Below are 57,671 nucleotides of genomic sequence, written 5' to 3'. Positions count from 1 at the left end.
CGTAGGGCATCATAAATGCCGCCAACACTGCACCTATTAATGTAACCACAGCGATCGCTGCCAAGGTATCGGCATGCGCCAAAATCTGAGATTGAAGCCGCACATTACTAGCTAGTAGATGCAATGCCTGTTCCGTCGCCTGATCACTGCCGCTGGACCGCATACTGACTGCCGAGATAAGGGCATCCAGCCTCGCTGAAACAGCGGCCGAGGATGTGCTCACATGATCCATAAGTACATTAGATCGGGTTTGCTCACGTACTCGATCCAAAGTGCTAACCCAAGCCAAACCCGCCGTACCGCAGATACTGCGCATAACATTGAATGCCATAGCAGCATGCAATCCCTCGCGCGGCAAAAGATCACCAACATACAAATACAGTAGTGGCAACAAGATCAGGGGCAGCCCTAAGCCCTGCAATATCTGCCCAATGCGCAACTCATCGCCCTCCCATGAGCCGTCGATGTTCAAGCTGTCATGCAGAGCACCCGTGGCGACCAATACGCCCCCCAATACAAGTAAACGACGGGGACCTCCCAACCATTTCCTATCCAAGCACACTACCGCGCCCGCAAAACTAATCAATTGCGGCCAGCCTGCATCCCACAGCACCGCTCCCAATTCGCGCGGATGATAGCTGTGTATCTGTATAAGGAATTGGGGAATCACATAGCTGCAACCTGTCACAGCGACACTGAAAGGCAAAATTCCCAAAATGCCCAGTACTATATTGCGTCTCGACAGCAGTTCTACATTAAGCAGGCGATCATGCCTCACTCTGACCACGTGATATATAAATCCGCATATGGCAACCGTACCGGCGAATAGCAACACTCTAATTGGGGTTGCCTGTAACCAATCAAGCCGATTACCCTGATCGAAAGCACAGGCGAGCATGCCAAGCCCGCCAACGAACAGGAGCATTCCAAACCGATCCATATGAAGCAAAGGCCGCAAACGCAGTCTTTCGCGCGGCAGACCATAGAAACCCGCGATCAATGCGAATATGCCAGGCAGAAGGTTTGCGAGAAACAGTGCGCGCCATCCCCAGTGGTCGAGCAGCCAGCCTGTGATTGCAGCGGCCAACTGCGGGGCCAGAGTCGAGGCGGAGATATACAGTGCCAAAGCAAGAGCACGATGCCTAGCCGGTAGAGTTCGCAATAGCGCAACTATCGCCATCGGTAATAGGACCCCGCCGGCCATACCCTGTGCAAAGCGAACGATGATCTGAGCAGCATAAGGAGGGCTGAACGCCATTAATACCGAGGTAGCCATAAAGAGCAACGTTGCCCCTAACAACACCCGTCGAAGTGATAACGCAGTTGCCAACCAGCAGCCAATCACCACGCCGACTACATCTCCAGCGGCATAAGCTGAAGAAAGCAAAGTACCTTCGTCAACCCCCAGGCCTAAACCACCCCGTACATCGGCAAATCCCAGCACAACGTATCGGGCACCGAGCACGGTCATCCAGGCTGCAGCAATAGCGGCCACGCAGGCCGAAAAACGCCGACGATCCCATCGAATCAAAGATCCGGGAAAAAGTCGCGACTTCAGCCGACTATTCACTTCTGATACGGCAAGGCCTAAAGAGTCACTCACACCCGCCCTCGCAGCCAGCCGGTTAACCAATCAATAAAATTTCCTGAACTCAGTCCGGTTGATGTGTGAATGGTCGTAGTAACGGACATACCCGGGAGCAGAGAGGACTGCGAATCCTGACTCGGGTCAAGTGTGATCTTCACCGGAAAACGCTGAACTACCTTAGTGAAATTACCTGTCGCATTGTCGGCTGGAAGCAAAGCAAACTGCGCCCCGCTGGCAGGCTGAAGACTGTCAACCTTACCTTCGAATGCTTGGCCAGGCAGACTGTCAACCAAAATAGTAACGCGCTGTCCTGGGCGTATATGCGTTATCTCGCTTTCCCTAAAATTTGCGACCACCCAAACATGTGGCAGCGGAACTACATCGGCGATCAGCGTTCCGGTGCGCACATACATACCAGGACGCACATGACGCTCGCCAATGACGCCATCAACCGGAGACGTGATACGTGTCCAGCCAAGATCTATATTGCGCAGATTCAGACTCGACTGTGCAGCCTGAAGATTGGCTCTCGCCTTGTTTATACTCGCATTGCTCATTTTCTCCCGCTGTTGCGCCGCCATCCACTCGGCGCGCCTCTGGGCAAGATTAGCGCTCAAACGCTTAACGTCTGCATCAATACCATCAACCTGCTGGCGAGACACCGATCCACTTGGCAGTAAAGCATGATAGCGACTGTGATCAGCAACTGCGCGATCCAACTCAGCTTGTAAAGCCCGTAAGGATGCCGCAGCCGCTTCTACTTGAATCTGTTGATATTGCTTTTGGCTGAGAGATTCGACCAGCGCGGCAGCGGCTAAATCAGACTTAGCCTGAGCTTCGGCGACCTTTTCTCGATAATCAGCATCCTGCACTAATGCCAACAAATCGCCAGAACGCACTCTCTGATTGTCGCGGATCGGCACATCCACGAGATATCCTTCAACGTGTGATACTAGCGGGGTCAGATCGGCCCGGACGTAGGCATCATCAGTAGTCACACTATCCCTGTACGGAATCGGGTACCAGACTGCCACCGCAGAAGCGAACAGCACGGACGATGCCATAGCGAAGCGCCTTGACATTCGCACTCTGGTTGTAACAAGCGGCCAACCCACTATTAACGCCCATCTACTTTTTATTCTGCGACGAGATCTGCACGTCGCATCCCCACTTTTTGCCGCAGATTGTCGGAGCATCTACAACCACCATTAATTACCATTTGGTAATTATAGGTCTTGAGATCGGCAAGTCAACCCGAGTTCAGTTACCGCAAGCACCAGCTGTTACCGATCGAAATCACATCCGAAAATATTTCAGATCTATATCACCTACGTGAACGCCCCACGGTATCGACTGCTGTCGGGGATTTGGCGTGCTCACTTTTGGCTCAGCACGCTCATCACTGGAGAGGATCTGCGTATGTATAACCCGTGCCCAAGCTGTAACTCTGGACGCGTCGTCACGAAAAATATCGGTAAACAAACGGGTGGATTAATTGGTGCGGCAGGCGGTGTGGCCAGCGGTGCCGCCGGCGCCCTTTCAGGCGCAGAAGCCGGCGCGGTGCTGGGAGTAGTCGGCGGGCCGGTGGGAATCGCTATCGGCAGCATCGCCGGGGCGATTTTGGGTGGTCTGTTCGGTGGGGTCGCAGGTGGCATTGCCGGGGCCACGCTGGGCGAGCAGATCGATGAAAAAATCCTTCACAACTATCAGTGCCTGGCGTGCGGTTACAGCTTCAGCGTCAACCGTTAAGTCGTTGTGAACAGGCGTCGTTGGTTAATGAAACGACGCGCTTTTCCCTTCATTCGCAAGGAATCATTTCCATGGCTCATCTCGTTGAACAAATGGCTTACGTTGGTGCCACGCCCTGGCATGGTCTGGGCAGTCGCCTCTCCCCCAAACAACCGCTCGAAGTCTGGCAGCGTGAAGCGGGTATGGACTGGCAGATTCAGGAAAGCCCGGTCCATTTTAAGTCTGACGCCATCGGGCACCTGGGCTCAATTCATACCTTCCCTGAGCAGAAGGTGCTGTATCGCTCCGACACCAAGGCCCCTCTGTCGGTGGTTTCTCAGCGCTACCAGGTGGTGCAGCCACGTGAAGTGCTGGAGTTCTACCGGGATCTGACTGAAGTCTCGGGCTACGAACTGGAAACCGCTGGAGTGCTCAAAGGCGGTCGCAAGTTCTGGGCGCTGGCCCGTACTGGGCAAGGCACGACGCTCCGTGGTAACGACCAGGTGAATGGCTACCTACTGCTGGCCACCTCCTGTGATGGCACTCTGGCCACCACAGCGACCCCGACCACCGTGCGCGTGGTCTGCAACAACACCCTGACCATCGCTCTGGATGGCACCACCCGCGCGATCAAGGTACCGCACAACACCCGCTTCGATCCGCAGGCGGTGAAAAAGCAGTTAGGCATCGCCGTTTCACAGTGGGACACCTTCATGCATCGAATGCGCACTCTGTCTGAACGCAAGGTGCAGTGGCATGAAGCGATGGGCTTTTTCATGAGCGTTGTGTGTGACGTCCCCCCCAATAGCAAACTGCCCGAAGTCCTGCCGAACGAGCGCGCATTGCGCAAGGTTCAAAGCCTATACGAAGGCGGAGGTCGCGGCGCCACGCTGGAATCGGCCCAAGGAACTGCGTGGGGCTTGCTCAATGCGGTGACCGAGTACGTTGATCACGAGCGACGTGCCCGAAGTACTGAATACCGCATGGACTCGGCTTGGTTTGGCCAAGGGGCTCTCATCAAACAACGCGCCCTGCAAGCCGCATTGCAACTCGCCGCCTAGCTCCACTCACTTAATCAACTATTAAAACGCCTGGTCAGCTTCTGCTGGCTGGGCGTTTTTTATGCCGCACAGGAAAACATCATGCACACACAAACTCTGCAACACCCCAGTAACAAACCCCGTCCCGCCTTACGCCTGGTGGGGACCAAACAACTGCCGCGTGAGGACTGGTTGGCAGTTCGCAAACAAGGTATCGGCAGTTCGGATGCCGCAGCAGCCGTCGGACTTAACCCGTATAAATCCCAGTTGGAGCTGTGGCTGGAGAAAACTGGGCGTGACACCTCACTGCCCAAACTCGATCCACAGGATGAAGACAGCCCAGCTTACTGGGGCAACATTTTGGAGCCTATCGTGGCGACGCATTACAGCCGGCGCAGCGGTCATCGGGTCCGCCGCATCAATGCGGTGCTGCAGCATCCTGATCCAAAACTGGCCTGGATGCTGGCCAACATCGACCGAGAGGTGATCGGCGCGCCAGAGGTGCAGATCCTCGAATGTAAAACGGCCGGTATCAACGGGGCTCGCCTCTGGAAAGAAGGTGTACCGGAGTATGTGCAGTTGCAGGTCATGCATCAGCTCGCCGTCACCGGCAAGCAGGCGGCGGATGTGGCGGTACTGCTCGGTGGCCAGCACCTGGAGGTCCATCGCATCGAACGGGACGAATCGATGATTGCTCGGCTGATCGACCTGGAGCGGTTGTTCTGGGATTACGTGGTCAGTGACACCCCACCACAGGCCGATGGCACGGCCTCAGCAGACGCGGCATTGCGCTGCCTCTACCCCGAGGATAACGGGCAGACCCTGGACTTCAGCCAACAAACGGAGTTGGCCAGCACCTACCTAGAGCTCAAGGCTGTTCGCCAGCGCATTGCTCAGCAAGAGACGCGTGAGGCGCAGCTCAAGCAGGTCCTGCAGCAGGCCATGGGTGAAGCCACCCGTGCAGAGTTTGCGGAAGGCTACATCAGCTGGAAGAAGTCCAAAGACAGCCTTGGTCTGGATGTCGAACAGATGCTCAAGGACAAACCCTACCTGCAGGCCCGCTACCCCAAGATCAAAACAGGCAGTCGCCGCTTCCTGATCGGCTGAATCATCCCACTCACCCACGCCACCCGGACCGTTTAGGTCCCGGTGGCTTTTTTATTTCCGGATTAAGGAGAACCGCCATGCTCAAAGGTTTAGCCATTACCCCTCCGGTACTCGGGCGCATTTCCATCGGCAAGGTCGTCGAGAAAAACGGCAAGCGTCTACCGGAAAAGGACGATCAATTCACCCTTACCTCCCAAGTACAGAGCCGCGACGGCTGGCTGCTGCATCCACTCAATGAGGAGCTGCGCAATGGCCAGGACGGCAAGCTACGCAGTATTCCGATCCGGCTGCTGTTCAACGAGCCTGACCTGAACTTTCGGGCGGACTACAGCCTATTTGACCGTAACAGCGGCCGGCCGCTGTGTGTAGGCAACGGCGAGACTTGCAAGCGTTTGACCAAGGACGGCATCCAGTCGTTGCCCTGTCCTTCACCGGATGGCTGTTCACTGGCTCAAGGCAATGCCTGCAAGCCTTACGGCCGGCTGAACGTGGTAATTGGCGATGACGATCCGCTGGGCAGTTTCGTCTTCCGTACCACTGGGTTCAACAGCATACGTACCCTGGCGGCACGCCTGCAGTACTTCAGCGCAATCTCCGGCAATCGCCTGGCCTGTCTGCCGCTGGAGCTGCGTCTGCGGGGTAAGTCCACTCGGCAGAGCCACGGCACACCGATCTTCTACGTCGATATCACGGTGCGCAGCGGCCTGAGCTTAGAAGACGCCTTACTGGAAGCCCAGCAGCTGGAGGAAACCCGACAAGCCGCGGGTTTTGACCAGAGCGCCTTGGATCACGCGGCCCGGCAGGGCTTTAACAATGGGGCCTTTGAAGACAGTGAGGAGGACACCGGGGCCATCGTCGAGGAGTTCTTCCCCAGCATTGAAGATCAGCCCAGCCCTTTAGAGCCAAAAGCCCAACCGGCAGCGCCTGCCAAACCCTCACTCGCCCAAAAATTGGAGTCGCAAGCCACGCGACACAACGGCAAGCCCACCGTCCAGTAACAGGGTTTCTCAGAACCCTTCGTTCTCACGCACTCGTATAGGAAGACCCAAATGAAATATCACAAACTCCAAGCCGGTGAAACGACCGGCACCTATGTCATGGACTCCCCTGTCACCGAAGCTGACATCCTACGTATGGCGCAACAACTGGCAATGAGTCGCCTGTCTAAAGGCCGGGCACTGACAGAGCCGAAGCAGGTCTTCAGCCACCTGCAAACACTGCTGCAGTACCATGAGCACGAAGTCTTTGCTCTTCTGCTGCTCGACACCAAGCACCGGATTATCGGATTTCAGGAGCTGTTTCGCGGCACGCTGGACGGGGCCAGCGTTTACCCAAGGGAAGTGGTCAAGATCGCCCTAGAGCACAACGCAGCAGCCGTGGTACTGGTGCATAACCATCCTTCTGGAGATCCCGAACCCAGCCAGGCCGATCGCACGCTGACCACCACCCTCAAGAACGCCCTCAACATGATTGGCACAAAGACGCTGGATCATATCGTTGTAGGCCACGAAGGCTGCGTATCGTTGGCTGAACGAGGTTACCTATAACGCCTAGGCTCACACTGCCCGATAGACTGCCCTTGGCTGATGCTAGGGCAGTCATCGGCAGGGAAACTCCCCTCACTTATTTTTTGTCGTAATCCAGCGGTTGTACTCAGCTCCTGCTGCAGCCGACACTATGACTTCCCCACGCCTAAGGGCGTCCACAGTTGACCTAACTTTTTTCTTTATTCGTACCGCGAACACCAATCAGAGTGCCTCTGCCTAATCGCCGTAAACCTACGAGCAAGCTGCCGGGTCAACCCGCACAAAGGTCACACTGAATTCTTTGCACTGCCGATGCTGCTGGAGCCGATTCGCAAAGCTGAAGGCATCATTCAGCTCAAAGCGTTGAAAAACATCCAAGCCACGTCCAAGCACTATCTTCCAACCCGTGTCGGTTGTGATATCTCGATCATGCTTGGTGCCGCTGGTGTCGTAGGCCCAACTGAACTGGATGCCAACACCGGTACAAGCATCAGAGATCTTCTGCAGGCTTTCGGTCTGGCGATCACCATTTGTATCATCTTCAACGGTCACCACATGAACAACCACCTCATCTTCCGGACCTTGCAGCTTGCTAATGGTCTCCATCAGTTCCATCAAATTGCGCAACTGATGGAACATACGAAGATAGGGGTCTGTGATGATGATGCGCTTGGCACCTACCAGATAGGGACTGAACAACTTGTCAAAACTCAGGCCTCGCTGATTTTCGTGGAAGACCAAATGCTGCTCTTTCAGCACAGGCTCCACAGACACTGGATTGATAGGGCGTGAAATTGGCCTTTGCTTGGCTGGCGCTGCCTCGATAAGCGCCAAATGGTCAGTGCCGACGTGGGGTAAATCGATAGCAGAAACTTCAGTCGCTCCCCGACGATGGTACTGGTTAGGGTACTCATCCTCTTCCAGTGTGCGCACCAATCGCTCCTGAGCATCAGCACCCTGGTAGGCAAAGCGAACTGCTGGATAGGTCGCGTCAATGCGTAGCAACTGATCCTTCACCCGCTTGCGCCCTTCAATTGCTGTGCGCAATACGTCTTCCACTTCGGCGTCTGTCGCCTCGTCATGCGGGTACAGGATCTTCATCAAACCAGAAAAAGTTTTGTTGATGCCATCGCGGTCGCGCGTCGAAATATCGTCGGATAGCGTGAACTGTCCCTTGTAGCGATCTGAGTAGTCATGACTACGAAGCGAGCGCAGGATCTCGGCCAGGTAGTCCACCACGAAGCCATAACCACTGGAGAACATCTCGCCACGGATGACATCCACTTCCCATCCGGGGATGTAGCTGTGAATGCGGTCGAGAAAGGCTGAATCGTGGAACTTTTCCGGCAGCGGGTCGAACAGGTCCGTGTGCTTAAGCATGTACGGCACGGTGTGATCGGTATTACCCACAAACACCATGCTGGCCTCTGCTCCCAAGGTTTCCACTCCCCGTGAGAACGACTTGTTGGCCATATAGTTCTTCATGATGTCCACCAGAGCCTTGTCCACTCGCTTTTGCTTGCCGGCGAATTCATCGAAAGCCACTACATCCCAGTAACCCACCAGGCCGAGCTTACCTGTGCCGTTATGGACGAACAGCTTGGGAACCGTAACTTCGCCACCGGAGATAAGAATGCCGTGGGGCGAGAACTCGGAATAAACGTGCGACTTGCCAGTGCCCTTCGGCCCCAGCTCTATCAGGTTGTAATTGCGCTCGCAGAACGGGATAAGGCGGATAAGCTGGGCGAGCTTATTGCGCTTGCCGAACATCTGCGGATTGAAGCCTACACTCTGTATCAGCAGGTCAATCCACTCATCAGTGGTGAACTGCTTACGCGCCTCCAGATAGCCGTCGAAATCAAAGCGGGAAATCTGAATTGGCTTTAGCGAGGCCAGAATCCAAGGTGAGGCAGACTTATCCTCGGTGTATTCATACTCCACATCCGCAATGCACCAAACACCACCTACCAGCAGCTTCTGGTGGGCCTTGACGGTGTTGGAGTCGATCAGCACCTTCTTGATGCCCAGGTTGGCGAACTCAGCCTCGTACACGTCATCCTTGTCGTTTAATGAGACGCTAATACGGTCAATAACCTTGTGCCGCCCCTTCTCCTTGATGGTCGAGCGTACCAGCCCTGCTTCGTTTCGGTGGACATAGTGCTTGCGCAGAATCTCCTTGACCGTCTCGATACCGGTCTGGATCGTCGCCTCGTCATTGGTCGCGCAGTATTGGCCCAGCAAGTACTCCAGCACATACGACGGCACAATGGCGTTGCCCTTCACCGCTTTGACCAGGTCTTTGCGCACCACCAGGCCGGCAAAGTACTGGTTGATCTTGTCGTCGAGCTGACTCATTGGAGCTCCTGCTTAAAAATCGAATTCGCTGCTGAACGAGCGGCGAATGGAGTAACGCGCGGCTTTGTACCGTGTGAAGTGTGAAGTGCCTTCCACGGTCTCTTCAAGGAGCAGCTCCACCTGCTGATTGTTCGCCTCATCGGCCTTGCGGCTGAGAATGAAGCGTACCGGCAACTCCCGCTCACGCGGGTTAGCAGAGCTGAAGTCGAACAACAGCTCATGCTGATCGGATACCAGCTCACCGTCCAGCGTGAACAAACCTGCACGCAACCGGCGCGACTGCAGTTTCTCGGTCACTGCCTCGGTTTGATAGAGCACCACCGCCAACTGCCCGGTGGTGATGGTCTTACCACCGACACCGATGAACTCCACACCCACCCGACCCACATCGCTCTGGCGCTTCTTGTTAATACGGATGACCGGGATCACCACCTCTTGCAGGGTGGCACCACCGTGCACAAAGCGACTACCAGAGCCTTTCAGCCGCAGACGGTTGATGGATTTGGGAATCTGCACCATAAGCGTCCCCGTCAGGCCTAGCTGCACCGGGTTGAAGGTTTTAAAACTGGCTCCTTCGCGCAAGCTACGACCCAGTACAAAACGCCGGTCGCGGTAGAGGACCTCATCGCCCTCTGGCTCACCGCTGAGGAAATCGCTCTCCTGCAGCGGATGATTCTGATAGATGAAGCCATGATCGGCAGTGATCAGCAGGTTACTGGCATTGGCGTTGGTCAGCTTCTTCACCAGACGGATTAGCTCACTGAGCGTTTCCTCGGCCGCCGCAAACACTCGTTCTTCGGTATCACGGGTGTCGCCGGTCTTGTCGATCAGGTTGTGATAAACGTAAACCACCTCATTGTCGCGCAGCAAGGCACGAGAGTCGGCCTGGTTCATCGCCAGTAGATCCTTGGCTCGTACCACCTGAGATGCTGGCACCCTGGTCGCCAGAATCTTGCCCCGGTTGACCGAGCCTTGAGCGCTCTGACCATCCACTATGGCATCGCCACTGTCGTTGTCGGCCAGTTGCAGGCTGCTGTTGGGTAGCAGTGCCGCCATGCCCAGCTGGGTATAACTCGGCAGCATCGACAGCATCGGTTCCAGATCAGCCTCGAAGCGATCTTCCTGACGAATCAGGCTTTGCAGCTCCTCGCCTACCTCATAGCGGAACGCATCGGAAATCAGCACACACACCTTAGTTCTGCGCTCCACAAAGGGCTGCACATAGCGGCTGAAGAAATTGCGCTGCAGCACTACGGGCGCGGCCTCCCACTGCTGCGCCGCATCCACGTGCTGCTGCCAGCGGTCGTTAAGACGGCTCAGGTAGTTGTTGCCGTACAGATTCTCGACCTGCATAGCCAACTCACCCAGCAGCGAAGCCTGACCGGATTCACGCAGGTGATAGACGAACTTGCGGTAACGCTGATCCAGCCTGAACCACTGGCTGGCGTACTTTTTCACGCCATCAGTCAGCGATTCCATTTGCAGCTGCGTTATGTCCAGCACCTGGATGAACTGCGCCGCATGCTCCAGCGCCAGGTACACATCCTTGAAGCGCTCAAACCAGTGGCTCTGGCGGCGCTGGCGTACCCACTGCTCAACCTCCACAGCGGTGACTGTACTGGCCACCACGGCACGTACCAGCTCACTGAGGATCTTGCGGTCGATCAGCTCGAAATAATCCAGCTCCAGCAGGCTGCGCCAGTCCAGAGTTTGCAGCTTGTCGTCAATCTGCAGCACCGCCGCGCACTGCTCAGACAGTGTCTCGAAACTCTGCTCATGCGAACGACTGTCCTTCCAGCGTTTGAGGAACACCAGCGCCTCAGCGGACAGTCGCGCCTTGTAAGCCGGGTCGATCCCAAGCATGAAACAAGCCTTAAACAGCTCGATAACGAAATCGTGCAACCCTGGTTGCTCGGAGCTATAGCCATAGGCGCGCTTCACCTGCTCCCACAGATAGGTATTCAAGCCGCTGCTTTCGATTAACTTGATCCGCACATCTTTGCCAGCGGCCAGATCACCCAGCAGGCTTTCCAGAATCACATCCAAGCGCGGCTCGTTGCCGGCACACACGGCGAGCATCTTGCGTTGCAGCAGGTTCTGCGAATCACCCGGCTCAAGTAACTTGCTAAGGGCCTCACGGCGCTTGGCGGATTCGAAAAACGCCACATGGGCTTCCAAAAGTGGGTAGCAGTCCGGTCCCAACTCCAGCTCAGCCAGCCACAAGGCAACCTGATCGGTACGGAAGCAATTGCCACTGGCAAGCTGCACATCCAACAGCCAATTGTGCAAATGCGAAGGCTCAGTACCTTCACGGTAGATCAGAAACTTCTGTTCCGGTTGCTCTCGCAGGAGGCGGTATTTCACGCCAAACTCATTGTTAGCCAGCTCGACTTTCTCGACATCCGGCAACTCCAGCGTCTCGAAATCAGCGCGAAACTCCAGGCGCGTGTCATACCAGAACACTATGCGCTGCTTGTCGAACAGGTTACTCAGGGCCTGGGTGATTTTGGGGTTACTCATGTTTATGCATTCCCAATCCGAGCCTGCAGCGTTTCGACAATTCGATTGACTCGAGCTGGTTGGACTTACCCGAACCATTAGGCCCAATGATGACATTCAACGGCCCCAGCGGGATGACGGTAGAGAACGCGCCGAAGCTCAAAAAATTGTTCAGTTGGATGGACTGAATCAGCATTGTATCTGCTCCTTGTTATGCTTCATTCATCCCCCTTGGCATCTAGCCCGACGATCTTTTTCAGCGCCGAGCCGAGCTTGAGGTAGTTTACTTTGACGCCGTCATCCAGATTCAGCGGCACTTGTTTAGTAGCCAGCGGGTAGAGGGTGTCACGCTCGTAGTCGTCCAGCTCCAGTAGTTGCTTTTTGAGCGGTTCAATTTCCTTGAGGGCGCGGGTCTTTTCACCTTGGCTGGCGCTGGTGCTGATGCCGATTTGTTGGAGGTGGTCCAGCCGTGCAGCCAGTTTTTTGCGGAAGTCGCGCAGGTATTGCAGCACCACACTCGCTGTGTCGGTGCGGTAGCGATGCAGGTAGATCAGCGCACTGAAGGTGCCTTTAGGGCTGGCGAACAACCAGTAGATCGGGCGCTTCTTGTAGCGTTTCACATGGTCGGCGTAGAAGTCCTTGATAAAGTACTTGCGCACGTCCTTGCCCAGCGATGCCTCAATAAAGGCTAGGTTGTCCTCGTAGTGCTCCACGCCGAAGGTAACGCGTAAAAAGGTGCGGAAACGCTCGGTCACATCGTCAGCAAACCACTCGCCATCCAGCAGCGGGATCACGTTGTCTTCGTCCGGCATAAAACTCGGCTCGGGGATCTGGCGCAAATACTCAGCCAGTGTGTCGCCCTGGTTGGCCAGCACCAGCCCTGGATTGTCCAGGCTGTAGCGGCCAAACATACAGCCCACGGCGTAGGACAAAAACTCGCGCATCGTATCGGCCAACAGCTGCGCACCCAGCTCCTCCCCTGACTTGTCACCACCGTAGCGGTAGTGTGGGTTGCATGTGAGGGTGACTTCCTTGAGCGACACCTCGGGTGTCAGTTCATCCTGCAGACTATAAGCCTCGATAAAGATACGGTTGTTTTCTTCTTCGAGGCGCTGCATTTCTAGCATCATCTCGCGCCAGTGAGAGTGGAGTTGTTGATAAGCGGCTTGTAGGGTGGACTGCCGGTGGCCGGGGTGTAGCAATGGCAGAACTGTGAAGTCCCAGGAGGTTTCGTAGGAGTCCCAGTCGGACTTTGCGGCTAGCACACTGCGCCGAACCCGATCATTCAACTGCTCATCGTCTGGCTTTTTGAACGGTAAACTAAGCACGTGGGTGAGTTTAAAATCAAGCGTAGGAGCAAGCATTCTTAGTAGGAAGCTGCATACACGACTATTCAGAAATGCCTCTACGGCCTCCGTTTTACTTGACTGACTGACGAAACCCATTGGCCCTTTGGCATCAAACATAAAACCACACGGAACCACACGAACAGCAAAGTCGCTGCTCGAAATGCCAGACCAAGTGAACCCCTCACGAAAGCCATACTCACCGTTGTAGTTATGAGAGCGGATACGCCCTGTCTTTTCATCCTTGAAATTTTTAAGCTCACGGCCATCATCAAACCAATTTACAAAATGCTCTGAATTACCATACCAACGCCTAGAGCCACCACCCTTCACATAAGGAAACCATCTTTTTTCAGATGTTTTAGCCTCGGCGTCACTTTTAATGTTAAAACCGACATTCATCACGCTCGCCTCATGCCACTCCCGTAAGAACGTGGCATTACTACCAGTCGCGAGCCCTTCCCTCGTGATGATCTCCTTGGAAATCGAAGGATAGCTTGTGAATAAATTCCTCATCCTTTCAGATGCCCAAAAAACTATCGGACATCCTGGGATTTTTTCAAATTGCTCCGACGAAACCCGATAGCGTATTTTGCTTTGAGGGACTTGAATCGCCTTCAAAAGATCAGCATCCTTTTCGGCCTCAGACTGGCCTTCAGTCAGCTTTATAAACTCTCCTTTGAAGTCTTCATTGGCCGCGCTACTCAAGACGAATGCAGTAGTCGAAACGACCTCCCCACCAATAGAGTCAAATGCGCGCTCTCCAAGCTGGGCCATCGTGCAGATTGTTGACCTAGATAAAATCACAGATCTAACCGCCTCATATCTAGGCGCGAACATCCAACCCTGCATCGTGATCATGCCAACATATGACTTTGCTAAAACCAGCTTCAGACTTCTTAGGATAAACGCCTGATAAAGGTCGTATTTACCCTCGACGTATTCAACATCGAGCCAGCTTTGCAATGACTCATTTAGATCTGCCTTTTTCTTGTACGGAGGGTTGGCAACTACCACCGCATAACGCGGGCTCAGGTAGTCGGTCATTCGTAGCACCTGCAGCACTTTAGCGTGGGTGCCAGCAAGGAACAGACTGCCTGCCATGTCCTTGGCCTCCAGCACGGGCAACACGTTTTGCACGCTGCTGAGTTTGGGACGGATCAGCGAGCCAAAGTTATCGGCCTCCTCAAACTGCTTGAGGGTTTCACGCAGGTCAAGAGTGAACAGGTCACGCCCTACGGCCGTGATGTATTCATCCAGCTCGTCATGGCTGAACACCACTTTTTCCATCACGCAGATATTTGGCTCGATGGCCTTGTTGAAAAAGCGGCGCTGCTTGGCGCGGGCTTTCATGGTCAGTGCAAAAGCGGCTAGCTCCCCTGCGCGCTCATCCAACTCGATGCCGTAGAGGTTGTGGGTAAGAATTTTTTCCGGGATTTCGCTAGGGTCAGTGCCCATCTCTTCGTAAATGGCATAGAGCAGATCGAAGGCATAGGTGAGCATGTGACCGGAGCCGCAGGCCGGATCGCAGACCTTGATGTCTTCGGGGCAATCGATCTTGAGGAAGTCAGTTTCTGCAGCCTCGGGCTTGATGTAGTAATCCATCTGCCTGGCAAGTGCCGAGTTAGGATGGTTGAGCATCCACAGACGGCCGAGAGAGTTTTCCACCAGGTAGCGCACGATCCAGTGCGGGGTGAACAGCTGGGTAGCTGCGGGAATATCTTCTGCCGTGATCTTCTGATTTTTCTTCAGACCCTCAAAAACCGAGTCCTTTTTCTCGGAGATGTAGAATTGGTACAGCCAGCCGATGACTTCCACGTCCTGGCAGGTATCAGGGGTCATGGCTTCGCGGGTGTAGGCCAGGATGGAGTTGCCCGAGAGCAGGTCATCCGGCATCAGCAATTCGGTGTAGTCGGCAATGCGCTCGAACAGGTAAGGCATGGCGCTGTGGAAGGCGTTGCACTCGGCCACTACCAGCAGACGATAGGCTTCCTGCTGCGGATCGTGGCTAGGGGCGTTACCGCTAAGCAGAGCCTGGATCTGCTGGCGGACTTTCTCGGGCACGCGCTCATCGTCGATATGTCCCGCTTTGGCTTCAGCCAGTATTTCAGGCTGGAACTGGCCTTCATCAGCGGGCGATACCACGCGGATACGGGTGTAACCGTTTACATCCATAAAGCGAAGGGCGCAGAAGCGGTTGAACCAGGTGTAGGCGACCTTGTCGATGAGCTGCTCACGGCCGTTCGCGGCGATTTGTTTTTCCAGCTGGGCAACGGCTTGCGGACTCTCACGGCGGGCAGCACTGCTTGCATATAGCACTAGGGAGAGCTTGGCGCCCACTTGCTCCAAGAGCAGGCGACGTGTGTGCTGGGCGAACTTCTTGAGTTTGGTGGTTTCCATCATTCTTCTCTTTATGGGCCTGCTCGATCATTTGTGTGGTTTCACGAAAATGATCGGGGCACTTGTCCGTTTCAAATCTGTACGCGGTTGCCTGCTTGGATTTCCTTCAGCCAAGCTTCGCGCAGCTGTCGTAAGTAATCATCCAACTCGGATTCACTGGCCAGCCAAGGCTTGCTGTAACCCACCGTAATAGATCGTGCGGGCACCAAGCGCGGTTCGGCCACTTTGGGTGGTTCTGTGCTTGGTGGCGGCGGATAATCGATGTCCTGATTTCCCGCTGGTGGCGGAGAAAAGGGTGGGATTGGATCTGGTACCGGTTGCGGACGAGCCAGTCGCTCTAATTTGAGCAGTAACTGTGCGTATTGGTTGTCCTCGAAGGCACGCAACTGATCGCGGATCATGGCGATACGCTTCTGCCCTTGCATTGACTGCTGAGCTTCAACAAACGGCACAGCGAGCTGAGCCTGCTGCTCAGGCTTAAGACTGCCGTACTCGTTGCTCCCCTGCAGACGCTGCTCCAACTCGGCAAGCCGGCTGACTGCGGTAGCCTTCTCGCTGGTTAGCTGGTTAGCAATGGCTTGTTGCAGGGCCTCCAGTTGCGGTTTGGCCTGCTGCAGGCGGTTGCCTTGCCAAGGTTTATTCTCGGTGAGTAATGCCTTGATGGCTTCAACCTCCCCCGTGGCAACATAGGCGAAATTGTCTTCCTGCTCCTGCACCAGTTGGCGAGCCTGATCGTAAATAGCTTTTTGCGGACTACCCATGAAGCGACGTAGCGGCTCAATGATCTGCTCTTTGGTGTCGAGCATGGCATCGGAGGCGCGGGACAGTTCGGTAAGGAACCAGCTGGCGTTTTTGCCGGCGATTTCCTTGAGAGTAGCCATCACGCCATCCAGCACGCTGAGGAAGCCATACAAGGCTTTTTGCCCATGCAGGTCGGCTAAATCAATCTCCAGTTCTTTGATGGCGTCGATGGTTTCACGTGCCAGAGCGCGGGCTTCGTTGCAGCTGGCGGGACGGTCGAAAAAGTCGGCAAAGAACTCTTTGAGATGGCGAACCTGGGAGGCGCTGAACTCGATTTGCGGCTCCAGCACCAAGGTGGTGTGAGCGTTGGTGTTGCGCAAGCTGCGCTCTAGGTTGTCGCCTTCCAGCAGGTTGCTGTCTTGCCGCACCTCCGCTTTGCCGCGTGCGCAAAGCAGCGCGAGGTTGCAGAGGATGGCCGCGTAGTACCAACCGTAGTTCTTGCGCTCGAAGCGCTCCAATAGGGTTTTGACCGTGGTGCGCACACCGCTGCGAGCATTGCTCTGGATATAGGCCAGTAGTTCCTGCTCGGGCTCGGTCAGGCTAGTAGCGTCGTTGCCGAGTAGACCGTCCTGGGCCTGGCGCAAGTATTTGCCGATGTCATTCTCGTTGAACGGCACATCGCGCAGCATGCGCAGGTTCGGATAAGTAGTTTCAATCAGCTGGTAGAAGCCTTTGAGAATACGGGCCTGACCGTCGCTGCTGGTGGCCTCCACGTCGGCGGCGTTAATTATCAAGTGCGCTTTGCCGAGCAGCTCCTTGGCACGATCCTGCAGCTCGGCCAGACGTTCGTTGTTCTGGAAACCCTTGGCGTCGATGATGCGTTTGACCGCTTCCTGCTGGGTGCTGCTGTTCTGTCGGATGTATTTCTCAGTGCGCTTGTGCAGGGTGAGATCCTGCATGAACCGGGCATCAGCCGGCAGCACCACGCGCAGCTCATCACGTCCCATACTCTGCATACGCTGCACCGTGAGGTTATCGAAGTTGTCACTAAGCGGAGTGACAATGTGGATGGCCAACTCAAACTCACGACTGAGCGAACGGTCGTCCATTTTGCGCGTATAGGCGTAGTCCTGGCCGTTTTCATAGCGGACCTTGCGCTGCTTGACCACACCATCAAACAGCAGGGTTTCCAGCTCCTTGATGACATCGGCAGTTTCGATCTCTGTGTTTTTGATCTCTTCTTCGATGTCCTTCTCTTCGTCGGTCAGGTACTCGTAGAGCTCGCCATTGCGTTGGATGTAGGTTTGCTGCTCCAGCAAGTTGAGTGCCGCTTCCAGCTTCTTGCGTTGGGCTGGAATGTCTTCGCCAAAACGCTCTAGCATCAGTACATTGAGATTGCGCAGAGTGGCCTTGAACTCCTTGACGTACTTGACCAAGAACAATGCTTTGAGCACGCGCACCGCGTATGGGTCGCCAAGGTGCCGCTCGGCATTGTTGATAGCGCTTTGAATAGCGCTTTTCAGCGCGCCGCGAATGCCTTCGAACATCCGATCGAAGGTGGCCAGCTGGCCCACTGGCTCGCTGTCGATAGCCATGGCCACTTCGCGGAATACACCGAGCATGGAGCGTTCGCCCACCGAGTTGGCCTTGCCCTCAAAGCCGTTGTGCATGGATATGCCACGAATGGCCGACTGGAAAAGCGGGAACTGGTAGGGCACGAAGGGGTAGCAGTAGGTGAAGTGCTCCAGATCGCGGAAGTTCTGGTAGTGCTGTCCACCGTCGGCAAAGTCGAACAGAGTTTTGAAGTTGTTGAGCTGCTGGTTGTAGACGGTTTTCAGCAGCTCGGCACCGGAATCGTTCTTGGTCAGCAAGCGTTTCTGGATCACCTCGGCCACGTCGGCGCTGGTGAGCTTGAGACGGTTGGCAAAGCGCGCCTGGATCTTGGTGAAGTCGTTGCTTTGTTGCTTGCTCATGTCGCCCATCACAGAGTCCATATCCTCCTGTGCGGTGACAAATACCCATGCCCGGCCCTGGCACTTGGTGGCCAAACTTTCAGCCACGGTTTGCAGGTTGGTCATGAGCTTGGTGTTGTCGGCAATGTACTGACCGACCTCATCGACAAAGAAATTCAGGCGGAAGTTGGGCGGCTGTTTGTCCAGCCACTCCTTGACCTGATTGCCGAAGTCTTCAATGGAAACGCTGTGTTGAGCGCGGTATTTATCGAGGATGCCCTTGGCCAGCGCCAGGTCTTCGTCGGTGATCTGGGCGTAGGCCTTGGCGATGTTGCCTGTCTCCAGCAGCGCCTGCTCGCGACCACGCTCCCAGGGCTTATTGGCGATGCTCTGGTAGGCTTCCTTGAACGGTTGGAACAGTTCGCGACTGTCCAGGTCGCGTTCAAACTGGGCAATGTAGCCCTGCTTGCCGTAATAACCACACATCTCGTTGAAGACTTTGACGAACACAGAAAGCAAGGCGTCGACCTGGGTCTTGCTGATGATGTCGGCCTTCTGGTCGATGTTGAACAGGATGCTTTTCGAGGGGATGGCGACAGCTTTCTTGAGCTGGGCGCGCAACAGCTCGTCGTCATCCTTGATCTTGGGTAGGAAGATGTCCAATGCAGTACTGCCGTCGACCTGGCGATTTTCCAGCAGCAGGGCGAGCATTTTCAGCAGGTGCGACTTACCCGAGCCGAAGAAGCCGGAGACCCAGACGCCATTGGCATGGTGGTAGTCGGTATAGGCATCGAGGAAGTGCTCCAGACGCTTGGCGACTTCGTCAGTCAGGACGTATTCACTGAGCTCGTTGAACAAGCTAGCTTCGTCGTCGGCCTTGATGACGCCCTCAATCGGGCGACTGACTGGGCTCTTGAAAATTCCGTTGAGTTTCATCGACTGCTTCCTTACACCTGAGACTCGAAAATATTGAATGCACGGTAGTACTTGTCATCGTGCAGCAGACCGAACAGCTCCAGTGACGCGCCTTGTTCCAGCGAATGCCGATACTCACCGGGGAAGAACATCACCGTGGGTTTGTCCTTGGCCGTGCTTTGCAGATTGTTGAGTACGTTGTGCGAGCGAATATAGGGGAACACTTCACCGATGCCGGAGAGGAAAAGCACGTCGTAATCCGCCTGAGCAATACGTTCGCCAATAGCCGGGACCAGGTGTTCCTTGATATCCAATACACCCTGCAAAAGTTCCAGCAGACCTTCTTTTTCCACATCGGGCTCAACCGCCCGGATCTGTTCCCACAAGCTGACACCTTCGTCACTGCCCTCACGAGCCTTTAGCAAGTCGATGGTCAGGTCGTACAGGCTGACTTCCAATACCTTTACACCACGCCCCTGCAAACAATCGATACGCAGACCGGCCAACGTGTTGACCAGTTGCCGCTGCATGCGTTGTATCTCAAAGGCTTCAGCCGCCTTGAATTCGCAGATGTAGAACGGCAGATCATTATTCAGCCCTTTCATTTCCAGAAAGCGTTGACCGCTCATGACGTTCAATAGGTGTTCAAAGCGGGCTGCCAGCGGCTGCTGACTGATTTTTTGGCTCATTGCAGCCACCTTTTAAGTTCATGGTCAGTTGCCGGGAATATCAGCAATTGCTCGTTATCGTGGCGAACCAGTAAATGGGCCAGCGCTGGAGTTATCAACACAGGCTGAATCTGGTGCTGTGCGCTGATCAAGTCGGCATCCCGCAACATGCGGAACAGGTTTTGTCGCAATTTGCTATGCGTGGACGCAGCCAGTTCATCCAGCTCGGCATGCCACAAAGCTTTGGCATTGCAGAAGGCATCGTAATCGCTTGTCGTGAGTTGGCGGCGCATAAGCAGGTAATGCTCGCGCAGAACTTCGCGAGCGAAGTCGCGGATGAACGCATAGCGCCGGCAAGTTGCAGCCCACAGAAGGTAGCCTTGCTCCCGCAGGCTGCCATCCACCAAAAACTCCAGCTCCTCTGGATCCAAAAGCTCCAGACGCGCGATCAACTCCTTACTGATACGTGTCGCAGCAGCCGCTGTACGAACTTGCAACAGGTTCTCACCACGCACCTGCTCCCGTGTTTGCTTCCAATCACGCAGCGTTAGATAGCGCTCCACAACCAGCGGTGCTTCCTGCAAAAACAGGCCACCCGTGGTGAAAGAAAGACGATAACGCTCAGCCATCACTTCGCGCCTGCTGCGATTCGTCACTGGCTCCGCCAGCTTTGACCCAGGTATCCACCTCAACCTTCTGGAACTTCCACAACCGACCGACCTTGTGGGCTGGCATGCTGCGTTTGGCAATCCATGCATAAACGGTGTCCTTGCTGACGCCGAGGTGTTCGGCAATTTCATCAACACTGTGCCAACGATCAGTCATAGCTAAATCTGCCGATAAAAAAACGTGCTGATATTAGCCGTTTTTGTCGGTTTTAATAAGGTTAAAGCTGTTTCTCAGGATTAATGCCTGACAAATGCCTGCGCCACTTCAAAATGGCTTCAAAGGGCAGCCTAGCGAGTTTGCTTTGGTAAGCCTACGCTGCGAATAGCTCAGTGGCGAAATGAAAATGCGTCGCCATCAGTTCCCTCACCCGCCGGGATACATCTGCTCGATCAGCTGATCGAACTCTCCGCCATACCCACAGTAATCACGCGGAACGCGCTCAATATCCTCGGCAATCTGCGCAATCACTTCGCGCAGTTCCAATTGTCCATACCACCGAGCAGGAATCGCCGCAGCGCCATACTGAACACCAAGTATGTGTCCAGTGATCAGTCCGGAACCGTCGCTGTTGCCACCGTGATTCACCGCTGTTATGACGCCATCCTCGAACGAGCTCGCCGTCAGGGCACACCAGAGGCCAATTGCCAGCGCTTCTTCAGCGACCCAACCGCCACCGAGTTCGCCGATGCGTTGCGGGGTGGGCTTGTAGCCTTCATAGAAGAAAAACAGCACACGCTCGATAAGGCTGCGAGCTTCTTCCATGCCGGGCTTTTGCCCATATTTGGCCAGGCTTTCGCTAACTGCATGTTCGAGACTGTCCTCCCTGACCATCCGCTGGAGGATGTCAGCGAACAGCCCTGCCGTCAGGTAGCCTGTAGGGTGCCCGTGAGTAAGGCGCCCTGACTGGGCAGCGTAGTCAAAGGCGTTAGCAAAGAATGCACAGGGAGCAACGCGCATCAAGGCGCCGCAGCCCTTGCTGTTGTTCTCGGCGACAGCACCAAGCCGCTGGGTGGCCTTGAGGGCCGTGAGACATGTGGTGCCAGGGGCGCGACAAGACCAGAGTTCTCGCTGTTCGATCAACCACCCGTCCCTGCTGACTAGTATCGCAGGAGGGTAATTCTGGGTCATCAGCCAGCGCAGCAACGCATGGTGGATAATGCTGGGAACATGGCAAATCCCTCGTGAACTACTTCTCACATAAGCCCGCAGCAAGCCTTCGGCCGTGAATAGCATCATCTGCGTGTTGTCGGTGATGACACCGGAGATACCGAAAGTAGGGGCAAAATCAACGATACCCTGCGAACCGAATTTAGCTTCGATTGCAGGCCATTCGAGGAACTCCACCGTGGCGCCCAACGCATCGCCGACTGCACCGCCCAGTAGGCAACCTTTGATCCGTTCAAGTCTGTTCATATCCTTCGCCCTTATCCCTCTGCTGGGATCAATTCCTGCAAAATCACCAGCTTTCTTTGCAGCTGCTCGATGTGCGCTTTCTCAGCGCGCAGCGCCGAGCGCAGCTCCCAGTTTTCCATATCCAAAATCCGTGCCCAGCGCGTGCCCTTTTGACAGCCAAGAGCCATTTTCCAGAGCTCCCGCAACCTCAGGCACTGCAGCACAAGCGTCAGCAGGATTGCTCCCATCATCACCAATGCACCTGTCGAAACAGCATCCGACATTGTCATGTCCACATCCTTTAGTGAGTTCGATTGAGCTCGAAGACAGATCAAGGATATGTAGTGTTTTACGACAGGTATAGAATGTAGACTTATACAGGTAAAGTATTCACGCATATGGAGCTGTCATGAAACGCAATCAAGACATCAAGCAGGTTCGTTGGGATTTGGCACTTCGTTATCGCTTGATCGAGACCGTCGCCTGGTGGGAAGGCCGGCTGACCACGGTGCATCTGATCCAGAGCTTCGGGATCAGTCGTCAGCAGGCGTCTAAAGACATCAACACTTACATCACCGAACATGCGCCTAAAAACCTTACATATGACAAGCAGCTGAAGGGCTATGTCCCCAGCAAACAGTTCAAACCACTGTTCATCGACGACAGCGCCAGCGCTTATCTGCACCTGCTGAACCAGACCCATTCCCGTGCGCCGCATGTGGAAGGGTTGGCCTTGGCGTATGCCCACACCATGGTGCTGGAGGTGCCTGACCGGACAATTCGACCTGAAGTGTTGCGCCCATTGCTTAAGGCATGCCGCGACAGCGAGGTTATTGAAGTCGAGTACGTTTCACTCGCTAACCCGGTTCCAGAAACTCGCTTGATTGCACCACACACACTGATTTACACCGGTATGCGTTGGCATGTGCGGGCGTATTGCGAGAAGAATCGTGAATACCGAGATTTTGTGCTGAGTCGCCTGCGCGGCAAACCTGAGTACGAACGCAAGACCGAGAACCTCATCGACGAGGATGAAGACTGGAACACCAAGGTAGCCGTGATCATAGAACCCGACTCAAGGCTCAAACCAGAACAGAAGGCAATCATCGAAGCCGATTTCGGCATGGAGGATGGCGTGCTGATCATTCCGACACGCCGCGCCTTGGTCAAGTATGTGTTGCAGCGTTTTCAAATCGATCCGAAAAAGCTCGACCCCAAAGCGGCGGCGCAGCAGATCGTGGTGAGGAATCTGGATGAGTTGAAGCCTTGGCTTTATGAGTGACTCAACCCGGCATTTTAATTCGTGACGCACTGCATCACGAATTAATTGAACCTCCGAGAGGGAAGAATAATAGGCGTGACTCTGGGCACTCTGGAAGCATTCGCCCCGTCCTATGTCCGGAGCGAATGTTGAGATGAGATGCGTTAAGGACCAGATCAGTCTTGCGGGCGCAGTTCAATCAGTGCCTGTTCGAACAGAATTCTATCGTTCTCTGCGGCCTTGTCTTGTTGCACCAGAGCCTGGCTTTGCGCGTCGATCCACTCATCCATAGGTTTGAATACCTGCTCAACCACCAGAGTGATTTGGAACTGGTAGGCCTGACGCAAATCGTGGACAAACGAACTGGCAGAGTCGTCGATGGCTTTGGTACGACGAGCTTGCGCTGCCTTCTCCGCATTCTCTGTACGAATAGCCTGGTAGATGTCGTACAACGCCACGCCGACCTGTACCAAAGGCCCCGCCCAGCGACCCGCTGTACTGGCCCAGCGTCCCATGGTCTTGGGGCCAATACCTTTGAACAGTTTGGGCAGAAACTCTTTTCCTAGCTCCAGTGCCGCTTTCACTCCCTGTTCAGTCATGTCCTTGACATTACCCATGGGGACTTTCTTCAAGGCATCCTTGATGGCTGGCGACAGGATGCTTTCACCAGCATCCTGCGGCGCATCCAGATCCGCATTCAGCATGGCGTCAGCGTGTCGGAGAGTGGACTCGGCCAGTTTCTCACCGATTTCACCGAGGCTCTGCTGAGTCTTGGGCAGCTCGTACTCCAGCGTGCGCATCAGTTTGTCGCCCAGAGACTGGACAACTTCTGCCGCCCCCTCTTCCATCGCCTGGTTGGTGTCACCCCTGACTTGTCCTTCTGCTACTGAAGTAATCAGACTGACAATTGCCTGCTTTGCGCTACGACAATCGCGATCCAGGTGATCGTTTAGGCATGCAGTCAGACGGCTGCGCTCGTTTTCAATCTGCAGTTTGGCTTTCGTCAGCGCTTCAGCCTGACGGTCATTGCCGGCCTGCACCAACCGCAAATTGGCTTGTTCGATCGCAACCACCAGGTCTTTGCGACAAGCCTTGAAGATTGTCCCGGTGTCGCTTTGCTCAAGGAAGTCACCCAGCGCCTCCTCCAAGTCAAGAATGCCGCTGGCGCTTACCAGCGGCGCCTTGTCTTCGAGTCGTCCTTTGAGGGCGCTTCTGGCATTGACCCATTGCACCGGGACCTTGTCCAGAATGTTTTCAATACCGCGCTCGCTCGCCGCACGCTGCAGATGAATGCGCAGGCGATCGGTGATGCCGACATAATCGCGATCGCCGACCGTAATACCTGCCTTGTTGTTGACGATGAGCATTAACCGGCGCTCTGAAGCGACGATATCGACCAGCCGCTCCCAGGTTTTCGCTTCGTCGGTGGCACCGCCTGCAGCGACCACGAACAACACAACTTCGCTATTTTGCAGCTGGTTCTCAGCCACCTCTTCATGCTCGATCGGCGCGTCGATACCAGGTGTGTCGAGCAGCGTGTAATTGCCCCAGCGGTACTCAGTTACCGCGGCCGTTTCCGGTCGATCCGCCATCTTGGCATCTGCCCGCCCCATCAAGGCATTGAGCAGGGTACTTTTGCCAGCGTTGTAGTTGCCGTAGACCATGATTCGAGGGTGTAACTGCTCAGCCTTGGTCTGCAACCGGGCTCCCAGCTCATCACGTTGTTGTTCGGACAGCCAACGGCCCAGCGGGGTGCTGACCCGTTCATAGGTGTGGATAACCCGTGCGAAGTCAGGCAATGCCATGGGACAGCTCCTTTTCGATTTCCTGAATTTGAGTAAGCGTGTGCTGGCGCATCTCTTTTAATGCGCTGTGGAAGTTTTTCAACCAGTCGGCAATGTCGATAAAGCACAATTGGTCCAGTTGCTCATACAGGACATTCAGCCGGTTCTCGGCAAGCTCAAGCAACTGTTCGCGGGTCCCCAGTGAAACTTCGTCGCGGTTGTCGCCCACAGCCACTTCGATTTCTTCACTGGTATTGAAGTATTCTCCCGCCGCGCCCCCAGCCTTGTTTCCCGCCCAGGCTCCAAGTGCGCCACCGATCAGGCCACCGATGACCGTCCCCACACCTGGCATGATCAAAGTGCCTAGAGCTGCCCCACCTTCAGCGCCCCCCCAGGCACCGAAACCTGCCCCGCCCGCCCTGCCGAATGACTCATTGCGGCGGGAGTCGAATTTGATTTTTTCAACGCGCTCTGAAAACTGGGGGGCCTCTCGGGCGACAGGTCCAACCGCTTGGTCGTGAATTTCAATGTTTTCGAATTTCTGGCCAATCGAATCACACAGTTCGCTGGCGTAATACTGGAAAGCATGATCGAGCAACTTACGGCAGGCTTCAGAGAAAGCCTGGTCGTTCATCGCATATTGATCGGCATACTTTTCGATCTGACCCGGTAATTCTTTTCTGAGCTGGCTCAGAATATGATCGACGCTCAGTTTCAGGTCCTTACGCGCGGCGTTCAGCCCTGTTCTGATATCAACCAGCTCTTTTTCCAGCTGATCCGTCGATTCGGCCAGCTTGAGGCAGAACGCCTGCAGATTCTTCAAGGGTGTCTGGCGCTTGAGGGCGAGCCCACTGGAACGGGCTATGTTGCCAATATCTGCGGCGAAGTCGGCCAGCCCACTGTCCTGCCAGCGTTGCGCCTGCTCCTGGGGGCCACCTTCCTCAGCATAACGCACCGAAATCGAGTGAATATTGATTTGATTCAGGAGCGATTGTGCTGATGGGTCGATTTTGGCCAGCTCCGACCCGACGTAACCAATCTGGTCATCACGATCGGATCGCGCCTTCATTACCCGTTGGTTAACCAAGTTACCCAAGTCATCAACATCCTCCTCAATCACATCACTGCCAGTGATAAGCACCATGAGATTTTTCTTTTTCTGGAGCAACCCGACGACCTCATTCATATCGGAGTGCCGGCCAGGACTGCTGGAGTTGCTCAGGAATACGATCAGGTCGGCACACGCGACATAGTCGTCGGCCAACTGGCCGTTGACGCTGTTGACCGAGTGAACCCCAGGGGAATCGACCCAGGTCATACCCGGCAACCTGAAACCCTGGATTGAGCTGGTCGCTTCCACCACGTCGACGCCAAAGCATCGCTGCTTGCTCATCAACTCTGCCGACATGGTTTCCGCAGTCCCGGTACTTTCGCGCCAGAAAAACTCGGGGCGAGGGGAAGCGCTGTCGATCAAGGCCGCGTCCGGAGCAGAGTTCCCGTAGGCGAGATAATTCCCCAGGGAGGATTTTCCAGCTTTGACCTTGCCGTAGACAAAGATCAGTAGCGAGTCATCGAAATCCTTGCGAAACGAAGTATTGCGCTCATAGTTTTCGACGTTCCTGATCCAGGCATCAAGCTGACTGTCGAGCCCCTGCTGACAGCGCTCAGCCATGTCCTGCAACGGGTGACGCTGCTCAAGCGGGCTTTCACGCCAAGGCGAAGTCTTGCGTGCGTCATTAAGCTTCCTCAGCTGAGCCTTGAGGACACTTTCCCGGCGATCGATCTGGCGTTTGACCTGATCGAACTCACCGGCAATCCCGGCGAAGACATTTAACAAATCATTTCGGTTGGCGTGGCGGTCGGTCATCGTGACTTATCCCAGCAATTCTTCTTTCAGGCGCTGAAGGCCCGTGATTTCTTTCTGAAGTGCGTGCGCCTGGACAGCTTGCTTCACCCAGATCGGGCTGAAGGCTGCACCGGGGGCAATTGTATCCAAGTGCTTCAACATAGCTTTTGGTTTGTTCGGCACCTTTTTGATTACAAAGGCACTAAGGCTGTCAAAACTGACGTGCAGCGCGCCCTGGTTAGTTCGATCGAGTACCGCAGGGTGCGTCGCAAATAAATCTTTCAGTTGGCCATCAACGTCGGCAACCAGTTGAGCCTTACGTTTCTCGAGGTTTGCCTGTTTGCGACGAGCAATGGCCTGTGCCTCGGCCTCACGAGTCTGAATGCGTGCCCTGCGTTCGGCCGCTTCTTTTTCTTCATCGTCGGAGCTGGCGACGGCAGCAACCACAGCGCCGATTAAGGGTACCAATAACCACCACATAGCAATGTTCTCTCAATCGGATTCAAGGGTTTCGCAGCGGCTGATGCGTTCTCGGGTCGTGCTGACCAACTGGTTCACACTCTGACTAAGCACCAGAAACGCCTGTGATTGTTTGGCTTCGACGGCAGCCAGTGTGCGTTCCCGCTTGGCGATGGCCTTATCGACAATGGCCTCCAACTTACTCAGACGCTGCTTATCTCGCGCACGGCGCACGGCATGCAACTCGCTTTCGGCGCGCTCGACAAGTGTCTTCAAATGGTGGTGCAGCACGTTGATGCCGCTATGTTCGATAAGGGCGGGCTTTTGCTCCAACACGCCTTTGCGGTATGTCGTGAACGAGGCCGGGATCAACGTGCGAGGTGCCTTGAACAACGCCGAGAGGATGGCACTGATTGCGTCCAGGCGATCCTGCCTTTGCTCCGACGCACTTTCGGCATGGGTCAGAACGACCAGTAAGCTGTCTTCGATATCAGGACGCCGATGTTTCAACTCATTAAGGAAGTTGATTTCTACGGTTTCCAGAGTGCCCGTGCCCAGGTTGTGGGCGAACAGGATAATGTCGGCCGTCGCCAAGCCACGCCAGGCGTGCTGGTCATCCTCGTTATTGGCGTCAATACCCGGAGTGTCTACGTAAGTAATCCCTCCATGGGTTAAGGTTTGCACCGTTTTAGTCGAGCGCACTGCTTTGGTTTCGAAGAATTCGTTTTCAAGATGGCCGGTCAATGCATTGAGCAGTGCGCTCTTGCCAGCGTTCATCAGGCCACAGACCGCTATACGCAAAGTCCGGTCGACGGTCTTTCCCTCTTGACGCTCCTGATACAAACGCGCGAATTCAGCTGACTCGCGATTGAGCTGAATCAGCCAATTTTCAGCTGGCATGAAATGTCCTTATTGCAGTGTCGGAAGCGCTGGCGCATCCGGGATCAAACACAAGTTGCCCCCAAGTCATAACGTTCAGCGCGCACCCTAGCGTCTGAACACCTGCAACCCGGATCATCCTCCACGCGATATCACTTTGCCACGCCTTAGTAACCTGTCAATCAAACGCAGATCTACAAGCAGCAATAAGGCGATGGGATGGACACTAAACCGGCCCCTGCCCCTTTCGCAAAAACTCGTTTTCCGCCTCCATTGACTTGTAAGACCGATACACCTCGTACCCTTTCTTGGCGATAACGACGAGGCCAACTGCGGCGAGAAAGTTTTTCAGCATGATCCATACTCCTGTTTATTGGCTGGTTTGAGCATAACCATGCCTCGCGACAAATTGCGTCGCCCCGAGAAAATCCATTTTAAATCGCCGACCCCGCTGTGACGGACAGGCTGATAACTCCATTGAAGGTTCAGTCGTTGGTCGCCTCAGCCTTTTGTTTTGTCGGCCTTCGCCTGGAAATCTTTAAGCGGCAAGCTCACTGGGGATTTACACTCTCCTGAGGACCACGATTCAAAGTGCTTCTCACATCTGTAATGCAAACTCAGTCCCAAGATGAATGATCACCCCCACCAGCCCTCCCACCAATGTTCCGTTGATACGAATAAACTGAAGGTCTTTGCCCACGTGTGACTCCAGTTGCTCCACCAGTTCCTTCTCGTTCCAGGCTTCGATGCGTTCAGCGATGTAGCGGCCGATCTCTGAGCGATAGCGCTCAACCAATGGGCCCGCCATTGCCAGAATCTGGTCGTTTATCCAGGCCTGCATCAAAGCGTCTTCGCTCAATGCGTCACCAAGCTTGCGAGTACCCTCCTCCAAGCGCTGGCGCGTTGTGGAATCGCTTCGAGTAATGTCTTCCTCAAACCAGGTCACTACATCGTCGACCATGTCAGTCAGGTAGCTGTGCAGGGCCGGGTGTTGAACGAGTTGAGCGCGCAGTTGTGCCGCACGCAAACGAAAAGCTGGCTCCTCCTTGAGCTTATGCACCAAGGCTCCCAACTGCTGGTTGAAATGTTTGCGCAACGGGTGTTCAGTGTCGTGGTTGACCTCGCTGATCACGTCAGAGATTCGCTCGACCAACTTTGCCGATGACCAGTTGCCGGCAACGTTGTGCAGAGGCAGTTCCTTGCCGAAAACGTTGAACCGCAAGAACTCGAACTCCGTGGCCAGAACGTCGGCGATGCGTTTTTTTGTCGCTTCGCCTTGCAGTGAAACATCGACTTGATTCAATACGGCGTCGAGTACCTCCTGTGCCCTCCCATCATCGGTGAGCACTTCCAGCAACTGACCACTCATTTTTGCCAAATCAACTTCTTCCAGGCGCGCCAGAGCAGTGCTGCGTACAAACTGGCGCACACGCTCGTCACGCAGGGCGCCAATACCATGCCCAGCCAGCTTGACGGCTAAACCCGACAAGACTGCGGCGTTGTCTTCCTTCGACAGCCATTGCGCCAACCGCCTGGCAGTATCAAATTCGCTGACCTTCTGAAGTACCTGCTCACGTGAAAGAAAGTGAGTACAAATAAAGTCCCCCAGGTTGGCGCCAATACGCGCCTTGTTGCGCGGGATGATAGCCGTGTGAGGAATAGGCAACCCCAAGGGGCGTCGGAACAGGGCAGTAACGGCAAACCAGTCGGCGATAGCGCCAACCATCGCAGCCTCGGAGAAGGCTTTCATGTACCCCCCCAACACGGGATGGGAGTGGATCAACATCAAGGCTGCGACATAGAGCGCTGCCGCCAACAAGAACAACCCGGACGCTATTGCCTTCATCCGCGCCAACGGTGAATCGAGTTTCAACATCAAAAAACCTTAAATGTAAGTACGCAATGGAGGTCGTCGTCACCCGCTTCCGCGACCATTGGCCTCAATTTTTTGTCTGGGGCCTAGATATGAGCCTGCGCTGGATGGACACTCAATGCGTCATCCAAAACACCTGCCCTATAACGTATCAGTGAATAGATACAAAACTTTATTACGTGATAGCTTAACGCCATATCGCGTCATAATGTGTCGCAGGGCTCATTGAATGCTCAATCCCGCCCCTCATCCGCCGATAAAACCATGATCCTCAAGGTCCCGCGGATCCCCTCAGCCAAAGGAAGCACCTGGAATGGATTACCAGTCACTCAAGACACGCCACCGTAACGAACGCGACGCGCACCACCCAAACCTTGCGCTACGGGTTCACCGAGCCCTGAGCTGGCTCAATCGTGCGGAACAGGCAGAGGACGTTGACGGGCGCTTCATCTTCCTCTGGATCGCTTTCAACGCTGCCTATGCCACCGATATTGATGAGCAGCATCGATTGTCCGAACAGGAGGCATTCAAGGCTTTCCTGCAAAAACTTTGTACGCTGGACACCGAGCACCTGATCGAAAAACTGGTTTGGTCAGAGTTTTCCGGGAGCATACGTGCACTGCTGGACAACCCTTATGTTTTCCAAAGCTTCTGGGATTTCCAGAACGGCAAGATCAATGAAGCCATGTGGGAGGAACGCTTGCGTAACGGCAAACGTAGCGCTCATGCAGCACTGGCCGATCGCGATACAGCCAAGGTGCTGGGGGTGATGTTTAACCGCATCTATACCCTTCGCAACCAAATGATTCATGGCGGAGCCACCTGGGACGGCAGCGTCAATCGCACACAATTGCGTGACTGCTCAAACCTGCTGGCAAAGCTTGTCCCCCTGGTGATCCTTCTGATGCTCGACAACCCGAAAACATTGTGGGGCGACGCCTGTTACCCGGTGGTCAAGTCGTAACCCACCTCTCGCTTGCGCAAGGAAAAGCCCATGCCGTCCGCCAAATCGCATTCCACTGTCAGCCGCCAATGGGAGTTGCTCAAGCACCTGCCAAAGCGTGAGTCCGGTATCACCGTGACGGAGTTACTGGCGCGTCTTGAGTCCTCCGGTTTCAACATCAGCCGGCGCACCGTCGAACGTGACTTGATTGATCTGTCGCTGGTGTTCCCGTTGCAGTGTAGCGAAGGCACGCCACAAGCCTGGTACTGGACGCCTGGCGTGAATGTGGAGCTGCAAGGCATTACGCTGAGCGAAGCCTTGAGCCTGACCCTGGTTGCCGACACCATCCGCCCATTGTTACCCGCCAGCATGCTCAGCGTGCTTGAACCGCGCTTTGTGCATGCGCGGCAGAAACTCAAGGGACTGGAGGACGATAACGCGGCTGCCCGCTGGCTGGACAAGGTCGCCAGCGTGCGACCGGACCTAAACCTGCAGGCGCCGGATATCGACCCACTGTTGCTGGAAACATTGCAGAGGGCGCTGATTAATGAGCGTCAAGTGCAATGTCAGTATTACTCGGCACACAACGACAAACTCAGTGAACTGACACTCAATCCATTAGCCATGGTACAGCGTGGGTTGGTGACCTATTTGATCGCCACAGCGCATCCGTATACCGATGTGCGCCAGTTTGCGGTGCATCGTTTTCGCAATGTCGATCAGCTCGATAAACCCGTAGAGGGATTACAGGCATTTGACTTGTGTGAGTACCTGGCCAGTGACGCCTTGCAGTTCGGCACCCCCGAAAAGATTCAGTTTCAAGCTTGGGTTAGTGACCATCAGACGCGGCTGATTCGTGAGACACCATTGAGTGCGGATATGACACTGGAGCCGTTGGAGAATGGCTTTCGAGTACGCTCGACACTGAGCAACACCTGGCAGTTGCACTGGTGGATTTTGTCCCTGGGCGACTCAATGGTGGTGGAGCAGCCGCCCGAGCTGCGGGCTCAGATTGGCAAAACACTGCATCGTGCGGCGGCAGCCTACCGGCCACTGGATTCAGTGGCGGATGCAATAGGTACCGTGGTTTCGCTACAAAACCTGGCAGGCGCGACACAAACCGTCGCACCAGGTTCGTAGGGTAGCGCCACGTCGCTGATCAGCAGTCTATTTTTCCTTATGCAACAACGTGCCAATCACGGTGCGTTGAACCACCAGCGTTCACAAGGAGCGTCAACGTGTCAGAAATGCTTATCACGTTCGGCATGCAACTCGATGGTCAGCGGGCAACACGAGCCAGTAATCGATTAGGGGCGTTGACCGTCGGGCCACAGGGACTGCTGGATATTCTGGAGACCCAGCTGGGCCTAGTGGCACGTCAGCCTTGTGCGGCACAACGTACAGCCACGTACCGCGATTGCCTGGCGCACTGCAATAACCCACTGCGCTTCTATCATGCCAGTTTTTCCTCCGATGAATTGGGGGTGGCTGCTGCATTGCTGGCCTGGCGGGGTGATTTGTATTTGCACGGTTGGGATGGGCGCGTCGGTGCCGACGCCAGCCAACGTCTGAAAGACCTTGCCGAGATCGAGACTCAAGCTCGCGTGCAGGTCGCCCCTTCCATGGGACAGCGCTTGCAAAATGTTGCCAAGGCGCTGGGCTCTCGTCGCCCCCCGATCAAGACCGTGCTGTTGGCTGACGCTTTCGAGCTTTATCCACTGGCCTGGCAAATGGTGCTGAATCTCCTGCCTAACGAGCGCCTGGAGATACCGGAGGGTAAGGCGCAAGGTTTTCTGGGGCAGTTGCAAATGCAATTGCGCCAGAGCATTGCCGGTGTAGAGGTCACGCCCATTCAATGGCAAGAAGATGGCACAGTGCAAGTTGTTCAAGCGCAAACTCGAGCATTGGCCGCCAGCTGGCTGAGCCGCTCACTGGGCCAGGGCACCCCCACCTTGCTGGTGACGGGTGACGAGGGTGGTTGTCTTGATGGTCATTTTATTGGTGCCGGCCAGGCTCGCCATGGCCTCAATGGTAGCAGCAATCTACGCCCTGCCCTGCAGGTATTGTCACTGGCCATGGAGCTGCTTTGGGCACCAGCCAACTACCCGGCACTCCTGCAGTTTTTGACCCACTCGATATGCCCGATTCGTTTGTTTGCACGTCGGCGCTTGGCAACCAAAATAGCAAGCTCACCCGGCCTCGTCGGGAGCAAGTGGGAGGATGCACTGGAGGAAATCGCAGCGCATTACGCTGCAGATGCGCCCGACGTACTTGCCTCGATTGACGAGTGGCTGAATATGCCCACTTTTACGACTGACGACGGCGTGGCGCCCAGTGAGGTGCTGGTACGTGTCGAACGGTTGCTGAAGTTTTTTAAAGCACGCCTGGGGCACCAAGAGCCCGCGCATAGATTCGCGGCTCAGGCAGGTTACGCTCAGTGTGAAGCAGCACTAGACTCCCTCAAGACCTTGCATCTTCAAGGTGTGGAGCGGTTAAAACCGCGGCAGTTGCAGCAGGTCATCGAGCAAGCCACAGCCAGCGGCGTGGATAATCCATTGCTGGCCGCACAAGTCGGCGCCCACTTGAGCGTCTCGCGTCCAGGTGCGGCCATTGAGCAAGCCGACACAGTGATCTGGTGGCACCTGAGCATGCCGGTGTTACCGCCCCTGTCGCCCTGGTCCAAGGCCGAACGCATTCAATTGGCCGATGCCGGGGTGGCGCTACCGGACGGTGCCACACTACTGACTCAAGCAGCCCGTGACTGGCTGCGACCAGTCCTGGCAGCAAACTGCCGGCTGATACTGGTACTCGCGCCACCACGGGAGGAAAGCCACCCGCTCTGGCAAATGATCGAAGCCGTTGTGCAGCAGCCAAAGGTGCATATTCTCGAGGAGCTTCTGCATAACCCCGGCCCGCTTTGCCAAGTCCAAGCATCGGCGCCACTGCCACTGCGCAAACGCTGGTGGCGCCTGCCACCCGACATCCCGATCGAGACGCCTGAGAAAGCGTCTTTCTCGAGCCTCAACCTGTTGCTGTTCAACCCTTATCAATGGTTGCTGCAATACGGAGCCAAGATTCAGGCGTCCAAAAGCCAGAGCCTGAGCGACGGTTTTTTGCTCTATGGTTCGTTGACCCATCGCTTGGCTGAGCACTTTTTCACTCGGCCGGACGCGCTGAGCATGAGCACCACAGATTTTAACAGCTGGTTCTCGACCCACTTCCCCCGTGTGGTACGTGAAGAAGGCGCGGTGTTGCTGATGGAGGGACGCGGTGCCGACCTGGCAACACTGCGCCATCGTGCGCTGCGTGCTTTGACTCGACTGCGATCGCACTTTCTCAATGCTGGCATCACGGTCGTAACGTCTGAGCAGGCGCTGGCTGGTCGTTTCGAGGGTGGCGCATTGGGCGGCTCTGCTGACCTGGTATTGACCACTGCGCTAGGACATCGAGCCATCGTCGACATGAAGTGGTCGGGGGGCAAGAAATACCCGGAGCAGCTCAAGGCAAACCGCCATCTGCAGTTGGCGATTTATGCCGAGTTGCTTCGTCAGGACAGCGGTTCATGGCCTTCCGTAGCCTATTTCATCCTTGAGTCCGCGCGCCTGCTAACCCCGGATGACCAAACCTTCAGAGATTCAGAGCAAGTGCCGGCCAATCCGCCAAGCACAATGCCTCAGCTGTGGCTCAGTTTTACCGAGGCCTGGAAGTGGCGGAAGGCGCAACAGGCAGAGGGGCGGTTTGAAGTTGCGCTGCAAGGTATTGAAGAGGATGAGGACTCGATCCCTCCCGATCAGGCGATGCTGATGGAATACCTTAACGAAGCCTACAACGACTACCTGGCCTTGGCCGGATGGGAGCAATGACAATGTCGACCACCGCACACATCACATTTATCAGTGCTGGCGCCGGCAGCGGCAAAACTCACCGGCTTACTGAAATACTGCACCAGGAGTTGCTTGATCAGCAGGTCCAGCCTTCGGGTGTGATTGCCACGACCTTTACCCGAAAAGCCGCTGCCGAGCTGCGCGAGCGGGTCCGTAGCCACCTTCTCAAGCAGGGCCAAATCAACCTAGCCACAGCCATGGGCCAAGCCCGTATCGGGACCATCAACAGTATTTGCGGGCAATTGCTTGAGCGTTTTGCATTCGAAGCAGGCATGCCACCCGAGCAACGTGTGTTGGAAGAAAACCAGGCAGCCCTGCTACTGAACAAAGCGGTTGACCGGGTCCTTGATTGTGAACGCCTGGATAATCTACTCGCCGTCGCCCGACGTCTGGGCCTTGAAGACACCAATCAACAAGGCGACTTTGCTAATACCAACTGGCGCGATGAGTTGCGCAAGCTTTTGAGTCAGTTGCGCACCAACGACATTGATCTTGAACTGTCCCGTAGTTTTGCTGACCGAAATGCCAACGACATGCTGAAGCATTTCCCCAAACCGACCACAGCCGACTTGAACGGCGAGTTGTTGCACAGCATTCCTAAGGCACTGGATCTGTTACAGGCAGCTGGCAGCGATAAAAAGAACACTGAAGCCTACATAACGTTGCTTACCCGCTTCCACTATGAACTGCAGCAAGGCAACGCGCGCTGGAGTGATTGGGCAAAACTGGCGAAGGAAGCTCCTGAGGCAAAGCTCAAGCCATTGGTAACAACCCTCTCTGAAACCATTGGCCGCTACGCCGAACACCCGGATCTACATGGCGACATCCGCGCCTACCTCGAACAGGTTTTCGGCCTGGCCATTGATGTATTGAACGTGTACGAACACAACAAACGTGAGTTTGGCGTACTGGACTTTGCCGACCAGGAACATGCCTTGCTCAAGTTGCTGGACAACCCAGCCGTGGCGCAGGTGCTCGAGGATGAGCTCGATCTGATCATGGTCGACGAGTTCCAGGACACCAGCCCGATGCAGCTGGCGATATTCCTCAAGCTTTCACGCTTTGCCAAAAAGGTTTACTGGGTCGGGGATATCAAGCAGGCGATCTATGGTTTTCGGGGCAGCGACTGTGCGCTGATGCAAGCCATCCTCAAGGCATTGCCCGATATGGGTGGCAAGAAACAGGTATTGCCTAACTCTTGGCGCTCACGTACCGAGCTGGTCGAACTGGCGAACGATGTATTCAACAAAGCCTTCGCCAACAGCCTGGAAACAAAGGACGTTGAGCTGATACCGACCCGCACGGATCAACTACCCGGCCCAGCCTTCGCCAATTGGGTACTGGACGGCAAAAATGCCGAATTGCAAGTCAACGCGTTGGCCGAGGGGATTGGCCAACTACTGGCTAGCCGTTATCAGGTATTCGATAAACCCCGCCAGGAAGCCCGAGCGGTACGCTTGGGCGATATCACTGTGCTTTGCTACTCCCACAGTAACGTTGCGAAAGTAGCAGCAGCCCTCGCTACTCTGGGCATCCCCTGCTCCACAGCACAACCAGGGCTGCTAGCAACCGCAGAGGCAACTCTGGCACTGGCGTGTTTGCGCCGATTGAACGACCCGGCCGATACCCTGGCAACGGCACAGATTATCTCGTTAACCGAAACCGAAGGGCCGGAAAGCTGGGTTGCCGAGCGCCTGCGCTACCTCAATGCAGGACACCCCAAAGCGCAGTGGCGTGAACTGAGCCTCGGCGAGTTTTTGCAACACCCGCTTGTGGCGGCCGTTGCACAACTGCGCACAGATCTGCCAGTGCTGACACCAGTAGAGGCGTTGCAACGCCTGATCGCCGAGTGCGATTTACCCTCGCGTGTTACCGGCTGGTCAACCTCGACAGCGCTGGCGCAAAAGCGCTTGGCCAACCTTGATGCATTGATCGATCTGGCGCAGCAGTATGAGGATCTCTGTCGAAATGGATTAGGGGCGGCATCCATCTCCGGGCTGTTGTTGTGGCTGGACGAAATCGCCAACGCCAAAAATGATGCACTGGCCACTCCTGCGCTGGATGCCGTTCAAGTGATGACTCATCACGCCAGCAAAGGTCTGGAATGGCCGGTCGTGATTTTGATGGATCTGGCACGCGATATCAGCGACCGGTTATGGTCAGTCTCGGCTCAGTCCAATAGCGCATTCGATCCACATAAACCATTGCATGACCGCTTTATCCGCTACTGGCCATGGCCGCTGGGCAAACAGAAAGCGGTTCCGTTGAGCGAAACGTTCGAACAGACCGCCATGGGCCTGGCGTGCCGGGCTGAAGCCGTTGAAGAAGCAAAGCGCCTGCTCTACGTGAGCATGACCCGCGCCCGAGACCTGCTGGTCATTGCCCGTTCGAGTAGAAAGATCACAGGAGAGTGGCTCGACACTGTCCAGGCACCCTGGTTGATGACGCCTCCCGGGCTGTCGACTTTGAAGCTGCCGAATGGAAAAGAACTGCGCGCCGATTGCCAAACGCTCACTGCCAGTGATTCACCTGTGCCCGTGGCGGTGATTGAACAGAATCTGCACTGGTTTGCCCCGGTACAAGCGATCCAGCCTCGTTTGCCACTGGGCTTCCAACCGTCCAGCGGTGGCGCTCGCACCAGCACCGCAGCCCGCAATACATGCCGGATCGGCACTCGCATCGCCTTCCAAGGCAGCCCGGAAATGAGTGTATTGGGAACGGCCATTCATGCCAGTTTGTGCCTTTCATTCACTGACCCCAACTTCCCCCTCACCTTAGACGAAGTGCAGGACCTGTTGCAGAGCCACGCAGTGCACGAGCACGTGAATGCCAGTCAGGTCATCGCACAGCAATTGGCCTTGCACGCCTGGATCGAATCCCGCTGGCCAGAGGCCAAAGCCATGGCTGAGTACCCGGTGCAACAGTTGCTGCGCTCGGGTCAGGTGCTCAATGGTCGGATCGATCTTCTGCTGGACACAAAAGATGGCTGGGTGCTCATTGACCACAAATCCAACCCGGCGCCCGAAGCCCAGTGGGAGCGATTGGCCGAGGAACATGCTGGTCAGCTTGATGCTTACGCCCAAGCGATTGAGGCGGCATCGGGTCGGCCTGTCATCGCCGCATGGCTCTTTCTGCCGGTGGCCGCGGGAGCGATTCAGGTTTTTTAGCCGCCGACGTGATTCCACATTCGCGTAAACGACCAATCACGGCGGTCGGGTTGATCTCGGCCGCTGACATCACAAGGAAAAAAGCATGACGCTGTATGAATCAATCCTGCTGGAAGTGCGCAACGGTGCGCTGAGCGAACCCTTTGAAGTGCAAGAACTGACTAGCGAACGTCGTCGGGTCATGTGCTCTATAGAGCAGAAGCTGGTTGAAAAATATCGTATCGGATTCGAGTTCTTTATGGAATCGACGATCGGGACGACCATCGCCAACTACGCGCAGGACGAGCAGACGGGAGCCGGCGGCTACAATGTCGAACAGGGTGCCGAAGCAAAGTACCTGCGAGTCAAGCCTGGCGTATACAAAGTAAAAGAACTGAATGGTCCGCTATAGCCGCCAGGCAAAGTTTCAGGCTCAGGGCTAACCAAATAATCGCTTTACTTTCGCCACGGCCACTTCCAGGGCCGTGGCTTGTTCCATATTTACATCCCGACTTTTACAACGCGGGCAAACCTCAGGACAGTCTTCGAATCGCAAGACATCACTGAGCGGGATAACCGTTTGGCTCCAGCCACAATCTTTGCAACGCATGGTGAAAGGACGCACTGGCCTGACCATAGAAACCCCTCAATCTGTTGGCACTTATTCCAGACTACAGCGTGTTGCGACAAGATGAGTCGTTAGCCGAAATCAGATCCGAGCCTAGCGATGCCGTTCATTGACAGGATGTCTTAGAAACCTCGAGCAATATAGCCTCGCGTCCATAGATGCCGGCAGTCCTTGCACTCGAAATCCTGACTCACCTCATGGTCTGTCACGGTCACCTGCCGCGACTTGCGCTGCCCTGTCAATCTTTCGATGACAAGATGCTCCACGGATCGGACTTGATAAACCGCCTCATGAGAGCGGACCATCTTTATCGCTCTATGGTGACAACTGGGGCACTCTTTGTTTTTCTGGTGTTCGATCCAAAGGATCTGAAGATGGGGAATTAGCCAGCTTGAGGCGCTGAGCACTCCAGCGATGATCAACTGGTCCGCCGACTTGGCCGAGAACGTGATGATCTCGAACGCGCCAAGCACGCACAGCTCACCAAAAAAACTGCCCCAGAGTACAGCCCAGAGCAGTCGATACCTGCACAATTGCCGATAGCTCGACTCTCGTCTGGCAATCTGTTCAGCGAACGTTGTGTCTTCTGTCCGTACAGCTACGCCACTGACGGCTGACAAATACTCGTCACCATCGAAAGCGTTGTTATAGAACTGCTGAGCCTGCAACTGTAGCTGGGCACAAAATTCGTCCGGAAGAACCGTATGCTCATTTTTCTCGTCAGATTGAAGCTTGAGCTTCAGTACTTTGGCATCACACAGGCAGCGAAGAATCTTTTGAGATGGCTCGATGAAAAACATGCCGATTTCGTAGAAGCTACCCCCGCGATATTCGCTGCTTCTGTTTGTCTGGTACTTCAAGTCAAACCGTTGACGGTCGACCAATAGGGTCAATTGAGATGGTAACCAGCTGCCTGAGCGAGTGGTCTTGATCTCCACATCAAGAATCATGCGGTCTGAAGCAGGACGGATATTGCGGCGCCATGAGAAGGTAATCTCATACATGCCGGAGCGATGCCGGCAGTGGCGCAGGTGCTCAATCGTGGTGAGGCCATCGAACTCATCCCGTTCGACGGACACAAAATCGGACTTGATGTCCATCAAGCCCCCCCTTTCTGACTGATACACAGTTGATGTTCGTTAAACACCGCATCCTTAATGATCACTGGACTGCCGGGTGTTTACGTTCCTGTGTTCGGGTTCTTAGCGCGAGCCTTTGCCAGCATCTCGTCCAGCTGAGCCAGCAAATCGTCTGCGCTGATCTCGACAAACTCCCCGCATGATGCGGCCAAGATCTTCTCGGCAAATTCAGCGCTGTACTCCGGGTGAGGGTAGCCCGGGGCAGCTTTATCGATTGCTGTGAAGCACCACTCGCCGCCCACTTCCTGGCCCATAAGGCTATCGGCCTCCTGCAGGCCAAATAGCGTGGATTGATACTTCGCATCACAAAGATTTGGGCATGCCTGCATCACGGCCTTTCTCAAGTCACCAGCGCTGATGCCGTCAGCGGCGAGCTGCATAATCAAAGCCTGCAACGGATTCATGTCGCGCATCCTGCACCTCACTCATTTAGAATGACCTCCCCGTCAAGCAACGAAAGGAAGTTGTCGATCAGGTCTTAAGCCGCTAAAGCTAGACGCTGATCACCCAGGTCGTAGCCAATCATGAAGAGTGCAGCCTCCAGGGCACGCAGCGGGTCATTCGGAGTGGGCACCAAATGGAAGCGGCTGCCGGCGGCGCTTGGATGCGCCAGGACCGCACTCAGCACCCAACTGGCGCGCATATTCCACATTGCGTGATGATGGCCTGAGCGCAAGACCTTGAACTTGAGCCCGCCGGCACCAGGGTCGCGGCGCTTGGGAGCGAGCGTATTCTCTCCTTCCTTGGCAGCGGCCCAAGGGAAGCACAGCCCTTCAGGAACCTTAGACAATCCGTATGCAAGGCAAAACTTTACGACCATCCAGCCCAGACTTGCGGCAACGCGGCTGTCGTAGATGATGAAGTCTTTGCAGAGCAAGGAGTACACCTTGGTCATCCCAGAGTTGAAACGAAGGTTTTTCGAACGCAAGACAGGTGCATGGCTGTCGCCGGCGACTATCGCAGCTTGTACGTCTTGCAACATGCGGCCAAGCCCGAGCTCATTCTTCTTCAGCCAATCCACATTGTGGGCAGTTACACCCCCCCAGCGCATCACGTCGACGGCTGCATCTAGAGTGCGCGAGTCGCTCCCACAAGCATTCACCAAGTCCTGACGCAGGGCAGACAAAGCGATACCGTTGCTGCTGGAGCAAAACCCTCGATTGAAGCCTAAGCGGGCATTACCCGGATGGTTCCAACGGTAGTTTTCGAAGGCGTTGTACAGGCTGCTACATGACCATTTCTCATCAGTCTTGCGATTGACATATTGATGATTAAAGTGCACTTGTGAATCGAGCTCAGTGGCCAGCCAGCTGATGAACCCAGAAACGTCAGGAAGGGCTAGATAGGTTTGGTCGTTCATGAAATGCTCCTGTGGGCTGACACATGTAGTCGCAGGATTGCTTGTCAGCCAGTACATAGTCCCAGCAGATAAACCCACTTTTTGTCCCTGAGCTTCAGCAATGATAAATCATCACCGACGCCGTACCGCTTTGCGCAAAATTCTTCAACGCGAAGGCAAGTCCCTGTCGACGGCGGATATCCACACTGAACTATGTCGGTGGTTCAATGATTTCAGCCTCCATGTAAAAACCACACTGCGAGACCTCGAAGCTCTGACCGAAGCCGAGTTGGTAACTCAGGGTGAAACCGGCTCAGATAAGAAATCAAAATATTGGAAAACCGGTCGGGGCAGCTTCGACTTGACGCTCTCTCCCACAGAGGCAATGACGTTGGCCGCTATTTTCGACCACGCAGAGCGCTTCGGCTTCCCACCACATACGGTACAACTGACCAAGCTACGCGAATGCGCAACCACGGAAATAACCAAGCACTCCAAGCGGACTGTCGCCTGGACGCAGCAAATCACTTCGGGGACCCGTTTTACGCTGCTCAAACCCGGTAAATATGACCCTGCGCATCTCGACCTTATCCAAGGGGCGATTCTGGACGATGCTTCGCTTGAGGTGACCTACCTTCCAAGAGACGCCGGAGGCGTTGAGTGCATTTACCTACTTAAACCCTTGGCACTTTCCTATCAGGATTCAAACGTCTATCTGTCTGCCTACGTGCTCGAGGAGCAGTGGCCGCAGTCGGATCCACCCGCGTCAGACACCTACCGCGGCAAGTACAGCAGTAACGGCCCCAAGTCGATGTGCGCCCTCATGCTGCATCGAATGGTAGAGGTCAAGACGAGTTGGCAGAAAATACCTGGCCCGGCCAGCTACGACTTCAACTCCTTTGAGGTCCAAAAGCACCTCATGACGATACACGGCGAAAGTCCCATCCAACTCAAACTACGTCTTAGCCCCAACCTGCACAATCGGCTTACCGAGAACCCGCTGGCTGAAGACCAGGTTGTAGTGCAATACGCCGACGACCGATGGGACTTGAGCTGCACCCTCCACGACACCCAAGGCTTGCGCCTGTTCCTGCTCAGCAATGCTGGGGACATTGAAGTGCTCGCCCCTCCAGTAATACGAGCACACGTGCGCGAAACGCTTCGTCGAGCAGCGAGTGTATACGCGGGCGATTAATTGCCCGGACCGCAGATCCGATGCAATTGCGTAAGTGCTTTGGACATGGCTACCCAAACGTGCTGCCACTGACCAGACATAGGCATTCGGGATGTCGGGTGGACGCCTGGAAGGCTGAGTTTCATGGATTTTGCCCATCCGCCAGTCAAAATGATGGCAATGAGCCGCACTGGGTGATTGAATCCACGCGAAGCGCCAAACATCCCATGCCTACCCAGCACCCGATTCGAGATCGTAAATCATGGAAGAACTTTGCTTGGACTCACACAGTGTCGATTTGACTGCAGCAACGCTGGCTAGCAAATTCGTAGGCGATATTTCTGGTGTTTTCAGGGTGCCTGGATACCAACGTGGCTACCGTTGGGACACTACGGATGTGGACCGCCTGCTGAACGACATCTGGCAGGCGTTGAAAACCGCAGAACTGGACCAGCCCTATAATCTACAGCCCATTGTGGTCAAACAGCATTCACGAGGCTCTACGGCGCAAACATGTCAATGGGAATTGGTCGATGGGCAGCAGCGCTTGACCACGATCTACCTGATACTGCTCTACATGCATAAAACGGGTTTGAACAAGGCCCCGCTGCCCTATTCACTGCACTACGAAACCCGCCCAGGGAGCGCAACATTTCTCGAAAGGCTCGGCGATGAGGAGCTGGAAGACTACGACAGCAACATCGATTACTTCCATTTGCACAGGGCTTATCGCTGTATTGGTCAGTGGTTCGATAAACACGGTGCTCGCACTCAATTCGCGGCCAACAAATTCTACGAAGCGCTGTTCGAGAAAGTCGCGGTGATCTGGTATCAGGCCCCCGAAGACATGGATGCCACGGCCCTGTTCACTCGATTGAACGTCGGCCGGATACCGCTGACGGATGCGGAGTTGGTCAAAGCGTTGCTGCTGTCCAGGATCAAGGTCGAGCATGCCGATCGAGCCGCCGAGGTCGCCAGCCAATGGGACATCATCGAGCGCGATCTCCATGCCCCCGAGCTGTGGGGTTTCATCTGTGGCAATTCGCCGAAGGTTACCGACCGCTACCCGACCAGGATCAGCCTTTTGCTCGATTCGCTGGTATCCGGCAGCCAGTCACGCAAGTCGACCCGCTACCATACCTTCGAGTCTCTGCGGCCGGATATCGAAACAGACCCACTGGCATTCTGGCTGCAGGTTCTCAACCTGCATGACCTGATGCTTGGCTGGTTCAACAACCGCAACCTGTTTCATAAGGTGGGTTATCTGGTACTCACAGGGACGGACTTCGGAGAACTGGCTCGTTTGTCCGCAAACCAGAGCAAACGTCAATTCGAACAGGACCTGGATCACCGCATCCAAGATTCACTGAGCCTCAAAGCTTCGGACGTGGAAGCGCTCAGCTATGACGACCGAAAGCACTACGACAAGTTGCTGAACCTGCTGTTGCTGGTGAATGTCGAAACCATGCGCCGGGTGCCACACGCCAACCAACGCTTCCCCTTCCACATGCACACCGATACGGCATGGTCGCTGGAGCACATCCATGCGCAGGATGCCGAGAACCTGACCAAGGCCGAACAATGGCAAACCTGGTTAAGGCTGCATTTGACCGCGCTCAGTGAGCTGGCGCCCGATACCGTCCCGCAACAGTCGCAGCTGTTTGAGGAACTGAAGACAGCGCTTGAGCAAGTCGGCACGGCGCAGAACTTTGGCAACACCTTTCAAGACCTGGCCAGTCGTGTCGTCGCCGCTTTCAATGCGCCCGACGAGCAGACTGCCTCTGCTCATGGCCTGCACTCCATCGCCAACCTAGTCCTGCTGTCGAGGTCGGACAACAGCCTGCTGAGCAACGCGGTGTTCGAGGCCAAGCGGCAAATGCTTCTGGATGTAGACCGAAAGGGAGGCTACATACCGGTGTGCACGCGCAATGTATTCCTCAAGTACTACACCCCGGCGAACGCGCACCAGAACCATTTCTGGGGCCCTCAGGATCGCAATCATTACCTCGATACAATCCTCGAGATCGCCAAGCCCTATTTCCTGAACGAAGAGAAAATGGCATGAACCACACACTCACGTCGTACATTTCACTCTTCGACAAAAACTTGCAGGCGACTCATCGAATCCAAAGAATCGAAATCCCGCTGATCCAGCGCGACTATGCACAAGGCCGTCATGGCGCATCGGTGGAGCGAATCCGCAAGGACTTCGTCGACGCCTTGCATGATGCCGTCATGCATGACGACCGTCCCATCAGCCTGGATTTCATCTATGGCGATGTCGTGGACGGCACCCTCTATCCCCTGGATGGCCAACAACGCCTGACCACGCTGTTCCTGCTGCACTGGTACCTGAGCTGGCAGGCCGGCGAGCCCATCGAAGGGCAAGCATGGCGCAACTTCACCTACGCCACCCGCGCCAGTGCCCGACAGTTCTGCGAGGCATTGGCCAACTATCGACCACCCGCCGGCGAGACCGATTTGAAGGGTTGGATTGTCGATCAGCCCTGGTATTTTCACGGGTGGCAACATGACTCCAGTATCCGAGCCATGCTGGTCATGCTGCAGGCGCTGGAACAGCGTTTTGCCAGCGCCAGCAGCGAAGCATTCGCTGCTGCCTGGGAACGTCTTGCCGCGACCGACCATCCGGCAATCAGCTTCCACCTGCTGCCGGTGGTGAAGAACAAGCTCAATGACGATCTCTATATCAAGATGAACTCTCGCGGCAAGCCGCTGACGCCGTTCGAAAACTTCAAAGCGCATTTCGAGACGTTGCTCAAAAGCGCCTGTCCTGCACAAGCCGACGATTTCGCACACAGGGTTGATACCGTGTGGACGGACGTCATCTGGGCTTACAAGGACGCTGATCAGCTTATTGATGATCAATTCATGCGCTACTTCCGTTTTGTGTTTGACCTTTGCGCCTGGCGCGAGGGTAATCGCGCCGACAGCAAGGCCAGCCTCGATCAGTTGGCACAAAGCCTGTTTGCCAGCGACCAAGCGAAGGCGGTCGAGCACCTGAACTACCTGTTTGCAGCCTTCGATATCTGGGTCGACCTGGACACGAGTGATGCCTTCAACACCTGGCTGCGTGCAGCCGACGCTCGATCCCCATCGGCCCTGCTGCTGTTCAATCCTCTGCGCACCCAGCCCGGCCAGAGCCGCATCGACCTCTTCGGTGGTTGCTGCCGGCATTACGGGGATTCCGAGTGGAGTCAGGCTCATAGCCTTCTGCTCTACGCAGTGCTGCTGCATCGCATGCACAACACCGCTGATTTCCCTGAACAGTTACGTATCGTGCGCAACCTGATCGAAGCGTCCGGTGGCGGTGAGATGCGCGCCCAGAACATGCCCGCCTTATTGGAAGATGTACGCCGTGTCATAGTCGACGGAACCCTGGACGGCGTATCGACCTTCAATCAGAAGCAGATCGCGAACGAAAAGGACAAGATCAACCTACTTGCCGCCCACCCGTCGCTGCGAAAAGCGGTCTACCAACTGGAAGACAACAGCGTGCTGCACGGCGCACTGGCCGTGTTCGACCTCGACCCAGCTCTGGACCCTGCAATTTTTGCCCAACGTGCCTTAGCGTTTCTTACCTTGTTCGAAGATGCTCACTGTTGGCCACAGTTGACCGGCGCACTGCTCTCGCTGGGCGATTATTCGCGCAAGCAGGATCGTTATGGCGGCTACCGATTTTTCGATTTCGGCTCGCCGCGCAGTGAAGCAGTCTGGCGGGATCTGCTTGCGAGCAGAAAGAGTCCCCAGTTGGTACAACCCCTTACCGAACTACTCGATCAGGTCGCGCAAAGCGGTAACGATCTCGCCGTACTCAAAGAGATTCAGCAGGCGTTCCTCACCGCGTGCGAACGCGACCACGTGCTGGACTGGCGTTATTACCTGGTCAAGTACCCGCGCATGCGTGAAGGTAACTCGGGCCGCTATGCCATCAGCCAACGTGGCTACAGCATTTGCATGCTGGACAAGACAGTCATGCGCAGTTACTACCGCGACCCCTATCTCTCGGCGGTGGCGACCACGAGCGGCTTGAAGGTTCCAGACAACAACCTCTGGTTTTATGGATACGAAACCCTGCGTCGCGGGCTGGAACGAACGGGTGGTACTGTCACCATCGAAAGTGTCGACGACGGATGGAAACTCGAAAACTTACCTGACGACCCTGAACTCGCACGGAATATGGAGGACTTACGTGCAAGCTTCAACATCGGCAGTGACCAGATATATCGAGTGCCACAGGAAAACGGCATAGATGCTACTGACCGGATCATACAGGGTGCCAAGTTGCTCCTTGCAATGGATGAGCTCGGTCTCTAGCGGCAGGATCGGCTCAAGGGTTAGCCGGTTTCTGATTAGTAAGACTGTTGACGATGGTTGTCCAAATGTCGGCTTTGCCAAAAGCCGACATCTGCCCCCGACTGATCAGGGACAGACCGGCTTGAGTACCAGTTTTCGAAATACTGGCTTGATCCATTGATTCACCATTACAATTCCACTCTAACCAAGGAGTGAAATCGGATGGCGTTTTACATCGAAAGTGTGGGTGAGGCCGTGATTAGCCTTCAAAATGAGGAGTTTCGAGTTGACTCCGACACCTTGAAGCAAGGTGATACTGTTCAGACAAGTCAACAAGCCTATGATGAGGACGACGTCGAATTCGAAACTTCGTTCTTCGCTATATCGCGGGGTGAAAACACCGAAGAAAAGCAGCTCTTCACATGGAGGGTGGAGTACACCCAACACTTCAGCACTGGCAAGCTATTTATTAACGCCACTGAATGTGTAACTCCAGGCGCGCTAATGATAAAAGACCTCAGCTTCAGTGTAGCCGTAGATGAAAATGAGTAGTTAAAAGGAAGTTTTCACCGGGCGCTTTACTTTAAGCGCCCATAGCCTCAGCCATTACATGCACTAACGATGGATGGGCGCACATCTACATCGAATCTATTCAATGTGACGAGCCTCGAGAAAGCTTACTTTGCCAGTCGCTTCGAGCTTTGCCTGACTACCCGGTTCGGGCCTGCCTCCGAACACCAGAAAAATCGACCTCCCACAACGCTTATCATGCGACGATCTCAGCTCAAGCAATGCGACATGATGGGTTCACGCTTGCCCTGCCTCCTGAGACCATCTGACTGGCTCCACCCGCCCTCACTGCTGCGACAGGCACGGGAACTCTGCCAGCTGCAGGACGAAAACATCCACCGTAAGCAGTTGGTGATCGGCCTCGCCCTAATTTGTCATATCCTTCTGGTGGTGATCAGAAAAAATCTGAAGACAGCTAGTCGTGTCGATGTCAGCTAGCCCCCCCAATAGAAAATTCGCGAAAAGGAAAAGATCGCAGCCAATACAATCAGAACTGATCAGACTTGACAGGTTTCAACGCGACGAAGCCCCGAATGGCCCTTTAAGAGCTTTTTGCTAACGGTGACCCAACGGTGACCAAAATGATCAAATCCCAGAAACAACAAAGCCCGGTCGTTTCCGAACCGGGCTAAGTCATTGAATAATATGGTCGGGACGGAGTGATTCGAACACTCTACCCCTAGCACCCCATACCATCACCAGCAGACTCCTGCTGCGCGTTCAGAAAATCCATTGAACGTCGACCGCTCTGCGCCATGTATGCTTCTGGCCTAGGTGGAGCAAAGCCGACCTCTAGGGCATCTAATAAATCCGCCCAATATTGCATCATCCTACGTCTCGGCTCGACGTATTCTGCATGATTGTATGCAGCCCGAATTTGGTTGGTATCAGCGTGTGAAAGCTGCGCCTCAATCCACTCTTCTACAAAGCCAACCTCGTTAAGCGCCGTGGAGATGGTAGCCCTGATGCCATGACCGGTGAGCCTTCCTTTGTAACCCATACGGCTAATCGCGGTGTTAAGGGTATTTTCACTGATCATTTCCTGCGGTTCGTATCGGTGAACCAGCAGATACCGCGCACCGCGCGCCCTTAACTGCATCAGCCGCTGCACAATTGCAATTGCTTGGGTAGACAGCGGAACCACATAAGGTGGGATCTCATTCCCCTGGGTTCGAACACGACTCCGGAGTTGCTTGACACCCTCCGGCGGCACCAGCCAGATCCCCTTGTCGAGGTCGAATTGGTCTGGCGTCGCCGCCCGTAGCTCTCCTGTACGTACCCCTGTCAACAGCAATAGACGAATACCAAGCCGTGTCGCTTCTGCACACCCATAGTGGGTTACGGTCCTGAGCAGTCCTGGAAGTTCATTTACCTGGAGGAAGGGATTATGGCGAACTGGCCGCGGCGTCTCGGCAACGATATCAAGATCTGCTGCTGGGTTCACATCAACGAGCCCTTCCGCCATGGCAAAACGGAAGATCTGGTTGAGCCAGGTGCGCACCTTCCGAGCAGAGACCAGCGCCCCTCTGCGCTCAATTCGCCTAATGAGCTCCAGCACGTCACCACGAGAAATATCTGAGATCGGAAGATCGCCCAAACACGGCAGCATGTCCTTCTTCAGGTATTTGCTCGCTTGCCCTGCACTGCCCTTCTTACTTTTCGTCAGCTTTTTACTTCGGAACTCATGCCAGCGACCAGCAACCGCTTCAAACGTGTTGTTGGCGGCGTGAGAGGCTTTTTGGCGCTCGGCGCGACGATGTGAGCGGGGATCGATATTGTTGGCCACCAGCGCACGTGCAGCCTCTCTCCGCTGGCGAGCCTCCTTGAGACTGACGTCGGGATAGATGCCAAGGGAAATACGCAATTGCTTGTCATGCCAATAGAAACGGAAATGCCAGCGCTTCGAACCCGTCGTGGGCACTTGCAGAGATAAGCCATCCCCATCAGTTAACGTATAAGGCTTGCTGGCGGGCTTGGCTTGCTTGATCGCTGTATCTGTCAGAGCCATCAGACACCTCCTTTTGCATCAAGGAGGGGAATACAACCCAGCGGTAGACGGACCAATACGAAAATTGATGCGTAAGGAATCGTAAAAGGCTGTGCCAGCGGTGTACTTAAATGTGTACTTAAAAACCGTGGCTGGAGATGGATTCCAGTGGAATTCAGAAAACGAAAAAAGCGGCTCAAGGCCGCTATTTCCGTAGCTTCCAGGCGTTCAGTGGGCCTTAGTGGAAGCAAATATGGCGCAGCGGACGGGACTCGAACCCGCGACCCCCGGCGTGACAGGCCGGTATTCTAACCGACTGAACTACCGCTGCGCGAAACGCTTGAAACGAATGGTGGGTGATGACGGGATCGAACCGCCGACATTCTGCTTGTAAGGCAGACGCTCTCCCAGCTGAGCTAATCACCCTTCGCTTCGTTACGGGGCGCATTATGCCACAAGTTTTCGTAATGTGTTGATTTAATTGAAGTTTTTTTCAAAAAATCCGAAAACCGGTGAAACGACACAAACCCGATGGAACAAGGTACAAACTTGAGACAGAAAAAAACCCGCTTTAGCGGGTTCTTCCGTGGTGACCTGGCGTTCAGTGGTCCAGGTTACCGAATATGGCGCAGCGGACGGGACTCGAACCCGCGACCCCCGGCGTGACAGGCCGGTATTCTAACCGACTGAACTACCGCTGCGCTAAACACTTGAAACGAATGGTGGGTGATGACGGGATCGAACCGCCGACATTCTGCTTGTAAGGCAGACGCTCTCCCAGCTGAGCTAATCACCCTTCGCTTCGGTGTGGCGCGCATTCTACGGAGCGACCCTACCTCTGGCAAGCACTTTTTTAAATAATTTTCCGAGGCCTTCCAAAGGCTTAGAGAAGGGTTGGCCTATGCCACGGCGAAGACAATAATGCCCCCCTTTGTATAAAGGAGAGACTCACCCCATGTGGTTCAAAAACCTGCTTATCTATCGCCTGACCCAAGACCTGCCTGTCGATGCCGAGGCGCTGGAAACTGCACTGGCCACCAAACTGGCGCGTCCATGTGCAAGCCAGGAGTTGACCACCTACGGTTTCGTCGCGCCATTCGGTAAAGGCGAAGATGCTCCACTGGTGCATGTCAGCGGTGACTTCCTGCTGATTTCTGCACGTAAAGAAGAACGCATTCTGCCTGGCAGCGTCGTGCGTGACGCGGTCAAGGAAAAGGTCGAAGAGATCGAAGCCGAGCAGATGCGCAAGGTCTATAAGAAGGAACGCGATCAGATCAAGGATGAAATCATCCAGGCTTTCCTGCCGCGTGCCTTCATCCGTCGCTCGTCGACCTTTGCGGCCATTGCGCCGAAAACGGGTCTGATCCTGGTCAACTCGGCCAGCCCGAAACGTGCCGAAGACCTGCTCTCCACGCTGCGTGAAGTGATCGGCACCCTGCCCGTCCGTCCGCTGACCGTGAAGATGGCACCGACCGCTGTGATGACTGATTGGGTCACCACGCAAAAAGCCGCCGACGATTTCTATGTACTGGACGAGTGCGAACTGCGCGACACCCACGAAGACGGCGGTATCGTGCGCTGCAAGCGCCAGGACCTGACCAGCGAAGAAATCCAGTTGCACCTGAGCACCGGCAAAGTCGTCACTCAGTTGTCGCTGGCCTGGCAGGACAAGTTGTCGTTCATGCTCGACGACAAAATGACCGTCAAGCGCCTGAAATTCGAAGACCTGTTGCAGGATCAGGCGGAACAGGACGGCGGCGACGAAGCTCTAGGCCAACTGGACGCCAGCTTCACCCTGATGATGCTGACGTTCGGCGACTTCCTGCCGGCGCTGGTTGAAGCGCTGGGCGGGGAAGAGACTCCGCAGGGGATCTAAAGACCAGCGGAGTTCAAACTGTGGGAGCGGGCTTGCTCGCGAAAGCGGTGTGTCATTCAAATATATATTGGCTGACCCGACGCCTTCGCGAGCAAGCCCGCTCCCACAATTGGTTTTGTGGTGTGACTAATAATAAGGATCGGGCCATGCGCGCACTGGCTGCACTCAGCCGCTTTGTCGGCAACACCTTCGCTTACTGGGTTCTGATTTTCGCCGTCGTGGCGTTCCTGCAACCGGCATGGTTCCTTGGCCTCAAAGGCGCCATCGTGCCGTTGCTCGGACTGGTGATGTTCGGCATGGGCCTGACCCTCAAACTCGACGACTTCGCTGCCGTTGCCCGCCACCCATGGCGTGTGGCGCTGGGCGTGGTCGCGCATTTCGTGATCATGCCCGGCGTGGCGTGGTTGTTGTGCCAAGCGTTTCACCTACCGCCAGAAATTGCTGTCGGCGTGATTCTGGTTGGCTGCTGCCCCAGCGGCACCTCCTCCAACGTGATGACCTGGCTGGCCCGCGGCGACTTGGCGCTGTCGGTGGCCATCGCCGCCGTCACCACCCTCCTCGCCCCGCTGCTGACCCCGGCACTGATCTGGCTGCTGGCCTCGGCGTGGTTGCCGGTGTCATTCATGGAGCTGTTCTGGTCGATCCTGCAAGTGGTGCTGCTGCCGATCATCCTCGGCGTCGTTGCTCAACGTTTGCTCGGCGATAGGGTTCGCCACGCGGTCGATGTGTTGCCTCTGGTGTCGGTGGTCAGCATCGTGATCATCGTCACCGCCGTGGTAGCGGCCAGTCAGGCGAAAATTGCCGAATCCGGCCTGCTGATCATGGCCGTGGTGATGCTGCACAACAGCTTCGGCTACGTGCTGGGTTACTTCACCGGGCGCCTGTTCAAGTTGCCGTTGGCCCAGCGCAAATCGCTGGCACTGGAAGTCGGGATGCAGAACTCCGGTTTGGGCGCCGCGCTGGCCAGCGCGCATTTCTCGCCATTGGCGGCAGTGCCGAGCGCGCTGTTCAGCGTTTGGCACAACATTTCCGGGGCACTGCTTTCGACATACTTCCGGCGAATGAGTGAGAAAGAAGATCGTCAAATGCTGTCACGACAAACAGCGGACTGATTTCAAAACTTGATCCCTGGGTTAATGCTCGTCAGACTATTTCGCAACGCGGGGACGACCCTGCGGCTCGATCGAGTCATCAACCCGGGGACGACCCCATCAATCGATGGAGGTCTCCCATGTCCTGGATCATTCTGTTTTGCGCCGGCCTGTTTGAAGTCGGCTGGGCCGTCGGCCTGAAATACACTGACGGCTTCACCCGCCCGCTCCCCACCGCACTGACCGTTGCGGCCATGGCCATCAGCCTTGGCCTGCTGGGCCTTGCGATGAAGGAGTTGCCGCTGGGCACGGCTTATGCGATCTGGACCGGCGTCGGTGCCGTGGGCACGGTGATTGCCGGAATCATTTTGTTTGGCGAGTCGATGGCGCTGATTCGGTTGGCCAGTGTGGCGTTGATCATTACCGGGTTGATTGGCCTCAAGGTCAGCGCTTAGGCCACAACTGCTTTCGCGAGCAAGCCCGCGCCCTCAGTTGACCGTATTCCTCTGACAGAACGCGGCTGAATGTGGGAGCGAGCTTGCTCGCGAAGGGGCCCTTGAAGTCAGCGACTATCTGACTGTCCCGCGCAACGCCCCCACCAACTCCTGCAATTTCGCCGGCTGCGCGGCTTCCACAGCCACCGCCGGTCCGGCCACCAACGTCACCCGCGACCACAACCGGCGGAACACGCCCTTGTTCGGATCGCGACTGAAGAAACTCCCCCACAACCCCTGCAATGCCAGCGGAATCACCGGCACCGGTGTCTCCTCCAGAATCCGCGTCAGTCCGCCCTTGAACTCGTTGATCTCGCCATCGGCCGTCAACTTGCCTTCCGGAAAGATACACACCAGCTCACCGTCCTTCAGATACTGGGCTATCCGGCTGAAGGCCTTTTCGTAGATCTGAATGTCTTCGTTGCGTCCGGCAATCGGAATTGTCCCCGCCGTGCGGAAGATAAAGTTCAGCACCGGCAAGTTGTAGATCTTGTAGTACATGACAAAGCGAATCGGCCGACGCACCGCGCCGCCAATCAGCAAGGCGTCGACAAACGAAACGTGGTTGCACACCAGCAGCGCTGCACCTTCATCCGGAATCGCTTCCAGATTGCGATGCTCCACGCGGTACATGGAATGGCTGAGCAGCCAGATCATGAAACGCATACTGAACTCGGGAACGATCTTGAAGATGTAGGCGTTGACGCCGATGTTCAGCAGCGAAACCACCAGAAACAGCTGCGGAATCGACAACTTGGCCACACTCAGCAACACGATCGAGACAATCGCCGAGACCACCATAAACAGTGCGTTGAGAATGTTGTTGGCCGCGATCACCCGCGCCCGCTCGTTCTCGGCGGTGCGCGACTGAATCAGTGCGTACAGCGGCACGATGTAGAAACCACCGAAAACGCCAAGACCGAGAATGTCGACCAACACTGCCCAGGTGTGTGCGAAGCCGAGCACTTCGGTCCAGCTATGGCCGGTGACGCTGTCGGGAATTCCACCGGAATGCCACCACAGCAGCAGGCCAAACACAGTCAGGCCGAACGAGCCGAAAGGCACCAGGCCGATCTCGACTTTGCGCCCGGAAAGCTTTTCGCAGAGCATCGACCCCAGCGCGATACCGACCGAGAACACCGTAAGAATCAGCGTGACCACGGTCTCATCACCGTGCATCCACTCCTTGGCGTAGGCCGGGATTTGCGTCAGATAAATCGCCCCGACAAACCAGAACCACGAGTTGCCGACAATCGAGCGCGACACCGCTGGCGTCTGGCCCAGACCCAGTTTCAAGGTCGCCCAGGACTGGCTGAAGATGTTCCAGTTCAAGCGCATTTGCGGCGACGCAGCCGCCGCACGGGGAATGCTGCGGCTGGCCAGATAGCCCAGCACCGCGATGCCGACGATGGCGGTCGACACCAGTGGCGCGTAATGAGTAGAAGACATGATGACCCCGGCACCGATGGTCCCGGCCAGAATCGCCAGAAACGTGCCCATCTCCACCAACCCGTTGCCACCCACCAGCTCATCCTCGCGCAATGCCTGCGGCAGGATTGAATACTTCACCGGCCCGAACAAGGCCGAATGCGTGCCCATGGCGAAGAGCGCGACCAGCATCAGTGACAGATGATCGAAGAGAAAACCGACCGATCCCACCGCCATGATGGCGATTTCCGCCAGTTTGATCAGACGGATCAGCGCGTCCTTGGCGAACTTCTCACCGAACTGTCCGGCCAGCGCCGAGAACAGAAAGAACGGCAGGATAAACAGCAGCGCGCACAGGTTGACCCAGATGGAGCGGTCACCTTCGATGGTCAGCCGATAAAGAATGGCGAGGATCAACGACTGCTTGAACACGTTGTCGTTGAACGCACCGAGCGACTGCGTGATGAAAAACGGCAAGAAGCGCCGGGTGCGCAGCAGGTTGAACTGTGAGGGGTGGCTCATCTTCCGTGTGTACCTGTTTTTGTAGAGGGAGGCCTGGATACTTCTTATTGGAATCTCGAACCGCGATCCAGGCCACACCTTACCTAAACTTTTCAGGTTATTTCTTCAAACCTGCAATGCACGGCGAGACAAACAGCTCGCCGCGCCAGGCGCCTTGCAGGGTTCGCTTGCCGACAATCAGCCACATCACCGCCAGCAAAGTAACCAACACCGTGCCGAAAATACTGAAAAATGTCAGGTTGAGCGTGCTCGCCAGCTTCAAGGTTGCCAGCGAATACACGCCCAACGGGAAGGTGAATCCCCACCAGCCGAGGTTGAACGGGATGCCGTCACGCAGATAGCGAACGGTGATCAGCAACGCCATCAACATCCACCACAAGCCAAAGCCCCACAAAGTGATCCCAGCGACAAGTCCCAGACCCGCAGCGATTTCACCGATGCCCGGCAGACCGTTGGCCGCGAAGATGGCCGGCGCATCAGCGCCCAGCAGCAACATGCCCAGCGCCCCGGTGCCGATAGGTCCGAGTGCCAGCCAGCTCGACGCTGCCATGTTTTCGTGAGGCAATTTGTGCAGGGCCATACGCAGCAGCAGGATGGTCAGAATGCTGAACGCTACCGGTAGGGAAAATGCCCAAAGCACGTAGCTTGTGGTCAACACCACCAGTTGCGAGTGGGCATCGGTCAGGTGCGGGGCGAGCAAACCACCGCTGGCCGCCGCGACTTCCGCAGCCACGACTGGCAACAGCCAAACGGCGGTCATCTGATCAATGCTGTGTTCCTGGCGCGTGAACATCATGTACGGGATCAACACGCCGCAGGCCAGCGACATCGCCACATCAACCCACCACAGCACTTCAGCAAGCTGAATCACCCCATCGCCCCAGCGCGGCAGACCGAACACCAGGAAGCCGTTGATGATCGTCGCCAGCCCCATGGGAATGGTGCCGAAGAACATCGACACGGTGGAATGGCCGAAAATCCGCCGCGCCTCGTCGAAAAACAGCATCCAGCGGGCGGCGTAAGCAGCACTAAACAATGAGAACAACAGGATGTTGAACAACCACAACCCTTCGGCCACAGCGTGCATCCCGGGAAGGGTCAACGGCAATTGCGCCAGTGCCAACGCCAGCACGCCGGTGCCCATGGTCGCGGCGAACCAGTTAGGGGTGAATTGACGGATCACTTCACGCGGATGCTGAAGTTGATTGAACGGCTTGATGCCGGGTTTGGCGCTGTTGGGGCAAGTCATCGTGAACTCCTGTCCTCTGGTGAGGTTGAGTCCATGGTAGAACCGAATCGAATATCTATATAACGGGTAATATCTCTAACTGTTATCTATTTTACCAATAAGCAGTCAAACGCTACCTTCGCTCTCGATCACCAGAATCCGCGCCGCGCCTTGCGGATGGGCGACATGCTCGGTGCCAACCGAGGCGTAGAAGATGTCGCCAACGTCAAGCTGCACCTGTTTTTCTTCGCCCTCCTCGCGGTAATGCATCGACACTTGCCCATCGAGCACCACGAACACTTCCTCGCCATCATTGACGTGCCATTTATAGGGCTGATCGGTCCAGTGCAGGCGTGTGGTAATGCCGTTCATGTTGGCGATGTCCAGCGCACCCCAGGCTCGGTCAGCAGTGAAAGTTTTGCTGCGAATAATCTTCATGAGTCGATCCGTGAGAAGAATGGCCGGGCAAGGCTAACCGAAACCGCGCCGGTTATGGAGCGTTGCACACCTTGGCCGGTTGAGCACGCAGACTGAGCAACAAAGCGCCTAGCGCCAACACGATCAGCACCGCACCATAGCCATCGGTGGTCGCGAGCAAACCAAAGCGGCATGCCAAGTATCCGGCGAGCAACGCTGGCAGGCAGAACGCCAAATAACTCAGCGCGTAGTACGCCGACATCAACCCGGCGCGCTCATGAGCCAAGGCCAGTGGCACCAGACTGCGCACGGCGCCGAGGAACCCGGCGCCAAAGCCGCAGCCTGCCACCAGCGTGCCGAGGAAAAACAGCGACAGACTGGCGCTGTGCACGCCAAGCAGAATCAGCACCAGCCCCATCGGCAGCAGACTCGCACCCAACTGCAAGGCCCGTTTGGCGCTGCGACTGCGCAGGGTGAAGATCATCAGTGCGCCGGTCACGGTCAATGCCGCCACGGTTGCGCCGCCGACCAGGTTGGAAGTGGAACCGGTGGCGGCGCGCACCAGCGATGGCGCGAGGGAGGCATAGAAACCGCCGAGCGCCCAGGTTGCGGTGTTCAGCGGCAACACTCGCCACAACGTTGCACGGGCCTGAATCGGTACATGCAACGTCGGCCGCAATGACGCCCACGCCCCGGCTTGCGGCGTTACACTTTCCGGCAAACGCCAGACGTACAGCGCCTGCACCACAAACAGCGCCAGCAGCAGCCAGTAAGTCAGTTGCAACGGCGCCGGGGCGAACTCGGCCAGCAACCCGCAGCCCATGCCGCCCAGCGCCATGCCCAGCAGCGGTGCAACGCTGTTGATCAACGGCCCTTGCTGGCGGTCGGTGTCCAGCAACGTGGCGCTTAAAACCGCGGTGGCCATGCCGGTGGCGAAGCCTTGCAGAACCCGCGCTGCAATCAACCCACTGACGCTGTCGGCATAAATGAACAGCAACATCGCCAACGCATTGAGCAGCACAGCCGTGAAGATCACTGGTTTGCGCCCCAGGTGATCGGAGAGCGAACCGACGGTTAATAACGCCGCCAGCAGACTCAGTGCATAGACACCGAAAATCAGGGTCAGCACTGCTGCCGAGAAATGCAGCTGATCCTGATACAGGTGATACAACGGCGTCGGCGCAGTGGAAGCGGCGAGAAAACTGAGTAAGGTGATCGCCAGAAACCACAAGTTCGAACGATGGGAAACGGGACTATTCATGGGCACACTCCGCTAAAGCTAATTTTTTGCTTTTGCGGAGTGTGCTACCGCCCAACGCTTAAAGCAAATTCTTTGTGTTAAGGTCTGCCGCATGGCTATTAAAGAAGGTTTACGCCCCGGCGGTCGCAGCACCCGGGTGCAAGAGTCGATTCACTCGGCTGTTCACGCACTCCTGCAAGAACAGGAGCGCTCAAGCGTGACC

Annotated in this window: 44 protein-coding genes and 4 tRNA genes (2 of these 48 running past the window's edge); 19 read left to right on the top strand and 29 right to left on the bottom strand. The window is 55.7% G+C overall.

Annotated elements, in window-relative coordinates; genetic code table 11:
- Together K5E40_RS19975 and K5E40_RS19970 are read right to left on the bottom strand one after the other, a co-directional pair.
- A protein-coding gene (locus K5E40_RS19975) for an MFS transporter (RefSeq protein WP_127882194.1) crosses the window boundary here: on the bottom strand, positions 1 to 1,603 show its 5' portion. The gene continues 38 nt to the left of window position 1, outside the view; only the first 1,603 of its 1,641 coding nucleotides appear in the window; it begins with the start codon at positions 1,601 to 1,603; its stop codon lies off the left edge, out of view.
- Complete coding sequence (locus tag K5E40_RS19970) at positions 1,600 to 2,652, bottom strand: HlyD family secretion protein (protein WP_181196944.1); 1,053 nt, start codon at positions 2,650 to 2,652, stop codon at positions 1,600 to 1,602. Before K5E40_RS19970 ends, K5E40_RS19975 begins: the two co-directional genes overlap by 4 nt.
- A 355-nt stretch (positions 2,653 to 3,007) precedes the next feature.
- On the opposite strand from K5E40_RS19970, the gene K5E40_RS19965 reads away from it, so the two are divergent.
- The 5 genes from K5E40_RS19965 to radC all read left to right on the top strand — a co-directional run bounded on the left by K5E40_RS19965 (position 3,008) and on the right by radC (position 7,010).
- Positions 3,008 to 3,337, top strand: coding sequence for a hypothetical protein (locus K5E40_RS19965; protein WP_038443644.1), 330 nt, complete (start codon positions 3,008 to 3,010; stop codon positions 3,335 to 3,337).
- 71 nt (positions 3,338 to 3,408) lie between these two features.
- On the top strand, positions 3,409 to 4,377 hold the full coding sequence (locus tag K5E40_RS19960; protein ID WP_032902033.1) for a DUF932 domain-containing protein: 969 nt from the start codon (positions 3,409 to 3,411) through the stop codon (positions 4,375 to 4,377).
- 81 nt (positions 4,378 to 4,458) lie between these two features.
- A complete protein-coding gene (locus K5E40_RS19955) occupies positions 4,459 to 5,463 on the top strand; it encodes a YqaJ viral recombinase family protein (protein ID WP_032902034.1) in 1,005 nt (334 codons plus the stop codon).
- Between the two features lie 77 nt (positions 5,464 to 5,540).
- A complete protein-coding gene (locus tag K5E40_RS19950) occupies positions 5,541 to 6,461 on the top strand; it encodes a hydrolase or metal-binding protein (protein ID WP_038443645.1) in 921 nt (306 codons plus the stop codon).
- A 51-nt stretch (positions 6,462 to 6,512) separates the two neighbouring features.
- The gene (gene radC / locus K5E40_RS19945) at positions 6,513 to 7,010 is read left to right on the top strand and encodes a RadC family protein (RefSeq protein WP_172312784.1); all 498 of its coding nucleotides are present in this window, start codon (positions 6,513 to 6,515) and stop codon (positions 7,008 to 7,010) included.
- Between the two features lie 231 nt (positions 7,011 to 7,241).
- Here radC and brxL read toward each other — a convergent pair whose 3' ends face one another.
- The 10 genes from brxL to K5E40_RS19895 all read right to left on the bottom strand — a co-directional run bounded on the left by brxL (position 7,242) and on the right by K5E40_RS19895 (position 22,216).
- On the bottom strand, positions 7,242 to 9,344 hold the full coding sequence (gene brxL, locus K5E40_RS19940) for a BREX system Lon protease-like protein BrxL (protein ID WP_170037976.1): 2,103 nt from the start codon (positions 9,342 to 9,344) through the stop codon (positions 7,242 to 7,244).
- Positions 9,345 to 9,356: 12 nt separating this feature from the next.
- A complete protein-coding gene (gene pglZ, locus K5E40_RS19935) occupies positions 9,357 to 11,864 on the bottom strand; it encodes a BREX-1 system phosphatase PglZ type A (RefSeq protein ID WP_170037974.1) in 2,508 nt (835 codons plus the stop codon).
- Positions 11,857 to 12,039: an AAA family ATPase gene (locus tag K5E40_RS19930; RefSeq protein ID WP_198832883.1), complete on the bottom strand. Its 183-nt coding sequence runs from the start codon at positions 12,037 to 12,039 to the stop codon at positions 11,857 to 11,859. Before K5E40_RS19930 ends, pglZ begins: the two co-directional genes overlap by 8 nt.
- A gap of 22 nt (positions 12,040 to 12,061) precedes the next feature.
- Positions 12,062 to 15,589 carry a BREX-1 system adenine-specific DNA-methyltransferase PglX gene (gene pglX, locus K5E40_RS19925; RefSeq protein WP_170037972.1) on the bottom strand — a complete coding sequence of 1,176 codons (3,528 nt, stop codon included), beginning with the start codon at positions 15,587 to 15,589 and terminating at the stop codon, positions 12,062 to 12,064.
- Positions 15,590 to 15,660: 71 nt separating this feature from the next.
- On the bottom strand, positions 15,661 to 19,218 hold the full coding sequence (gene brxC, locus K5E40_RS19920) for a BREX system P-loop protein BrxC (RefSeq protein WP_170037970.1): 3,558 nt from the start codon (positions 19,216 to 19,218) through the stop codon (positions 15,661 to 15,663).
- Positions 19,219 to 19,229: 11 nt separating this feature from the next.
- Positions 19,230 to 19,886, bottom strand: a complete 657-nt coding sequence (locus K5E40_RS19915; protein ID WP_169885067.1) for a DUF1788 domain-containing protein — start codon at positions 19,884 to 19,886, stop codon at positions 19,230 to 19,232.
- Positions 19,883 to 20,494 (bottom strand): DUF1819 family protein, encoded by a 612-nt coding sequence (locus tag K5E40_RS19910; protein ID WP_169885065.1) that lies wholly within the window; start codon positions 20,492 to 20,494, stop codon positions 19,883 to 19,885. Before K5E40_RS19910 ends, K5E40_RS19915 begins: the two co-directional genes overlap by 4 nt.
- Complete coding sequence (locus K5E40_RS19905; protein WP_010463602.1) at positions 20,487 to 20,690, bottom strand: helix-turn-helix domain-containing protein; 204 nt, start codon at positions 20,688 to 20,690, stop codon at positions 20,487 to 20,489. The genes K5E40_RS19910 and K5E40_RS19905 overlap by 8 nt, the downstream gene beginning before the upstream one ends.
- A 207-nt stretch (positions 20,691 to 20,897) precedes the next feature.
- Positions 20,898 to 21,947 (bottom strand): ADP-ribosylglycohydrolase family protein, encoded by a 1,050-nt coding sequence (locus K5E40_RS19900; protein ID WP_170037968.1) that lies wholly within the window; start codon positions 21,945 to 21,947, stop codon positions 20,898 to 20,900.
- Between the two features lie 11 nt (positions 21,948 to 21,958).
- Complete coding sequence (locus K5E40_RS19895) at positions 21,959 to 22,216, bottom strand: hypothetical protein (RefSeq protein ID WP_169885060.1); 258 nt, start codon at positions 22,214 to 22,216, stop codon at positions 21,959 to 21,961.
- Positions 22,217 to 22,335: 119 nt separating this feature from the next.
- Between K5E40_RS19895 and K5E40_RS19890 the strand changes: the two genes are divergently transcribed.
- On the top strand, positions 22,336 to 23,208 hold the full coding sequence (locus tag K5E40_RS19890) for a WYL domain-containing protein (RefSeq protein ID WP_170037966.1): 873 nt from the start codon (positions 22,336 to 22,338) through the stop codon (positions 23,206 to 23,208).
- A 155-nt stretch (positions 23,209 to 23,363) separates the two neighbouring features.
- Here K5E40_RS19890 and K5E40_RS19885 read toward each other — a convergent pair whose 3' ends face one another.
- The 5 genes from K5E40_RS19885 to K5E40_RS19865 form a co-directional block, all read right to left on the bottom strand.
- Positions 23,364 to 24,992 carry a GTPase gene (locus K5E40_RS19885; protein WP_169864281.1) on the bottom strand — a complete coding sequence of 543 codons (1,629 nt, stop codon included), beginning with the start codon at positions 24,990 to 24,992 and terminating at the stop codon, positions 23,364 to 23,366.
- On the bottom strand, positions 24,979 to 26,838 hold the full coding sequence (locus K5E40_RS19880) for a hypothetical protein (RefSeq protein ID WP_169864279.1): 1,860 nt from the start codon (positions 26,836 to 26,838) through the stop codon (positions 24,979 to 24,981). Before K5E40_RS19880 ends, K5E40_RS19885 begins: the two co-directional genes overlap by 14 nt.
- Positions 26,839 to 26,844: 6 nt before the next feature.
- Complete coding sequence (locus tag K5E40_RS19875) at positions 26,845 to 27,297, bottom strand: hypothetical protein (RefSeq protein WP_170037964.1); 453 nt, start codon at positions 27,295 to 27,297, stop codon at positions 26,845 to 26,847.
- Positions 27,298 to 27,309: 12 nt separating this feature from the next.
- Positions 27,310 to 28,176 carry a GTPase gene (locus K5E40_RS19870; RefSeq protein ID WP_169864276.1) on the bottom strand — a complete coding sequence of 289 codons (867 nt, stop codon included), beginning with the start codon at positions 28,174 to 28,176 and terminating at the stop codon, positions 27,310 to 27,312.
- Between the two features lie 577 nt (positions 28,177 to 28,753).
- On the bottom strand, positions 28,754 to 30,031 hold the full coding sequence (locus K5E40_RS19865; RefSeq protein ID WP_169864275.1) for a DUF445 domain-containing protein: 1,278 nt from the start codon (positions 30,029 to 30,031) through the stop codon (positions 28,754 to 28,756).
- 310 nt (positions 30,032 to 30,341) lie between these two features.
- Here K5E40_RS19865 and K5E40_RS19860 point away from each other — a divergent pair, with 310 nt between their 5' ends.
- From K5E40_RS19860 to K5E40_RS19840, 5 genes are all read left to right on the top strand, one after another.
- Positions 30,342 to 30,992 (top strand): HEPN domain-containing protein, encoded by a 651-nt coding sequence (locus K5E40_RS19860; RefSeq protein WP_169864274.1) that lies wholly within the window; start codon positions 30,342 to 30,344, stop codon positions 30,990 to 30,992.
- A 30-nt stretch (positions 30,993 to 31,022) separates the two neighbouring features.
- Positions 31,023 to 32,111, top strand: a complete 1,089-nt coding sequence (locus tag K5E40_RS19855) for a YafY family protein (protein ID WP_169864273.1) — start codon at positions 31,023 to 31,025, stop codon at positions 32,109 to 32,111.
- A 107-nt stretch (positions 32,112 to 32,218) separates the two neighbouring features.
- Positions 32,219 to 34,834: a PD-(D/E)XK nuclease family protein gene (locus tag K5E40_RS19850; protein WP_178123929.1), complete on the top strand. Its 2,616-nt coding sequence runs from the start codon at positions 32,219 to 32,221 to the stop codon at positions 34,832 to 34,834.
- 2 nt (positions 34,835 to 34,836) lie between these two features.
- Positions 34,837 to 38,022 carry an exodeoxyribonuclease V subunit beta gene (locus K5E40_RS19845; RefSeq protein ID WP_170037960.1) on the top strand — a complete coding sequence of 1,062 codons (3,186 nt, stop codon included), beginning with the start codon at positions 34,837 to 34,839 and terminating at the stop codon, positions 38,020 to 38,022.
- 85 nt (positions 38,023 to 38,107) lie between these two features.
- Entirely contained in the window at positions 38,108 to 38,413 is a 306-nt protein-coding gene (locus K5E40_RS19840) for a hypothetical protein (RefSeq protein WP_047227866.1), read from the top strand.
- Between the two features lie 338 nt (positions 38,414 to 38,751).
- Here the strand turns inward: K5E40_RS19840 and K5E40_RS19835 are convergent, their stop codons facing one another.
- The 3 genes from K5E40_RS19835 to K5E40_RS19825 form a co-directional block, all read right to left on the bottom strand.
- The gene (locus K5E40_RS19835; protein ID WP_170037958.1) at positions 38,752 to 39,729 is read right to left on the bottom strand and encodes a hypothetical protein; all 978 of its coding nucleotides are present in this window, start codon (positions 39,727 to 39,729) and stop codon (positions 38,752 to 38,754) included.
- A gap of 80 nt (positions 39,730 to 39,809) precedes the next feature.
- A complete protein-coding gene (locus K5E40_RS19830; protein WP_233097144.1) occupies positions 39,810 to 40,172 on the bottom strand; it encodes a hypothetical protein in 363 nt (120 codons plus the stop codon).
- Between the two features lie 74 nt (positions 40,173 to 40,246).
- Positions 40,247 to 41,128 (bottom strand): hypothetical protein, encoded by an 882-nt coding sequence (locus K5E40_RS19825; protein ID WP_169864271.1) that lies wholly within the window; start codon positions 41,126 to 41,128, stop codon positions 40,247 to 40,249.
- 100 nt (positions 41,129 to 41,228) lie between these two features.
- Between K5E40_RS19825 and K5E40_RS19820 the strand changes: the two genes are divergently transcribed.
- From K5E40_RS19820 to K5E40_RS19805, 4 genes are all read left to right on the top strand, one after another.
- On the top strand, positions 41,229 to 42,302 hold the full coding sequence (locus tag K5E40_RS19820) for a YafY family protein (RefSeq protein WP_169864270.1): 1,074 nt from the start codon (positions 41,229 to 41,231) through the stop codon (positions 42,300 to 42,302).
- 241 nt (positions 42,303 to 42,543) lie between these two features.
- On the top strand, positions 42,544 to 44,346 hold the full coding sequence (locus K5E40_RS19815; RefSeq protein WP_170037956.1) for a DUF262 domain-containing protein: 1,803 nt from the start codon (positions 42,544 to 42,546) through the stop codon (positions 44,344 to 44,346).
- Positions 44,343 to 46,616: a DUF262 domain-containing protein gene (locus tag K5E40_RS19810; RefSeq protein ID WP_221732222.1), complete on the top strand. Its 2,274-nt coding sequence runs from the start codon at positions 44,343 to 44,345 to the stop codon at positions 46,614 to 46,616. Before K5E40_RS19815 ends, K5E40_RS19810 begins: the two co-directional genes overlap by 4 nt.
- A 201-nt stretch (positions 46,617 to 46,817) precedes the next feature.
- Entirely contained in the window at positions 46,818 to 47,147 is a 330-nt protein-coding gene (locus K5E40_RS19805) for a hypothetical protein (protein ID WP_170037952.1), read from the top strand.
- 697 nt (positions 47,148 to 47,844) lie between these two features.
- On the opposite strand, the gene K5E40_RS19800 is transcribed toward K5E40_RS19805, so the two are convergent.
- From K5E40_RS19800 to K5E40_RS19780, 5 genes are all read right to left on the bottom strand, one after another.
- A complete protein-coding gene (locus tag K5E40_RS19800; protein WP_042558340.1) occupies positions 47,845 to 49,173 on the bottom strand; it encodes an integrase arm-type DNA-binding domain-containing protein in 1,329 nt (442 codons plus the stop codon).
- A 233-nt stretch (positions 49,174 to 49,406) separates the two neighbouring features.
- Positions 49,407 to 49,483, bottom strand: a tRNA-Asp gene (locus tag K5E40_RS19795).
- 19 nt (positions 49,484 to 49,502) lie between these two features.
- Positions 49,503 to 49,578: transfer RNA gene (locus K5E40_RS19790), tRNA-Val, on the bottom strand.
- 198 nt (positions 49,579 to 49,776) lie between these two features.
- A tRNA-Asp gene (locus K5E40_RS19785) sits at positions 49,777 to 49,853 on the bottom strand.
- A gap of 19 nt (positions 49,854 to 49,872) precedes the next feature.
- Positions 49,873 to 49,948, bottom strand: a tRNA-Val gene (locus tag K5E40_RS19780).
- Between the two features lie 159 nt (positions 49,949 to 50,107).
- Here K5E40_RS19780 and rdgC point away from each other — a divergent pair.
- The 3 genes from rdgC (at position 50,108) to sugE (ending at position 52,574) form a co-directional block, all read left to right on the top strand.
- Complete coding sequence (gene rdgC / locus K5E40_RS19775; protein ID WP_221732221.1) at positions 50,108 to 51,028, top strand: recombination-associated protein RdgC; 921 nt, start codon at positions 50,108 to 50,110, stop codon at positions 51,026 to 51,028.
- A 146-nt stretch (positions 51,029 to 51,174) separates the two neighbouring features.
- Complete coding sequence (locus tag K5E40_RS19770; RefSeq protein WP_221732220.1) at positions 51,175 to 52,140, top strand: bile acid:sodium symporter family protein; 966 nt, start codon at positions 51,175 to 51,177, stop codon at positions 52,138 to 52,140.
- A 119-nt stretch (positions 52,141 to 52,259) separates the two neighbouring features.
- A complete protein-coding gene (sugE, locus tag K5E40_RS19765) occupies positions 52,260 to 52,574 on the top strand; it encodes a quaternary ammonium compound efflux SMR transporter SugE (protein ID WP_221732219.1) in 315 nt (104 codons plus the stop codon).
- Positions 52,575 to 52,688: 114 nt separating this feature from the next.
- On the opposite strand, the gene K5E40_RS19760 is transcribed toward sugE, so the two are convergent.
- The 4 genes from K5E40_RS19760 to K5E40_RS19745 form a co-directional block, all read right to left on the bottom strand.
- Positions 52,689 to 54,563, bottom strand: a complete 1,875-nt coding sequence (locus K5E40_RS19760; RefSeq protein WP_221732218.1) for an MFS transporter — start codon at positions 54,561 to 54,563, stop codon at positions 52,689 to 52,691.
- Between the two features lie 97 nt (positions 54,564 to 54,660).
- Entirely contained in the window at positions 54,661 to 55,812 is a 1,152-nt protein-coding gene (locus tag K5E40_RS19755) for a TDT family transporter (protein ID WP_221732217.1), read from the bottom strand.
- Positions 55,813 to 55,917: 105 nt separating this feature from the next.
- Positions 55,918 to 56,229, bottom strand: coding sequence for a cupin domain-containing protein (locus tag K5E40_RS19750; protein WP_221732216.1), 312 nt, complete (start codon positions 56,227 to 56,229; stop codon positions 55,918 to 55,920).
- Positions 56,230 to 56,281: 52 nt separating this feature from the next.
- On the bottom strand, positions 56,282 to 57,469 hold the full coding sequence (locus K5E40_RS19745) for an MFS transporter (RefSeq protein ID WP_221732215.1): 1,188 nt from the start codon (positions 57,467 to 57,469) through the stop codon (positions 56,282 to 56,284).
- A gap of 91 nt (positions 57,470 to 57,560) precedes the next feature.
- On the opposite strand from K5E40_RS19745, the gene K5E40_RS19740 reads away from it, so the two are divergent.
- Positions 57,561 to 57,671 carry the start of a TetR/AcrR family transcriptional regulator gene (locus tag K5E40_RS19740; protein ID WP_221732214.1) on the top strand. The gene runs 429 nt beyond the window's last position, so 111 of the gene's 540 nt are visible here — the first part of the coding sequence; it begins with the start codon at positions 57,561 to 57,563; its stop codon lies beyond the right edge, outside the window.

Origin of the sequence: Pseudomonas baetica, assembly GCF_019733355.1 — a bacterium.
Lineage (GTDB): Bacteria > Pseudomonadota > Gammaproteobacteria > Pseudomonadales > Pseudomonadaceae > Aquipseudomonas > Aquipseudomonas baetica_A.
The sequence above is the reverse complement of the archived record's forward strand: the minus strand, read 5'-3'. Positions and strand labels throughout refer to the sequence as shown.

Excerpts from the sequence above, each read along its gene's own strand:
- K5E40_RS19970 (WP_181196944.1), bottom strand. The coding sequence starts at position 2,652 with ATGGCATCGTCCGTGCTGTTCGCTTCTGCGGTGGCAGTCTGGTACCCG.
- K5E40_RS19965 (WP_038443644.1), top strand. The coding sequence starts at position 3,008 with ATGTATAACCCGTGCCCAAGCTGTAACTCTGGACGCGTCGTCACGAAA.
- K5E40_RS19960 (WP_032902033.1), top strand. The coding sequence starts at position 3,409 with ATGGCTCATCTCGTTGAACAAATGGCTTACGTTGGTGCCACGCCCTGG.
- K5E40_RS19955 (WP_032902034.1), top strand. The coding sequence starts at position 4,459 with ATGCACACACAAACTCTGCAACACCCCAGTAACAAACCCCGTCCCGCC.
- K5E40_RS19950 (WP_038443645.1), top strand. The coding sequence starts at position 5,541 with ATGCTCAAAGGTTTAGCCATTACCCCTCCGGTACTCGGGCGCATTTCC.
- radC (WP_172312784.1), top strand. The coding sequence starts at position 6,513 with ATGAAATATCACAAACTCCAAGCCGGTGAAACGACCGGCACCTATGTC.
- brxL (WP_170037976.1), bottom strand. The coding sequence starts at position 9,344 with ATGAGTCAGCTCGACGACAAGATCAACCAGTACTTTGCCGGCCTGGTG.
- pglZ (WP_170037974.1), bottom strand. The coding sequence starts at position 11,864 with ATGAGTAACCCCAAAATCACCCAGGCCCTGAGTAACCTGTTCGACAAG.
- K5E40_RS19930 (WP_198832883.1), bottom strand. The coding sequence starts at position 12,039 with ATGCTGATTCAGTCCATCCAACTGAACAATTTTTTGAGCTTCGGCGCG.
- pglX (WP_170037972.1), bottom strand. The coding sequence starts at position 15,589 with ATGGAAACCACCAAACTCAAGAAGTTCGCCCAGCACACACGTCGCCTG.
- brxC (WP_170037970.1), bottom strand. The coding sequence starts at position 19,218 with ATGAAACTCAACGGAATTTTCAAGAGCCCAGTCAGTCGCCCGATTGAG.
- K5E40_RS19915 (WP_169885067.1), bottom strand. The coding sequence starts at position 19,886 with ATGAGCCAAAAAATCAGTCAGCAGCCGCTGGCAGCCCGCTTTGAACAC.
- K5E40_RS19910 (WP_169885065.1), bottom strand. The coding sequence starts at position 20,494 with ATGGCTGAGCGTTATCGTCTTTCTTTCACCACGGGTGGCCTGTTTTTG.
- K5E40_RS19905 (WP_010463602.1), bottom strand. The coding sequence starts at position 20,690 with ATGACTGATCGTTGGCACAGTGTTGATGAAATTGCCGAACACCTCGGC.
- K5E40_RS19900 (WP_170037968.1), bottom strand. The coding sequence starts at position 21,947 with ATGAACAGACTTGAACGGATCAAAGGTTGCCTACTGGGCGGTGCAGTC.
- K5E40_RS19895 (WP_169885060.1), bottom strand. The coding sequence starts at position 22,216 with ATGACAATGTCGGATGCTGTTTCGACAGGTGCATTGGTGATGATGGGA.
- K5E40_RS19890 (WP_170037966.1), top strand. The coding sequence starts at position 22,336 with ATGAAACGCAATCAAGACATCAAGCAGGTTCGTTGGGATTTGGCACTT.
- K5E40_RS19885 (WP_169864281.1), bottom strand. The coding sequence starts at position 24,992 with ATGGCATTGCCTGACTTCGCACGGGTTATCCACACCTATGAACGGGTC.
- K5E40_RS19880 (WP_169864279.1), bottom strand. The coding sequence starts at position 26,838 with ATGACCGACCGCCACGCCAACCGAAATGATTTGTTAAATGTCTTCGCC.
- K5E40_RS19875 (WP_170037964.1), bottom strand. The coding sequence starts at position 27,297 with ATGTGGTGGTTATTGGTACCCTTAATCGGCGCTGTGGTTGCTGCCGTC.
- K5E40_RS19870 (WP_169864276.1), bottom strand. The coding sequence starts at position 28,176 with ATGCCAGCTGAAAATTGGCTGATTCAGCTCAATCGCGAGTCAGCTGAA.
- K5E40_RS19865 (WP_169864275.1), bottom strand. The coding sequence starts at position 30,031 with ATGTTGAAACTCGATTCACCGTTGGCGCGGATGAAGGCAATAGCGTCC.
- K5E40_RS19860 (WP_169864274.1), top strand. The coding sequence starts at position 30,342 with ATGGATTACCAGTCACTCAAGACACGCCACCGTAACGAACGCGACGCG.
- K5E40_RS19855 (WP_169864273.1), top strand. The coding sequence starts at position 31,023 with ATGCCGTCCGCCAAATCGCATTCCACTGTCAGCCGCCAATGGGAGTTG.
- K5E40_RS19850 (WP_178123929.1), top strand. The coding sequence starts at position 32,219 with ATGCTTATCACGTTCGGCATGCAACTCGATGGTCAGCGGGCAACACGA.
- K5E40_RS19845 (WP_170037960.1), top strand. The coding sequence starts at position 34,837 with ATGTCGACCACCGCACACATCACATTTATCAGTGCTGGCGCCGGCAGC.
- K5E40_RS19840 (WP_047227866.1), top strand. The coding sequence starts at position 38,108 with ATGACGCTGTATGAATCAATCCTGCTGGAAGTGCGCAACGGTGCGCTG.
- K5E40_RS19835 (WP_170037958.1), bottom strand. The coding sequence starts at position 39,729 with ATGGACATCAAGTCCGATTTTGTGTCCGTCGAACGGGATGAGTTCGAT.
- K5E40_RS19830 (WP_233097144.1), bottom strand. The coding sequence starts at position 40,172 with ATGAATCCGTTGCAGGCTTTGATTATGCAGCTCGCCGCTGACGGCATC.
- K5E40_RS19825 (WP_169864271.1), bottom strand. The coding sequence starts at position 41,128 with ATGAACGACCAAACCTATCTAGCCCTTCCTGACGTTTCTGGGTTCATC.
- K5E40_RS19820 (WP_169864270.1), top strand. The coding sequence starts at position 41,229 with ATGATAAATCATCACCGACGCCGTACCGCTTTGCGCAAAATTCTTCAA.
- K5E40_RS19815 (WP_170037956.1), top strand. The coding sequence starts at position 42,544 with ATGGAAGAACTTTGCTTGGACTCACACAGTGTCGATTTGACTGCAGCA.
- K5E40_RS19810 (WP_221732222.1), top strand. The coding sequence starts at position 44,343 with ATGAACCACACACTCACGTCGTACATTTCACTCTTCGACAAAAACTTG.
- K5E40_RS19805 (WP_170037952.1), top strand. The coding sequence starts at position 46,818 with ATGGCGTTTTACATCGAAAGTGTGGGTGAGGCCGTGATTAGCCTTCAA.
- K5E40_RS19800 (WP_042558340.1), bottom strand. The coding sequence starts at position 49,173 with ATGGCTCTGACAGATACAGCGATCAAGCAAGCCAAGCCCGCCAGCAAG.
- rdgC (WP_221732221.1), top strand. The coding sequence starts at position 50,108 with ATGTGGTTCAAAAACCTGCTTATCTATCGCCTGACCCAAGACCTGCCT.
- K5E40_RS19770 (WP_221732220.1), top strand. The coding sequence starts at position 51,175 with ATGCGCGCACTGGCTGCACTCAGCCGCTTTGTCGGCAACACCTTCGCT.
- sugE (WP_221732219.1), top strand. The coding sequence starts at position 52,260 with ATGTCCTGGATCATTCTGTTTTGCGCCGGCCTGTTTGAAGTCGGCTGG.
- K5E40_RS19760 (WP_221732218.1), bottom strand. The coding sequence starts at position 54,563 with ATGAGCCACCCCTCACAGTTCAACCTGCTGCGCACCCGGCGCTTCTTG.
- K5E40_RS19755 (WP_221732217.1), bottom strand. The coding sequence starts at position 55,812 with ATGACTTGCCCCAACAGCGCCAAACCCGGCATCAAGCCGTTCAATCAA.
- K5E40_RS19750 (WP_221732216.1), bottom strand. The coding sequence starts at position 56,229 with ATGAAGATTATTCGCAGCAAAACTTTCACTGCTGACCGAGCCTGGGGT.
- K5E40_RS19745 (WP_221732215.1), bottom strand. The coding sequence starts at position 57,469 with ATGAATAGTCCCGTTTCCCATCGTTCGAACTTGTGGTTTCTGGCGATC.